The sequence below is a fragment of the Rhodoferax sp. BLA1 genome (genome assembly GCF_013416775.1).
Lineage (GTDB): Bacteria > Pseudomonadota > Gammaproteobacteria > Burkholderiales > Burkholderiaceae_C > Rhodoferax.
The window spans coordinates 171964-229634 of sequence record NZ_SZVI01000009.1; the positions used below are offsets into that span (position 1 = coordinate 171964).

Below are 57671 nucleotides of genomic sequence, written 5' to 3' on the forward strand. Positions count from 1 at the left end.
GACAATGGCCACGGTTTCCTTCTGCTTCAACTGGAAATCGATATCACGCAGAATGTCGAGTGTGCCGGTCGAGTCGGTGACAGACTTGAACACGTGGTCGACCGAAATAATGCAATCTGACATGGGGCTTTTTTTGAATGTAATCAACTTGAATCGTCGTCACTGTATCGCGTTGGCCAGTGCACTGGCTTTGGCAGGGATTAACAGCGGCGCAGCACAGGCCCAAACCATGAGCTCACAACCCAATGGCACCACCATCGTCGTGCTGGGCGACTCGCTGAGCGCCGAATACGGTCTCAAACGCGGCAGCGGCTGGGTGGCCTTGCTGGAGAAAAAACTGACCACCGAAAAAATCGCCGCCAACGTGGTCAACGCCAGCATCAGCGGCGACACCACCAGCGGCGGGCGTGCACGTCTGGGCGCGCTGCTGGACAAGCACCAGCCTAACCTGGTGGTGATTGAACTCGGCGCCAATGACGCCTTGCAGGGGTTGCCACTGGCAATGACGCAGGGCAACCTCAGCGCGATGGTCCAGTCGGTGCAAAAAACCGGAGCCAAGGTGCTGCTGGTGGGTATCCAGGTGCCACCTAACTACGGGCGTGACTATGGTGAGCGTTTTGCGCGGATGTATGGACAGGTGGCCAAAGCCAACAAGGTCGCGCTGGTGCCGTTCATGCTCAAAGGGGTGGCCGATGTGCCTGACAGCCTGAAATGGTTCCAGGCCGACCGCATCCACCCACTGGAGGCGGCGCACCCGATCATCCTGGCCAACATCTGGCCCGAACTCAAAAAGGTGCTGCGATGAGTCTGACCCTGGTGGCGGCCAGCGAGGTGATTGCCCGGCTGGGCGACTTTGACACGCTGATTGACGCGCGCAGCGAGGATGAATTTGCGCTGGACCACCTGCCCAATGCGCTGAACTGGCCGACCCTGAACAATGCCGAGCGCATCCAGATTGGCACCTTGTACAAACAGGTCAACCCGTTTGAGGCGCGTAAACGCGGCGCGGCGATTGCCGCACGCAATATCGCGGCGCATATCGAACGTGAGGTGATTGATAAGCCGAAGGACTGGAAACCGCTGACCTACTGCTGGCGGGGTGGCCAGCGCAGCGGCGCTTTGTCGCTGATTCTGAGCCAGATCGGTTTTCGGGTGACGCTGATTGAGGGCGGCTACAAGGCCTTTCGCGCGGCCCTGTTGCAGGACATTGACCAGACCGTGCCCAGACTGCGCTTCACCGTGGTGTGTGGTCCCACCGGATCGGGCAAAACCCGCTTGTTACAGGCCTTGTCGACACAAGGGGCGCAGGTGTTGGATCTGGAAGCCCTGGCCAACCACCGCAGTTCGGTGCTGGGCGCCATCCCTGGGCAGGCGCAGCCCACCCAGAAGCGCTTTGACACCCTGATCTGGCACGCACTGCGCCAGTTTGACCCGACCAAACCGGTGTTTGTCGAGAGTGAAAGCAAAAAAGTGGGCAATGTGTCGGTGCCAGCCAGTCTGGTTGAGGCCATGCGCCACAGCCCGTGCCTGAACCTGCAGCTGCCAGACAGTGAACGGGTGGCGCTGCTGATGGAAGACTACGACCATCTGGTGCGCGACGTGGACTTTTTGTGTGACCGGCTGTCGGTGCTGATCCCGTTGCGGGGTCGCGCGGTGGTGGCAGGCTGGATGGCGCTGGCACGTTCAGGCCAATTGGCGCAGGTGGTGCAGGATCTGCTCACCCAGCATTACGACCCGGCTTACCTGCAATCGATGCAGCGCAATTTTGTGCAGTTTAAATATTCAAAAACCATAGCGCCAGAGGACCGTTCCATAAGGGCTATGGCTGATTTGAGCAGAAAAATTCTGCGGTCAGACTGAGGGCCTTTGGCCCGGTCAGCCGGGTTGGCCAGACGCGTCGTTGGGTGTGGACGGCGCGCCCGCGTCATCGTCGGGCAGCGGGTCACCGGCCTTGCGCTGGGCCTTTTCCTTCAGCTTTTCTTCTTTTTTCTTCTTTTTGGCCAGTTCTTTCTGACGCTTCTCGTAGCCGTAATTTGGTGTTGCCAATGTAGTCTTTCAGTGTTGAAGCCCTGATTTTACCTGCTGGCATCAGGCCAGCTGACGCAAAGCCTGAACCAGATCGGCCTGCAAATCTTCGACCGCCTCCAGCCCAATCGAAAACCGCACCAGCGTGCCATGCGCCAGGTGCTGCGGCCAACTGCTGCGCATACTGGCCAGGTCATAAGGCACCACCAGGCTGATCGGGCCACCCCAGCTGTAGCCAATCTTGAACAAGGCCAATGCATCGCAAAACGCGTCAACCTGCGCCTGGCTGTAGCTCGGTTTGAACAACACACTGAACAGACCTGCCGCACCACCCCAGCCGGGATTGCACAATGCTTGCCAGTAAACATGGCCCGGTGATGACGGCAGCGCCGGGTGCAACACCTGAGCGAACTCGGGGCGGGTCTGGGCCCACTGTGCCAACGTTCGGGTGGCTTCGTCATGCGCCTTGTAACGCAACAACAGACTCGGCAAGGAGCGCAACACCGATTCCACATCATTGGCGCCCACACCCAGCCCCAAGCGCATGTGGCACAGCTTGAGCTTCATGTGCAGGCTGTCGTCGCGGGTGATGATGCTGCCCATCAACACATCACCGCCACCACTGGGGTATTTGGTCAGGGCTTGGATGGAAATATCGACGCCAAGCGTTGGCGTGTTACCCGGTTGCAGATCAAAAGGTGTAAATGCCAGGCCAGCACCCCAGGTGTTGTCCAATGCGCACAACACACCGGCGGCCTTGCAGATACGCACCTGTTCAATCAGGTCAGGAAACTCCAGCGTGACAGAACCTGCGGCTTCTAGCCAGACCAGTCGGGTCTTGGGGCCGATCTTGGCTGCCAGGTCTTGTGCCTGCAGCGGGTCAAAATAACGGTGGCTGATGCCCCAATGTTTGAGTTCACCTTCAGCCAGCGCTTTGTTGGGGCCATAAGCGTTGTCGGGAATCAGCACCTCGTCGCCAGACTTCAGCAAAGCCAGCGACACCGTCGCAATCGCCGCCAGGCCGCTGGACACCAGCAGGCACTGTTTGCCGCCTTCCAGCGTGCACAGGCGCTCCTCCAGCATGTAGCTGGTGGGCGTGCCGTGTAAGCCATAGGTGTAAGCGGATTTGTCTTTCCACTCAAAGTCCCGCATCGCTGCCACATTGGGGAAAAACACCGTCGAGGCCTTGAACACACCCGGTTGGGGTGCGGCAAAACCTGCGGGAGGCACATAGCCGTGGTGGATCAGATCGGTGCTGGAGACAGTCATGTGCGTGGTGCAATAAAACCCAAAAACGCTTACCAATCAATGGATTGTGATCAAACGCTCCACTTTTGGATGAGCTGTTCAGGGCGCATGTTGTCGTAGCCTTCAAAAGGCTGGTGGATCCACGGGTTGGTCGGCAGGTAGTCCACACAATAGTCGGGTGTGAAGATCGAGATTGCCTTGGTCCAGATCACCGCGCTGCGCAACTCGGTGATCGGTTTGTAGTTGTTCTTGAGTTCTTCGATCACCTTGTTCAGGGTGTGACCGGAGTCGGCCAGGTCGTCCACCAGCAACACTTTGCCTGCAATCTGGCCCTTGGGTGTGGTGATGTAGTGGGCGATGTCGAGCTTGCCCTGCACCGTGCCGGCTTCGGAGCGGTAGGAACTGGTGGACATGATGGCCAGCGGTTTGTCAAACACGCGCGAGAGCACGTCGCCCGGGCGCATGCCACCACGTGCCAGGCACAGGATGGTGTCAAACTGCCAGCCCGACTGAAACACCTTGATGGCGAGTTTTTCGATCAGATTGTTGTACTCGTCGTAGCTCACATACAGGTGTTTGCCGTCTTCTGTCAACATGGATATGCTCCTGCAAAAATAGCTGCTTACGCAACAGGTATAAGGGCCAGAGGCCGATTTCTTATATAAATTGAAAACTTGGCGATCAACGGCTAAGCGTTTAATCCGCCAAGAACGGGTGGCGCATCATGATGGTGTGATCCCGGTCCGGGCTGGTCGACACCACATGGATCGGCACACCGGTAACCTGCTCGATGCGCTGCAGGTACAACCGTGCGGCAGTGGGTAACTGGTCGTACTGGGTGATACCCACGGTGCTGTCGCTCCAGCCTTCCAACGTTTCATACACCGGCTCGCAGCGGGCAATGTCGTCGGCACCCATCGGCAAAATGTCGGTGAGTTCACCATCGAGCATGTAGCCGGTGCAGAGTTTGAGCTCTTTGAGGCCATCGAGCACATCGAGCTTGGTGATACACAGGCCAGTCAGGCCATTGACCTGGGCCGAGCGTTTGAGCAGCGCGGCATCAAACCAGCCGCAGCGGCGGCTGCGCCCGGTGGTCACCCCTTTTTCGGCTCCCACGGTGCTCATGTGGTAGCCCGGTGTGCCTTCCACTTCCCAGTCGAGTTCGGTCGGGAACGGGCCGCCACCGACGCGGGTGCAATAGGCTTTGGTGATGCCCAGCACGTAATGCAACAAACCCGGGCCCACGCCTGAACCGGCGGCAGCGTTACCCGCCACGCAGTTGCTGGAGGTGACAAACGGGTAGGTGCCGTGGTCCACATCCAGCAGCGTGCCTTGTGCGCCCTCAAACAGCAGGTTTTCACCATTGAGATGGGCGTCGTTCAACTCGCGCGACACGTCAGCCATCATCGGCCGAAGCAATTCGGCGTGGCGCATGGCTTCGTCATACACCGGCTGGAACTGCACCTCGCCGTCTTTCATGTACGGGGCCAGCACCGGGCCGAAGTCGAAGCTACGCGAGTTCAGGTAGGTGGTCAACACGTGGTTGTGTAGGTCCAGCAATTCACGCAGTTTTTTGGCAAAACGCTCGGGGAACTTCATGTCCTGCACACGCAGCGCACGGCGGGCGATCTTGTCCTCGTAGGCCGGGCCGATGCCGCGGCCGGTGGTGCCAATCTTCTCGATACCACCCTGCTCGCGCGCAGCTTCACGAGCCACGTCAAGAGCCGCGTGGAATGGCAGGATCAGCGGGCAGGCTTCGCTGACACGCAGGCGTGAACGCAGCTCTACACCGACTTTTTCCAGGCCGGCAATTTCGTCAAACAGTTTGGCTGCCGAGAGCACCACACCGTTGCCGATGTAACACTTGATGCCCGGGCGCATGATGCCGCTGGGAATCAGGTGCAAGGCGGTCTTGATGCCGTTGATCACCAGCGTGTGGCCGGCGTTGTGGCCGCCCTGGAAACGCACCACGCCCTGGGCGCTTTCGGTGAGCCAGTCCACCAGTTTGCCCTTGCCCTCGTCGCCCCACTGGGTGCCGACGACCACCACATTACGTCCTTTGATTGCAGTCATGTTGTTCCGCTTGGTTTCACTCAAATTGTTTGCACAAGCCATTGCCCGGCGGACTCGACGAGTTCGCGGTCGCAATGGAATTCATCTACTTCACTCTCATGGCCCGGTAACACACAGACCACCACTTCACCCTGCGCACGCAGTGTCGTGATGGCTGCCGCCAGCCTGGGCTCCTGGCGCCAAGGCGCGCGAATGGCAGCTTGCAGGGGGCGCGCCGCCACCGCAGACACCAGGGTTTTGATGTCCAGACTGAAGCCTGCCGCTGGGCGGTTACGGCCAAACACCGCACCGACCTGGTCGTAACGCCCACCACGCGCCACAGCGCCGCTGGCACCGGGGGCATAGATGGCAAAACGGGAGCCGGTGTAATAGGCATACCCGCGCAAGTCAGCCAGATCAAAAGTCACTTGAACATCCGACAGATGGCTGGCAATTTGCCTCAGATTGTGTAGCGCCTCAGCCACACCTGGTAAGGGCGGAAGGGCTTTTTGGGCCTCATCCAAGACCGAGGCGTCACCGTACAGCTGCACCAAAGTCAACAGACCCTGGCGAATGTGGGTTGGCAAATCACGCGCAAGTGACGCCAGCTCCGGACTATCTTTGGCCGCCAGCGCCGCGTACAAAGCTGCGAGTTGCTCAGACCTCAGCGACAGGCCCGACAACATGGACTTGACCAGACGCGCGTCGGCCAAATCCACGCTAGGGTTCTCCAACTTGGCAGCCTTGAGGCAGTCCAGCGCTAGCGTCAGGATCTCGATGTCGGCTTCCAGACCGGCATGGCCATAAATTTCGGCACCAAACTGCAGGGGTTCACGTGTAGCGTGTGGTCCAGCAGGCAGGGTGTGCAACACCGGGCCGCAGTAACACAGACGTGTGACACCGCTGCGGTTGAGCAAATGGGCGTCAATGCGAGCGACCTGGGGTGTGCTGTCAGCGCGCAGGCCCATCATGCGCCCCGAGAGCTGGTCAACCAACTTGAAGGTCTGCAGATCAAGCGCCACACCGGCACCGGTCAAGAGGGATTCAAGATGCTCCAGCAACGGCGGCATCACCAGCTCGTAGCCATAACAACGCGCCGCATCCAGCAGGTCACGACGCAGTTCTTCGATGTGCCGTGCTTCAGACGGCAAGACATCGGCAATGTGATCCGGCAGGACCCAAGCAGACATGGATAAAAAAGGGAGGCTGTTAAAACCTGAATTCTACCGGGCGAATGCCGGACCCTGACTCAAGCCAGCCACCAAATCAGCGTCAGGCCGAGCAACAGGCTCAGCAAACCGAAGAAGCGCAGCTGGCCGTCACTGAATTTGAGGATCTGCAGGAAGGTTTGCCGCCAGGTTGCCGGTGAAACAAAAGGCATGAAACCCTCCACCAGCAAGACCAGGGCAATGGCCAGCCAGAACGTGCTGCTGTTCAGGCCGGATTCCATGGCTACTTTTTACCGCTGGCAGCGAGCGCGGCGCCACCACGCATGGTTTTGAAGAAATCAGAGCTGTTGGGGTCCAACACCATCACGTCGCTCTTTTTGGAGAACGTCGCTTTGTATGCGTCCAGACTGCGGTAAAACTGGGCAAATTGTGGGTCACGACCAAAAGCCTCGGTGTAGGTGCGAGCTGCCTCAGCGTCACCCTCCCCCTTGATTTTCTGGGCATCACGGTAGGCATTGGCCACCGTCACCTCACGTTGGCGATCCGCATCGGCGCGGATTTTTTCACCTTCGGCCGCACCGGTGGAGCGCAATTCGTTGGCCACGCGCTGGCGCTCAGCTTCCATACGCCGGTAGACCGACTCGGTGATGGCATCCACATAGTCGACCCGAGTAATACGCACGTCCACCACATCGATACCCCAGGGTTTGGCACCGCGCACCTGGCTCAGCACCTCACCTTTAACGTCGTCCATCAACTGCTCACGTTTGGCTGACAACAACTCTTTGACCGTGCGTTTGTTGATTTCTTCCTGGAACGCATTGCGTACCACCCGGTTGAGCTGGCTGGCACCCGCTGCCTCGGTGGTGCCGACATTGCGGATGTATTCGGTGGGTTCAGAAATGCGCCAACGCACATACCAGTCAATCACCACCCGTTGTTTTTCAGCGGTCAACACCGGCTCGTTGTCGGTGCTGTCAAGGGTTAACAGGCGTTTGTCAATGTAGGAGACGTTCTGGAATGGTGGTGGCAACTTGAAGTTCAAGCCCGGTTCGGTGATGACATCCTTGATCTGCCCCAAAGCAAACACCACACCAAACTGACGCTGGTCCACCACAAATAGTGTGGAACTGGCCAGTGCCAGCAGCAGCAAGACGGTCGAGAATAAAAAACCTAAGCGATTCATCAGGGAACTCCTAGCGGGTTTCGCGCGTGCGGTCACGTGCGGCGTCGCGGGTGCGGTTGTCGGTCGCCGCAGCGCTACCTACAGCCGGGATAGTGGGCGCAGTTGCTGGCACAGACGTGACGTCTTGCGACACTTGACCAGTCATCTGGATGATTTTGTCCAGCGGCAGGTACAGCAGGTTAGAGCCTTGTTTGGTGTCCACCAAAACCTTGGTCACATTGCTGTAAATCTGCTGCATGGTGTCGATGTACATGCGGTCACGGGTGACTTGGGGCGCCTTCTGGTATTCAGCGAGCACCGACTTAAAGCGTTGGGAATCACCTTGGGCTTGCGCCACGATACGTGCTTTGTAGGCATCAGCCTCCTCTTTCAGACGGGAGGCAGCACCCACAGCACGTGGTACCACGTCATTGGCGTAGGCCTGGGCTTCATTCTTGGCGCGCTCACGCTCTTGTCCAGCCTTGAGCACATCGTCAAAAGCGGCCTGCACCTGTTCAGGGGGACGAACACCACCCTGCTGCAGGTTGATGCCCACAACTTCAATACCGACCTTGTAGCGGTCCAGGATTTTTTGCATCAGGTCACGCACACGTGGCGCAATCTGGTCACGCTCTTCCGACAAGGCGCTGTCCATACGCATCTTGCCCACCACCTCGCGCACGGCTGTCTCTGCGGCCTGAACCACGGCGTCGGCCGGGTTCTTGCTCTCAAACAAAAAGGCCCGAGCGTCGCTCAAACGGTACTGCACAGCGAATTTGATTTCGACAATGTTTTCGTCTTCGGTCAACATGGCGGATTCACGCAGCCCGGTGGCCTTGATGATCACATCGCGACCAACATCCACCGAGCGGATCTGGGTCACAAACACCAGCTCATGGCGCTGAATAGGGTAAGGCAGACGCCAATTAAAACCGGCACCCACAGTGGAGTTGTATTTTCCAAACTGGGTGATGACCGCCTGTTGACCTTCTTGCACGATGAAAAAACCTGTGCCAAGCCAGATCAAGACAGCAACGCCCGCTATCAAACCTGCACCAATACCGGCCGTTTTCATGTCAGGCTGGAAACCGCCGGGGCCACCTTTACCGCCCCTGCCACCACCAAAATCGCCACCGTTGGAACCACGGCCACCCGGCTTGGCGTTGCCGAATAGGCCACCTAACTTGCGGTTGAAATCACGCCACAACTCATCGAGATCCGGCGGACCCTGGTTGCCTGAACCCTGCGGTTTGCGGTCTTCGTTTTTAGAAGGCTCAGATGCCGCAGGAGGCGGCCGATCTGCATCACCACGCGGGCTCTCGTCGGGCTTGTCATCACTGCGGCCCCAGCGGGGGTCATTGAGATTAAACATGCCTTGGAGGCGTCGCGGTAACAGCGCCAAACTCAAAGTGGGGAATTGGAATTTCATCGCATCAGCTCTTATCTAATAAGTATTGATTGTGCCGAATTAAAAGGCAGCCTCATGACCTTGAGGGAAATCTGTGGCCGCCAAAATTGGCCTATGAGCAATCACCGATTGTGTGAGAAGCTCTCGCAACCCAGCAACACCCTCACCGCTCTGAGCACTCAAGAATATCCGTGGTGTTGGTGTGCCGTCGAGTTCGTAGCTGTCTTGCAGCACGGGGGGGCGACGGTCGGGCGACACCGCATCCAATTTGTTGAAGATCAGAATCTGGGGAATATCGTGTGCACCAATCTCCTTGAGAACATGTTGCACCTCAGTGATTTGGTTCAGGTAGTTGTCATTGGAAAAGTCAACCACATGCAACAACAAATCGGCATCCACCGCCTCTTGCAAGGTAGCCTGAAACGCATCGATCAGCCCATGCGGCAAGTCACGGATAAATCCCACGGTGTCAGACAAAGAGATCATGCGCCCCACATCCCCCAGATACAGCTGGCGGGTGGTGGTGTCGAGCGTGGCAAACAACTGGTCGGCGGCGTAGGCACGGGCTTTCACCAATGTGTTGAACACAGTCGATTTGCCCGCATTGGTGTAGCCAACCAGTGAGATATTGAAGGCGTCGCGGCGATCACGCTGGCGGCGTTGGGTGGTTCTTTGGCGTTTGACTTTGCCCAAACGCTCCTTGATGCGTTTGATGTTGTCACCAATCATTCGGCGGTCAAGCTCGATCTGGGTTTCCCCTGGACCACCTCGCAAACCAATGCCACCACTTTGCCGCTCTAAGTGGGACCAACGGCGCACCAAGCGGGTGCTCAAATACTGCAAGCGGGCCAGTTCTACCTGCAATTTGCCCTCATGGCTACGCGCACGCTGGCCAAAGATCTCCAGGATCAATAAGGTCCGGTCGTTGACCGGCAACTCCAGATGCCGCTCCAGATTACGCTGTTGCGCCGGGCTGAGGCTTTGGTCAAACAGGATTTCCTGTACACCCAGCTGCTGGGCCAACATTTTGATCTCATCGGCTTTGCCGCTGCCGATAAACAGGGCCGCATCCGGCGCCCGCCGTTTACAGGTCACGCGCGCTACCGGATTCAACCCAGCTGTTTGGGCCAGGAGTCCGAGCTCTTGGAGCTCGGCATCAAAATGGGGAAGGCCAAAATCAACACCCACCAGCAGAGTGGGTGCCCGATTGAGATCAAGCGGCGGCAGGTTGGTCACCCTCAGTGGCAGAGAAGTTGACAGCGCGCCCGGGGACGATGGTCGAAATGGCGTGTTTGTAAACCATTTGGGTGACGGTGTTGCGCAACAACACAACATATTGGTCAAATGATTCGATCTGACCTTGAAGCTTGATGCCGTTGACCAAGTAAATCGATACAGGGACATGTTCTCGACGCAAAGTGTTGAGAAACGGGTCTTGCAAAAGTTGGCCTTTGTTGTTCACGATATTCTCCGTGTTCGGATAATGAAAGAAAAAGAAGGAGTCACGATACCACAGCCATCTGCGGCATCACCTCCAGGGTGGACAAATCCACATAAATATGTCACAGAGATTGCGAAATGCCTCAGTCTGTTTTGTCAGCAAACGGATTCGCTGATGTTTTCAGCTCGATACGCAAAGGTGTGCCCACCAGATCAAACGCCTGGCGGAAGCGGCCTTCCAGAAAGCGCTTGTACGCATCGGTGACATGTTCAAGCGAATTGCCGTGGATCACGATGATCGGCGGGTTCATACCGCCTTGATGCGCATAACGCAGCTTCGGACGGTACATGCCAGAACGCTTCGGACTTTGAAACTGCACAGACTCCAGCAACAAACGTGTCAGAACAGGCGTCGACATCTTGCAGTTTGCAGCCTTGTAAGCCTGAATGATGGATGCCCACAAAGGACCCAGACCCTGCCGTTTTTGGGCAGAGATCAGATGCATGTTGGCAAACTTCAAGAACGCCAAGCGTGTTTCAATGGAACGTTTCACCAGTTCGCGCTGGTACTCATCCACCGCATCCCACTTGTTGACAGCCAGCACCACAGCCCTGCCATTTTCAAGGATGTAACCCGCGATGTGTGCATCCTGGTCGGTGACACCTTGGGTGGCATCGATCAACAGCAGGACCACATTCGCCGATTCAATAGCCTGCAAGGTTTTAACCACCGAAAATTTTTCGATGGCTTCGAACACCTTGCCACGCCGACGCAGACCAGCGGTGTCAATCAGCTCAAACTTCTGACCTTCACGCTCAAAAGGAACTGAAATGGCGTCACGGGTGGTGCCAGGCAAGTCAAATGCGACCAAGCGTTCCTCACCCAACCAGACATTGATGAGGGTTGACTTGCCCACGTTGGGACGGCCAGCCACAGCGAGTTTGATCACGCCTGGCACGGTTTCCTCATCATCGGGGCTGTCCGGGAGGTTCAGCGGTTTTAAGGCCTGATCAAGCAAGGACCGGATACCCTGTCCGTGCGCCGCAGACACTGGCAACACCTCGCCCAGACCCAACTCGTAGAACTCGACCAGATGAGCGCCCTCCAACATGCCTTCGGCTTTGTTGGCGACCAACAGACACGGTTTGCCCAAACGCCTGAGGTAATTGGCAATGTCATGGTCTTGTGCAGAGACACCCCCCCGGGCATCCACCACAAAAACGATGACATCCGCCTCTGCAACGGCCTGACGCGTCTGTTTGGCCATTTCTTTGTAGATGCCACTGGTGGCATCTGGCTCAAACCCGCCGGTGTCGATGACGATGAATTCTTGGCCGCTGTGTTTTGCGTTGCCATAGTGACGGTCGCGTGTGAGGCCGGAGTAATCCGCCACGATGGCATCACGTGACTTGGTCAGTCGGTTGAACAGCGTGGATTTGCCCACATTCGGGCGGCCCACCAGGGCCAATACGGGCTTCATGTTGATGGATCAGTCGGTGGTGACGTACTACTCTGGCTGAAAGCCAAAGACCGTGCCATTGCGGGTGACGGCAACCAAGGTGGTTCCTGCTACAACCGGGGTCGCCACAATGGCTGAACCGTCGGTGGACAAACGTGTGAGGGGTGTGCCGTCGGTACGCGCTACAAAATGCAAAAGTCCGGTGCTGTCACCCACCACCACTGAGCGCCCCAGCACCAAGGGTGTGCCGGGTTGCCGATAACGCAGGCGATCCGAGGTCCAAGTGACGACGCCATCACTGAGTCGCCATGCCATCAGCTTCCCGTCCGCTTCAACACCATAGACCTGCTTCTCATCGCCACTCAGACCGGCTGCACCAGAAGCCGACTGCTTCCAGATGACATTGCCTTGGTTGGTGTTGACACAACCCACAGCCGCCTGGAACGCACGCGCACAAACCACATTTCCTTCACGGCTGACGCCCGCAACCAGGTCCACCAAACGCTCGATATCGTTGGTGCCACGTGGCGTCGCTAAAGGCGCATCCCAGACCACGTTGCCAGTTAATGGATTTAAACCAACCAGTCTGCCACTTAATCCGACGACCAAGGTGTTATTGACTGCCAAGAGCGTACCGGCCTGGCGCAGAACCAGGGCTTCACCAGGCCGCTGGTTCGACCAAATTTTTTTGCCGCTGCGTGCGTCAAATGCAGACACGACTCGGTCTGCACCCAGCACAAAAACCCGCTCGCCTGCTACCAAAGGCGCAGTAAATACCTGGCTTGACAGTCGCACACGCCAAAGCTCTCCCTCTGCAACCATGGTCACCAACTGGTTGTCTCGGGTAACCACGGAGGTATAGGTGCCATCACTGCCAACGCCGGCCGAAATCTGGCTGTCCAACTTGATGCGCCACAAGGAAGCGCCCGTTTGTGCGTCCAGCGAGCTCACGTTGCCGTCCGAGCTGGCCAAGGTCACTGTATTGGCAGAGGTATAAACAGCCAGTGGGAAGTCCACTTTGCCGATTTGGGCTTTCCAGACAGTTCGAACGCTCAGCAATGCGGGATCGACGCCTAGCTCGGCTGGTTTGGGTGCCTTGGAGCCGCTGGCACAAGCCGTCAGCAGACCCATCAGGACCACACTCAACCCGACTTTGATGAAACGATCAACTGTGAATTGGTTCAACATGGACTACTTCCCTTGCACGGCATCTGCCGGGGCACTGTTTTGCACGTTGACGCCCAAGGCGCCAAGCTTGATCTCGACCAAACGCCGGTATTCTGTTAAAGGATCAAATAGGCGGTAGGCCTTTTGGTACTCTTCAACCGCTTTGGCTGTGTTGCCTTGCAGCACCAGAATGTCGCCTTGTCGATCAGCAACCAAGGCCCCAAAACCTGCGGGGAAGCTGCCACCTAACTGGCTCATCGCGCCATCCAAGTCCTTGGCATCCATCAGAACCCCAGCCAAGCGGAGTTTGGCCACTGCTTGGTAACCAGCGTCAGAAGACTTTTCCGCAACCCAGATCAATGCCGATTTGGCAGCATCTGTTTTGCCGGTTGTTGCGTAGTGTCCAGCCGCCAGCAACCCCGATTGCTGAGCGTAAGCCGTGGATGCAAACCGTTCTTTCATGTCTGAAAAAACACGGTCAATTTTGGCTGAGTCGCCAGACTGAATGGAACGCTCCACCTCATCAAACAGCGCCGCCGCTTGGTTGGCCTGGCTGCGCTGCCAATAGTTGTAGAAATTCCAGCTGGCAAATGCTGCCAGGACGACAATCAAAACCCAGGTGATGAGATTGCCATATTGCTTCCAGAAATGCTTGATCTGGTCAAGCTGTTCCTGTTCTTCAAGATCCAATTGGTTTGCCATGAGGTGATTCGCTAAACGGTAGATTGTAGGGTTGGGGCCCAGGTGGCCAGATCGGCCAAGGCTTGTGCTGTTTGGGCAACTGCTGCATCGCGCAACGGTTTGATCGTGACCTGTTTCGCCGCGACCTCATCAGGTCCAAAAACCAATGCGTAGCGTGCGCCACTGGCATCTGCGCGTTTGAACTGGCTTTTCATGCTGCCCATCCCCTCCAAGGAACTGGTGTGCATTTGAACCCTGATACCCACTGCACGCAAAGATTGCAGCGTTGACAAAACCAAAGGCATGGCAGAGACCTCTGTCACGATGGCATAGGCATCGAGTGGCGCCCCGGTGTGGGTGAGTCCGGCGGTCTTGGCCAACTCCAGCACCCGGTCAACACCCAGCGCCCAACCAACGGCAGGTGTTGATTTGCCTCCCAGTTGTTCAAACAAATAGTCGTAGCGTCCACCTGCACAAACGGTACCTTGTGAGCCCAAGCGGTCTGTGGTGAATTCAAAAACCGTCAGGTTGTAATAGTCCATGCCACGCACCAGTCGCGGATTCACGGTGTAGGCTACGTTGTTGGCCTCCAGGATGGACTTCAAGCTGTTGAAGTGAGCCAGAGATGCTTCACCCAGGAAATCCAGAAGTTGTGGCGCTGCATTCACCAGGCCCTGCATTTGCGGATTCTTGGTGTCCAAAATACGCAAAGGGTTGCTGTGCAAGCGTCTGCGTGCGTCCTCATCCAGCACTTCGGCATGTTGCTCAAAGTAGGCAATCAAGGCTTGCCGATGCGCCAAGCGCTCGGGCGGTTGGCCTAAACTGTTGAGCTCCAGACGGACATCGGTCAAACCGATCTCTGCCCACAGCGCTGTGGCCATCAAAATCAGTTCGGCGTCTACTTCGGCCCCAGAGAACCCCAATGCTTCTGCGCCAATTTGGTCAAATTGTCTGTAGCGACCTTTTTGCGGCCGCTCATGTCGGAACATCGGACCCATGTAATACAGGCGTTTACCACCGTCATACAAGAGGCTGTGTTCCAGTGCAGCACGCACCACACCAGCGGTTGCCTCCGGGCGAAGGGTCAGAGGGTCGCCGTTGAGGCGGTCCTCAAAACAGTACATTTCCTTCTCGACAATATCCGTCACCTCGCCCAAACCACGTACAAACAAGGGTGTGCGTTCAACAATGGGGGTACGGATGTTGCGGTAGGCAAAACGTGACATCAAGTCACGAACCTTGGCTTCAAACCACTCGACAACGGCTGAATCAGGGGGAAGCAAGTCATTCATGCCTTTAACGGCTGTCAACTTGCCCACAGGAGAGGGGGTTACTTTTTCTGTCATGGAGGGCGGGATCACATCTGGGAAACGGCTGTTGCACCAAAGCGCTTTTCAACATAGTCTTCAACAACAGCCTGGAATTCTTCGGCAATGGCGTCACCACGCAAGGTCATGCGCTTTTCGCCATCTATAAAGACTGGCGCAGCAGGCGCCTCACCGGTACCGGGCAAGCTGATACCAATGTCTGCGTGTTTGCTCTCGCCTGGACCATTCACGATGCAGCCCATCACGGCGACTTTCATTTTTTCGACACCGGGGTACTTGCTGCGCCAATGGGGCATCTGCGCACGCAAAAAAGCTTCAATACGCTGGGTCAACTCTTGAAAGGTGGTGCTGGTGGTGCGTCCACACCCAGGACAGGCCGTCACGCTTGGCACAAAAGAGCGCATGCCAAGTGCCTGCAAAATTTCGGCGGCAATCACCACTTCTTGTGTACGGGACTCACCAGGCTGAGGCGTTAAAGACACCCGAATGGTGTCTCCTATGCCTTCTTGCAACAACACAGACAGCGCTGCAGCAGAGGCAACAGCACCTTTGGTGCCCATACCAGCTTCGGTTAAGCCCAAATGCAAAGCGTAGTTGCAACGTTTGGCCAGTTCTCGGTATACCGAAATCAGGTCCTGCACCCCACTCACTTTGCAAGACAGGATGATCTGGTTCGGATCCAGGCCCATCTCAAAAGCTTGTTGTGCGGAATCCAGCGCGGAGGTGACCAATGCCTCGTACATCACTGATTTGGCACCCCAAGGTGTTTCCCGGCGACTGTTTTGATCCATCAGGTCGGCCAGCAGAGCCTGATCCAGACTGCCCCAATTCACCCCAATGCGCACCGCTTTATTCCACCTCACAGCGGCTTCGATCATCAGGCCGAATTGCTTGTCACGCTTGTCACCTTTGCCAACATTGCCAGGGTTGATCCGGTATTTGGATAAGGCTTGAGCGCACTCCGGGTAGTCGGTCAGTAAACGATGCCCGTTGTAATGGAAGTCACCGATCAGGGGCACGTCGATGCCCATGCGATCAAGTTGCTCTCGAATATAGGGCACAGCCTGAGCTGCCTCGGGCGTATTGACCGTCAAGCGCACCATCTCGGAGCCTGCTAGTGCCAACTCCTTGATCTGAATGGCCGAACCAATCACATCCACCGTGTCAGTGTTGGTCATGGACTGGATCCGTACTGGGGCGCCACCCCCCACTGTGACGATCCGATTGCCCCAGACGACTTTGGCCTGTCTAGATGCGCTGGATTGTGCAGTCGCTTCTGCAATGGGCTTGGCTGTATTCATCACTTCACCTCAAATCGCGCAACATTTTCGCGAGCCAGAGGCGCCAGATCCAATGGTTTTCCGCGAACAACAACCGACACCATATCTGCACGCCCCACTACCACGGACAAAGGCAGTTGTCCTGTCAAGCGAATCACTTCGCCACTCTGCATCAATTTGCGCAATTTGGACTGCCCTGCACTGTCAGTGACTTCAACCCAAGATTCCCCATGACCACTGAGCTCAAGCATCGTGGACTGACTGGTCACTTCGGCACCGACCACATTCATCGGGGTACTTGCCGGGGGTGGAGAGGCAACACTTATGACTTTGCTTGCTGATGCAACGGGGACCTCCGCAACCACGGACGCTTCTGGATGAATGTCGGACGGCGGTTGCGTCAAAACACCCGCGTCTTCGACCCCATTTGCAGATACTTGCGGACTTTGGGTGGGTTGCTCCATGACCGGCATAGGTTCGGTCGCCTCTTTAGAAACGAGGGAATCGTCCTCAAACAAAGGCGTGACCGGCCAAGCCAGGATCACCACAATCGCCACGATCAAAAAAGAGACACCAAGACCAAGGGGACTGGAGAGCTGCGCTAATACACCTTGGCGCGATGCCCCAGTGGAATCTTTGAAACTTGTGTTCAAGCCTGTCTCATTGATCTTGAACTGGTTGAAATGAGGTTCCGGTAAACTGGCCATGATGGGCGCAGGATCCACTTTCAAGGCGCGACAAACACTCAGTGCCAATGAACGCACGAAGACCATGTCCGGTAACTGGTCAAACCGACCTGCCTCCAGTGCTTCCAGTTTCTTGACCGGTACTTTTAATGCGACAGCCAACGCGGCAATATGCAATCCCTGCGCCTCACGCGCCTCTTTGAGCATGGCCGCTGCCTGCATCGGCGCAGACTGGACTGACACATCCGTCACATCGCCCTCAAGACCCAGATCATTCATCAAAAGCTCCACGCTGGAAAAAGGCAGTCTGCGGCGACTCGGGAAACCGCTTGATCAACTGTTCAGCAAGCTGGTTCATCGCCTCAAGATTGGCCATACGTTTTTCTATTTTGATACCGAGCCACAGCGTCTCTGCGTTAGCCAAATCGGTGTTGTTCAATCGACGGATGTAAAACTGCGCCCGGACATACTCTTTTCTTTGAAAAAGAACATTGGCCAGGTTGTACCCAGTAACAGGGTTAGCCGCGTCATATTCATATGCCTTCATCAGGCTGACCTCTGCCTCTGGCAACTGACCAGCTTTGAGTTGACACACACCCTGGGCCATGTGTGTCTTGGCACGCTCGTTGTAGAGTGGATTGGCCAGAGACTGATTGAAATAGTTCATCGATTGGGCAAATTGCCCGTTCTGACACTTTAACCACCCCATGTTGTGCAACACATGGCTGTCTCGTGGCTTGAGCGACAGTGCTTTGTTGAAACTGTCTTCGGCAATGGCATAGTCATTCAAGCGCATGTAAATCAAACCGCGCAGGCTGAACGCGTCTGAGTAGCTTGGATCAACCGCAATCGCTTGCTTGATTTCGTCCAAGGCTACGGTGGTCTTGCCCTCCTCAAGGTACCCCAGCGCCAACTCCATCCGGATGCGCGCCCGTTTGCGCTCTGCACTTACATCGGACTCGGTGACGATGTCTTCGTGCACTTCACCCGCACGACTTGAACCTACTGGACCAGCACAGCCGCTGAGCGTCAACCCACTGCACAAGACGCAGGCCGCCAAAAGCAACTCAAGACGACCGGTCGATGTGTTTTTCATCGTGACTTTCATGGCTCAGATTTTCGCATCGGTTGGGACATCCAACGGATTTGAATTCAGCTCAGAACTACGTTGGCGGGCAATTCGCACGGTCACTCGGGTCCGATCAACCACATCGCCTGCAAGCTGACCACATGCGGCATCGATATCATCACCACGGGTCTTGCGAATGGTGGTTGTGATACCTGCTTCGCTCAGGATTTTTGCAAACCCTTGGATGCGTTCTTGCTTGGAACGATGCAAGCCCGAGGCAGGAAAAGGATTAAAGGGGATCAGATTGAACTTGCACCAAGACACCGAGTGACCGTAGTGCTTCACCAGCTGGACCAACTCCTGCGCATGCGCATCGCTGTCATTCACAGCATCGAGCATGCAGTATTCAAAAGTGATGAAATCCCTTGGGGCATGTTCGAGGTAATTGACACACGCTGGCATCAGCTCCTCAAGCGGATGTTTGATGTTGAGAGGCACCAGATAATCACGAAGAGCATTGTTGGGTGCATGCAGCGAAACAGCCAATGCCACCGGGCATTCGACGCCCAACAAGTCTATTTTCTTGACCAAACCTGAAGTTGACACCGTGACACGACGGCGTGACAGGCCGTAGCCATGGTCGTCCAGCATCATTCGGAGAGCTGGAATCAGCGCCGTATAGTTTTGCAAGGGCTCACCCATGCCCATCATCACCGTGTTGGAGATCACCCGCTCATCACGCTTAAGATGTTTACGCAGAAAATGCTCGGCAAACCAAAGTTGCGCGATGATTTCGCCCGTGGTCAGGTTGCGGCTGAAACCTTGATGGCCGGTTGAGCAAAATCGACAACCCATGGCGCAGCCCGCCTGGGTCGACAGACAGAGCGTGCCCCGGTCGTCTTCGGGGATAAATACTGTTTCCACAGCATTGCCACCCCCCACGTCAAACAGCCACTTGATGGTGCCGTCTGCAGAAATGTGTTGGGTGATGACATCCATCGCCTTGACATGAGCGACACCCTTGAGCTTTTCGCGCAAGGATTTCGCCAGATCGCTCATGTCCTCAAAACGAGAGCATCCTCTTTGATGGATCCAGCGAAACAGTTGAACAGCGCGAAAGCGCTTCTCGCCCAGCCGCTCGCAAAAAGCGGCCAAACTCTCGAGGTCGTGTTCGAGCAGGTTGACCGTCATACTGTCTTCAGCGCGAAAAAACGTTCATGCCGGGGAAAAAGAAGCTCACTTCGACAGCCGCTGTCTCGGCGGCGTCAGAGCCGTGCACTGCATTGGCATCGATGCTGTCAGCAAAATCAGCACGGATGGTGCCAGGTGCAGCCTTTTTCGGATCAGTTGCCCCCATCAGTTCACGGTTCTTAAGAATGGCGTTTTCACCTTCCAGCGCCTGGATCATGACCGGGCCGGAAATCATGAACTCGACCAGATCTTTGAAGAAAGGACGCTCTTTGTGCACAGCGTAAAAAGCTTCGGCTTCACGGCGTGACAAATGCGCCATCTTGGAGGCCACAATTTTCAGTCCGGCCGCTTCAAAGCGAGCATAGATCTGACCGATCACGTTTTTGGCAACAGCGTCAGGTTTGATTATGGAGAGAGTGCGTTCGATAGCCATATGATTTCCTCGTGAATTAAAAATTTCTGATCTTTGGACCAAAGCCCTTGATCTTAACCTGCGCCCAATTGGCATGAACGCCAACGGGTTGCTTTCTTATCTGCTGCGCCCACCTGGCCTGCGTCCAGCACCTGGTACGTTTCCGCGTTTTTTGCCAGCTTCCTGACGCTGCTTGGAAAAACTGTCAGCTCCAATGTAGCCCAATGATGTTTTTAAGGGATCAGGTTGTGAAGCTGCAGCTTTACCAGCAGCCGGGGATCGTGCAGGACCTCGACCCGGTGTGTTGCGGTTGCGTACCGCGCCACCTGCACCACGCCCGCTGGGTGTCCGCTTGCCCGCCGGCGCGGGCTCAGCAGAGTCGCGCACAGGTGCTCCTGGCGTTTGTGATGCCCGCGTTAACAAGCGGATATCTGCGTCGTCCAATTCAACCCAGGCACCCCGCTTCAAGCCTCTAGGCAACACCATGGAGCCATAACGGATACGAATCAGACGGCTCACGGCATGGCCGACCGACTCCAACATGCGCCGCACCTCGCGGTTGCGCCCTTCGGAGATCGTCACCCGATACCAGCAATTCGACCCCTCCCCACCCCCCTCTTCGATGGAGCCGAACTGCGCCATGCCATCATCGAGCCGGACACCGTCGAGCAGTTTGTGCTTTTCGTCCAAAGTCAGTGCGCCCAGCACCCGCACTGCATATTCACGCTCCAACCCAAACCGCGGATGCATCAAATTGTTAGCCAGCTCGCCAGAGCTGGTGAACAACAGCAAACCCTCGGTGTTGAGGTCAAGGCGGCCCACCGACTGCCATTTGCCCTGAAACAACTTGGGCAGTTTGCGAAACACCGTGGGACGGTTTTGCGGATCATCGTGGCTGACCACTTCGCCTGCAGGTTTGTGATAGGCCAAAACGCGTGCGGGCGGCGGCGCAATCTTGAAACGAATCGGCTTGCCATTGACTTTGACATTGTCGCCAAACTGAACCCGCTGACCAATGTGCGCAGGTTCATTGTTGACGGTGATACGCCCCTCCAAGATGAGCTGCTCCATCTCCAGACGCGAGCCCATGCCAGCCTGCGCCAACACCTTGTGCAACTTGGGTGATTCTGGCTGAGGCGGCAGAACCCGCTTGAGCGCAGCAGGATTTACTTCGTTTTCTGCAGCATCGAACACACCGGAGACAACGTCTTCAAAACGAATGGCATCATCCATATCAGTGGCAGGCGTGGTCGGCTCTGTAGGGAGTTCGGTCATGGTGTGTCCTCAGGTACGGGTTCAATCGGGCTCGTGCCCGGATCGGGGTCGTTCGACCAGTTCAATTCGCCATTGCGTGAACTGGCGTCGGTTGAAACGAAAGAGGCTGCTTTCAGCGAGTCAGCCAAGGGCAACTCCTGCCCCAACATCGATTCGAGAGCATCGGTGGCTTGGGGTGGCGATGTCAACAGCGGCAGTTGATCCAGGGAGTTGAGCCCCAGATCGTCCAAAAAATGACGGGTTGTGGCGAACAGCGCAGGCCTGCCCACGGTATCACGGTGCCCAATCGTCTCAATCCAGCCCCGGTCTTCAAGCTGTTTGAGGGTCAGCGAATTCACCGTTACCCCGCGAACTGTCTCGATATCACCTCGCGTGACAGGCTGCTTGTAAGCAATGATGGCCAAGGTCTCCAAGGTCGCACGGGTATACCTGGGCGGCTTCTCCGGATGCAAGCGCTCCAGATACACCTGCATGTCAGGGCGACTCTGAAAACGCCAACCTGTAGACACCGACACCAGCTCCAGACCGCGTTCGGACCAGTCTGACTGCAACTGGGACAACAGCACATCAATCCCGGACGTCGCCCAGTCATCGCCCAACAAGATCCGCATGTCCTTGACGGGCATGGGTTGTTGGGCACAAAGCAATGCAGTTTCCAGGATGCGTTTGGCATCCGCCGTGTTCATGGTTGGCAAATTCCGGTCAAAACACCCCCATGGGTGCGGTACTCAAAGATATGGAAGACGTGATCAGGACCGACAAGTCATCGGTGGCACGTTGAATCGCATGGCAAGGCCGTGCTAAAAGATGTCGCTATTGTAATTGAGGCCCCAGCTGCAAAGCGCCGTCGAAAAGTCCGATGGCAAAGGCGCCTTAAAAACCAGCGATTGCCCCGTCACGGGGTGGATAAACGCCAGCTTGGTGGCATGCAAAGCCTGTCGTTGCAATCCCGCGGCTGCCGCACCACCGTAGGTCTGGTCCGACACCAAAGCATGCCCGATCGACGCCAGATGCACCCTGATCTGGTGCGTCCGACCGGTGTGCAAAGTGCACTTGATCAGACAGCCCTGCACACCGTTTGCCAGGCATTCAAAGTCGGTCTGTGCCACCTTGCCCGCATGCAGTGCCAGATCCACAACCGACATGCGCAAACGATTGCCGGGGTCGCGACCAATGGGGGCATCCACATGCCGCACAGCCGCACCGCGCCAAACACCGTGTGCCAGAGCCAGGTATTGCCGTTTCACCGTACGCGCAGCAATCGCCTGGACCAGTGCGTCCATGGTCTGGCGGGTGCGCGCCACCACCATCAGGCCGCTGGTGTCCTTGTCCAACCGGTGAACGATACCGGCACGTGGCAGATGAAAAGCCTGACTGTCGTGACCTAACAGACGGTTCATCAGCGTGCCACTCCAGTTGCCAGGCGCCGGATGCACCACCAGAGAGGCGGGTTTGTTGATGACCAGCAAGTGTTCATCTTCAAAAACAATGTCCAAGGGCAGGTTTTCAGCCTTGAAGGCCTGGCTTTGGGGTGTTGGTCGCAAAGCAATTTGGCCAATATCGCCAGCTTTAACCTTGGATGCGGCCTTCTTGAGCACTTTATCGTTCACCCAGACACTGCCCAAGTCAACCAGTTGCTGCAGGTAACTTCGTGAGAACTCAGGCACGAGGTCAGTCAATGCCAGATCCAAACGCAAGCCGTGATGCTCTGGCTTGAACGTCAATGCGCGCAGCTCCACTTCTGGCCCGGCGTCTTCGGTAGCCTCGCCGTCATAAGTCCCAAGGTCGGTCGATATAATTTGTGGAGTGTTTTTCAAGAAAGCTGTCCTACATGCCTGATGCCAAATTATCTGCTGCCCGCACCTGGGCCCTCGCGTGTGGCGTTGTGCTGCTGGGCGCATGTTCCTCCACCCCCAAAGACCCGACGGCGGGTTGGAGTCCGAACAAGATTTATGCTGAGGCCAAGGATGAGTTAAAAGCCGGCGCCTATGACAAGGCTGGCCCCCTGTTTGACAAGCTCGAAGGCCGTGCTGCCGGTACACCCTTGGCGCAACAGGCCCAACTGGACAAAGCCTACGCACAATACAAAAACGGTGAGCCAGTGCTGGCAGTGGCCACACTCGACCGTTTTATGAAGTTACATCCGGCCAGTCCGGCGCTCGATTACGCGCTGTACCTCAAAGGCTTGATCAATTTCAACGACGATCTGGGCTTGTTTGGGTCCATCACCCGACAGGATCTGTCAGAGCGTGATCAGAAAGCTGCCAAGGAGTCGTTTGAATCTTTCAAGGAACTGGTTACACGTTTTCCTGACTCCAAATACGCGGCAGATGCCAGTGCGCGCATGCATTACGTGGTGAACTCGCTGGCCGAGTCTGAGGTGCACGTGGCGCGTTACTACTACCAACGTGGCGCCTACCTGGCCTCTATCAACCGAGCCCAAACCGCGATTGCAGACTACCAGGGCGCCCCCGCCTTGGAAGAAGCGCTGTTCCTGATGGTGCAGTCTTATGATGCATTGAACCTGCCCGAGTTGCGTGACGACGCCCGGCGCGTGCTGGAAAAGAACTATCCCCAGACCACCTATCTGACACAAGGGTTCAAAACCAAGACGCAGCCGTGGTGGAAGCTCTGGTGAGGGAATGAGCATCAAGGCTTGTCGGGTCACAGCTTCGACCGGTATTCACAAGGGTGATCGTGATTACCAGCAAGATCAGGTGAGCTTGATCAGCCACCACCATGTCAAAGGCTGTGTGATGGCGGTGTTGGCAGATGGCATGGGTGGCCGCAGTGGGGGGCGCAAAGCCTCTGACCAGGTCATGATGACAGCTCGACAACTGTTTGAGCGTTATGCACCATCGGTCGACGACCCGATCAGCATGCTGAGCCAATTGGTGCTGGAGGCGCACACGGTGATCAAACTCACCGCCATATCCACCGAAGAAGAGCCACACAGCACCATTGCGGTATTTGTCCTCAACCCGGATGGCAGCTGCCACTGGGCCCATGCTGGTGACTCACGGATTTACCACTTTCACGGCAAACAACTGGTGTCCCGCACCCGAGACCATTCTTACGTTCAATCTCTGGTCAACAAGGGTGAACTCACCGAAGAACAGGCCAGTTTTCACCCGCAGTCCAATATTTTGATGGGCTGCCTGGGCACCGAAAAAGAGCCGCCGATCGACACCCACAGCATCAGCAAACTGCAAGCATCAGACACCCTGATGGTCTGCAGTGATGGCCTGTGGCACTATTTCACCGAGGCTGAACTGGGCTCCGTGTTGGCAACACTGTCGCCTCGGGAAGCCAGTGAATTTTTGATTGACAAAGCGCGTTTGCGCGCCAAAGGCAGTGGTGACAACCTGTCACTGGCCATCGTCAAGGTGGAAGCGGCCTGCAGCTAAGCTCAGGGACGGGTTTCGGGCGCAGCAGATTTTTCCAGCTGTTCCTGTTGTGCCGCGATATTGGCTTCGATGCGTTTGAGCGCCTCTACCGCCTTGCTTTGGCGCTCCATGTCGTTCAATACCAGTTCTTGGCGGCGCAACTCGTCCGTCGCCTGACGCTTCACCTTGCGGGCGTCACTCAGACAGTCGGACACCGCAAAGCGGCTGTAACAGTCACGTTCTGACGCGGCATACACCAGTTCGCTGGCCGCACGTTCCCGGGCAATACGTGCCCGCTCTGCCCCCACATCCAGCGCTTGAGTTGAAGGCGCCTCGGTTTGTGCCGTGGCGGCCAGCTGCGCCAGGGTCAAGATCAGTCCGGTCAAAATTTTGAGTGTCATGTCAGCCGTGTGTCCACATTGCGGCGCTCAAGCGCCAAAAATTCACCAGTTTGCATTTCTTTGATACGCGACACCGTGCGCGCAAATTCATTGGCCAACTGCCCTTCGGTGTACAACTGATCAGCGGGCACAGCGGCCGACATGATCAGATTGACCCGCCGATCGTAAAGCACATCAACCAGCCAGGTAAAGCGTCGCGCCTCCGCCGCCATGCGCGGTGGCAGCTGGGGAACATCACTGAGCAAGACGGTGTGGAACTGGGTGGCCAATTCCAGATAGTCATTTTGGGAGCGCGGCCCACCACACAGGGTTTTGAAATCAAACCAGACCACACCACCGGCACGCCGGCGCGCCTGGATCACACGTGATTCGATCTGTAACACCGGGTCCTGGTCCTGCTGCTCGGCCAGCCGCTCGAACGCACTGACCATGGCCACCTCAGCTTCTGGCCCCAAAGGTGTGTGGTACAGCTCCAGCTGTTCCATCGTGAGGCCACGGTAGTCCGTCCCATTGTCGACATTGATCACCTGCAACTCGTGCTTAAGCATCTCGATGGCGGGTAACAGACGATCGCGGTTCAAACCATTGGGGTACAACTCGTCGGGTTTAAAGTTGGAGGTGGTCACAATGCCCACACCGTTGTCAAACAAGGCCTTGAGCAGGCGGTGCAAGATCATCGCGTCAGTGATGTCAGACACATGGAATTCATCAAAACAGATCAGGCGGTACTTTTCGGCAATCTGTTTGGCCAGTTGGTCCAGCGGGTTCACCGTGCCCTGCAAGGCGGCGAGTTCACGGTGCACTTCGCGCATGAACTCATGAAAATGCAGCCGGGTTTTGCGCTTGAGCGGCACCGCGGTGTAAAAGCAGTCCATCAGAAAACTTTTTCCGCGCCCGACACCGCCGTACATGTACACACCGCGCGGAATCGGTGGGTGGTTGATTAGCTTCTTGAACGCGTTGGAGCGCTTTTCCTTGAAATGGCGCCACTCACGCGCGCAGGTTTCCAGTGCCTGCACCGCACGCAACTGCGCCGGGTCACTCGTGAAACCACGCGCTGCCAGTTCATTCAGGTAGATTTTCTTAACTGTCACAAGCCAACCACAAACTATAAAAAATGGAGCTACTAGCCCTTATTTTATAAGGGCTAGAGGCCAATTTTCTATAAATCAGAAGTTCAGGGTGCGTTTATCCACCGCCAGCGCCGCTTCCTTGGTTGATTCACTCAAAGACGGGTGGGCATGGCAGATGCGGGCAATATCTTCGCTGCTGGCGCGGAATTCCATGGCCATCACACACTCGGCGATCAACTCGCTGGCCATCGGGCCAACAATGTGCACGCCCAGGATTTCATCGGTCTTGGCATCTGCCAGCATCTTGACCATGCCGGTGGTGTCCCCCAACGCCCGCGCACGGCCATTGGCCAGGAACGGGAAGGTGCCTGCCTTGTAAGCCACCCCATCGGCCTTGAGCTGCTGCTCGGTACGACCGACCCAGGCAATTTCGGGGCTGGTGTAAATCACCCACGGTATGGTCTGGAAGTTGACATGCCCATGTTGACCGGCAATGCGCTCGGCCACGGCCACGCCCTCTTCTTCGGCCTTGTGTGCCAGCATGGGGCCGCGCACCACATCACCCACCGCCCACACGCCGGGCAGGTTGGTCTTGCAGTCGGCATCCACCACAATCGCACCGCGCTCGTCGAGCTTCAGGCCCACGGCCTCGACGTTCAGTCCGATGGTATTGGGTGAGCGACCGATCGAGACGATGAGTTTGTCCACCTCCAGCGTCTTGGTTTCACCCTTGGCGCTGGTGTAGGCCACAGTCACACCCTTTTTGCTGGTCTTGATCTCACCAACGTTGACGCCAAGCTCGATTTTCAGACCCTGCTTGTCAAAGGCTTTTTTGGCTTCTTTGGCAATCTGCTCGTCCACCACCCCCAGCAGGGTTGGCAAACCTTCCAGAATCGTCACATCGGTGCCCAGGCGGCGCCAGACCGAGCCCATCTCCAAGCCAATCACACCAGCACCAATCAGCCCGAGCTTCTTTGGAGCGGCATTGATGCGCAGCGCACCGTCGTTGGACAGGATCAGTTCTTCGTCAAACGGCGTGCCCGGCAGTGCGCGGGCATTGGAGCCAGTGGCCACGATGATGTGGCGACCCACAATAGTTTCTTCGGTGGCACCAGTCACTTTGATCTCATACCCATCTGCGCTGGCTTTGACGAAGGAGCCGCGGCCATGGAAGAAGCTGACTTTGTTCTTCTTGAACAGGTACTGGATGCCATCGTTGTTCTGTTTGACCACCGTGTCTTTGCGCGCCACCATCTTGGCCACATCCATGCTCAGACCCTTGACGGTGATGCCATGGTCAGCAAAGTGATGGCTGGCCTGCTCATAGTGCTCTGAAGATTGAAGCAAAGCCTTGCTCGGGATACAACCCACATTGGTGCAGGTGCCACCCAGGGCCGGACCACCCTGGCTGTTTTTCCACTCATCCACACAGGCCACGTTCTGGCCCAACTGGGCGGCACGAATGGCTGCAATGTAGCCACCAGGGCCGCCACCAATCACTATCACATCAAATTGTTTGCTCATAAAAATTCCTTATTGCGTTCATGAGGCATCCATTCACAGCGCGCCCTCAGCCAGAAACACCGCGGAACCGGCTTGGCCGGGCCGCTGGTGTTGCCCCTGCAAGGGGGTGGCGAAGCGAAACGCAGTGCGCGAAGCCTGGGGTGTGCTTTAAATATCGAACAACAAGCGTGCTGGGTCTTCCAGCGCCTCTTTCATGGCCACCAGGCCCAGCACGGCTTCGCGGCCGTCGATGATGCGGTGGTCATACGACATGGCAAAGTAGTTCATCGGGCGCACCACCACCTGGCCGTTCTCCACCATGGCACGGTCCTTGGTGGCGTGTACACCCAAAATCGCGCTTTGGGGCGGGTTGATGATGGGGGTCGACATCATCGAGCCGAAGGTGCCGCCATTGCTGATGGAGAAGGTGCCACCGGTCATTTCTTCCATGCCCAGCTTGCCGTCCCTGGCCTTCTGGCCAAACTCGGCAATCTTCTTTTCGATGTCGGCAAAACTCATCTGGTCAGCATCGCGCAAGATCGGCACCACCAGGCCACGCGGTGAACCCACCGCAATGCCGATGTCAAAGTAGCCGTGGTAGACGATGTCGGTGCCGTCCACCGAGGCGTTGAGCACCGGGAACTTCTTCAAGGCGTGCACTGCGGCCTTGACAAAAAAGCTCATGAAACCCAGCTTGACGCCGTGTTCTTTCTCGAAACGCTCCTGCATGCGCTTGCGCATGTCCATCACCGGGGCCATGTTGATCTCGTTGAACGTGGTCAGGATGGCGTTGGTGCTTTGTGACTGGATCAGGCGCTCGGCCACTCGAGCGCGCAGGCGGCTCATTGGCACACGTTGCTCGGGGCGACCCGCCAGCTGCGCCGCCAGATTGCTGGCTGGTGCTGCCACTTGAGGCAATAAAGGGGCTGCAGCCTTTGCAGGTGCTGGCGCAGCAGCTACAACTTTAGGTGCAGCCACGGCGGCCAGGACATCGCCCTTGGTGACGCGACCATCCTTGCCCGTGCCAGCCACCGAACCTGCAGCGAGCTGGTTGTCGGCCATCAACTTGGCTGCAGCGGGCATTGCCACACCCGCCATCGCGGTTCCGGCTGGTGCTACCGCCGCAGGTGCTGCGGCTGCAGCCGACACCGCCGCCATGGCCAGGGTCACTGGCGCCACCACCGCACCTGCCACACCTTCGGTGTCGATGCGTGCAATCAACTGATCAGCCGCCACCGTGCTGCCATCGGCTTGCAGGATTTCGACAATCACACCGGCCGAAGGTGCTGGCACTTCCAGTACCACCTTGTCGGTTTCAACATCGATCAGGATTTCGTCCACGGTGACGCTGTCACCGACTTTTTTCTTCCACTGCAACAAGGTGGCTTCGGCCACGGACTCAGACAGTTGCGGGACTTTGACTTCTACGATTGCCATGACAATTCTTTCAAAAAATACTTGAGGACTGCGCTTGTGACTGTGTCAGGCGCGTTTATTTGGACAGGACAAAGCCCTTGAGCTTGCCAAACGCACCTTCCACCAGCGCTTTTTGCTGCTCCTGGTGCAAATGGGCGTAACCGACAGCCGGCGAGGCCGAGGCTGCACGTCCGGAGTAGCCGAGCTTTTGACCCTCAAGCATGTTTTCGTGAATGTAGTGCTGCACGTAGAACCAGGCACCCTGGTTTTGCGGCTCGTCCTGTGTCCACACCACCTCGGTGGCGTTGGGATACTTCTTGAGCTCGGCGCCAAACACCTTGTGTGGGAACGGGTAGAGCTGCTCAACACGGATGATGGCCACATCATCGGCGCCTTTTTCCTCGCGTTTCTTGGCCAGGTCGAAATAGACCTTGCCCGAACACACCACCACCCGTTTGACCTTCTCGGCCTTGAGCGCCTTCTGGTCAGGGATGATGGTCTGGAAGCTGCCCTTGGTGAATTCAGACAAGGGGGACGCGGCATCCTTGTTACGCAGCAGCGATTTGGGCGTGAAGATCACCAGCGGTTTGCGCAGGGTGCGGATCATCTGGCGGCGCAGCACGTGGAAAATCTGGCTCGCGGTGGTCGGCTGCACCAACTGCATGTTGGTGTCGGCCGCCAGTTGCATGAAACGCTCAACCCGAGCTGAGGAATGCTCCGGCCCCTGCCCTTCGTAGCCATGCGGCAGCATCAGGGTGATGCCGTTGACACGACCCCATTTCACCTCGCCTGAGGCGATGAACTGGTCAATCACCACCTGCGCGCCATTGGCAAAGTCGCCAAACTGGGCTTCCCAGATCACCAGCGTGTTGGGGTCATTGGAGGCGTAACCGTATTCAAAGCCCAGCACCGCCTCTTCGGACAGGATGGAGTCGATGACATTGAACGGGGCTTGGTTGTCGGCCACGTTTTGCAAGGGCACATAGGTGCCGGTGTCCCATTTTTCACGGCTTTGGTCGTGAATCACCGCATGGCGGTGGGTGAAGGTACCCCGGCCGCAATCTTCACCCGACAGGCGCACCGGGTAACCACTGGCCACCAGCGAGGCAAAAGCCATGTGTTCACCCATGCCCCAGTCCACCGGAATGTCGCCACGACCCATGGCCGCACGGTCGTCGTAAACTTTTTTGACCAAGGGATGCGGGTTGACGCTGGCGGGGATCACGGTGATTTTTTCAGCCAGACGTTTCCACTCTGTCAGTGGGATGGCGGTGTCGCAGACATCGGTCCATTTTTTGTTCAGGTACGGTGCCCAGTCGACCGCAAACTTGCTCTTGAAGTTGGTCAAGACCGGGTCTACCGTGTGGCGGCCAATGTCCATGGCGGCACGGTAGGCCTTGGCCATCTGGTCTCCCAGATCAGCCCCCAGACCTTGCGCGGCCAGTTTGTCAGCGTAGAGTTTGCGGGTGCCAGGATGCTGAGCGATCTTTTTGTACATCAGCGGCTGGGTCAGCGCCGGGGTGTCCTGCTCGTTGTGGCCCAGTTTGCGGAAACAAATGATGTCAAGCACCACGTCCTTGCGGAACTCCATGCGGTAGTCCAACGCCCATTGCATGGCCATCACCACCGCTTCAGGGTCGTCACCGTTGACGTGCATCACCGGGGCTTCGACGCCCTTGACGATGTCGGTGCAGTACAGCGTGGAGCGGTAGTCGCGCGGATCCGAGGTGGTGAAACCAATCTGGTTGTTGATGATGATGTGCACCGTGCCAGCCGTGGTGTAACCACGCGTTTGCGCCAGCGCCAGGGTTTCCTGGTTGACACCCTGGCCCGCAAAAGCGGCATCACCGTGCACCAGCACTGGCAACACCTGGCGGCCAGTCGGGTCGGCACGGCGGTCCATACGGGCACGCACCGAACCTTCCACCACCGGGTTGACGATTTCCAGGTGTGACGGGTTAAACGCCAGACTCAAGTGCACCGGGCCACCAATGGTGGTGACATCGGAGCTGAAACCCTGGTGGTACTTCACGTCGCCGGCGGTCAGCTCTTCCGGGGCGGTGTGGTCAAACTCGGCAAACAGGCCAGCGGGCATCTTGCCCAGGGTGTTCACCAATACGTTCAAACGACCACGGTGGGCCATACCAATCACAATTTCCTGCACGCCACGCGCACCAGCCTGCTGGATCAGCTCATCCATGGCTGCAATGAAGCTCTCACCACCTTCGAGCGAGAAGCGCTTCTGGCCAACATACTTGGTATGCAGGAAGCGCTCCAGGCCCTCGGCGGCGGTCAGACGGTCCAGGATGTGTTTTTTCTTGTCGGCGTCAAACTGTGGTTTGCTGCGGACACTTTCCAGCTTTTGTTGCCACCAGCGCTTTTGCGCCTGGTCGGTCACATACATGTATTCGGCGCCGATGGTGCTGCAGTAGGTCTCACGCAAAGCATTAAGAAGATCACGCAAGCTCATGACTTCTTTACCAAAAAAGGTATTGCTGGTATTAAATACCGTTTCATGATCGGCATCGGTGAAGCCGTAAAACGCCGGGTCCAGCTCGGGGATGTGTTCACGCTCGGTGCGTTTGAGCGGATCGAGATCGGCCCAACGGGCGCCCACATTGCGGTAGGCCGCAATCAGTTGCTGAACAGCCACCCGCTTGCGGCCCATGTCGGAGTCGGCACCGCTGGCCACCACGACCCGGCTGACACCTTGTTTGGCGCGTTCCGCAAAGGCGTTGATGACCGGTTGGTGGGGCACGTCGCGGGCGTTGCTGCCGTCTACCGCAGGCACATGCTGCAAAGCGTCGAAATAATCGCGCCAGGTATCGGGAACACTTCCGGGGTTGGCGAGGTAGTTTTCGTACATCTCTTCGACGTACGGGGCATTCCCACCGAAAAGGTAGGTATTGGCCTGGTAGGCTTGGTAAACCGAGTTGGTTTCACTCATATTCGCTGACTTTCACTCCCCTTCAGGGAGCTTTAGCTGGTTAAAGCTGGGTTAGTTAACCTTCCGCGTCACGGCTTGACCGTTTGGCGGATGCGACAGTGGCGTTGGAAGGGCCTGCAATCAGTGCGGCATTGTGCCACTGAAAAAGGGCACAACACCAACACAGCTTGGATTTGTCTCAATCAGGCAGAAACCAGATCCTTGATTTGCTGCAAAGCGGCGGGGTCATCCATGGTGGTCAGGTCGCCCGGGTCGCGGCCCTCACACACGGCGGCAATGGCCCGGCGCAAGCACTTGCCGCTGCGGGTTTTTGGCAACACGGTGACAAAACGCACCCGTGCCGGGCGCGCCACAGCCCCCAAATCCCGATCCACCAGCTTGAACACCTCGGCCTCCAGCGCAAGAGCGCTGGCCTCATCGGTGATCAGGCTGGCATTTTTAAGCACCGCAAAGGCCATGGCCACCTGGCCCTTGAGCTGGTCTGCCACACCCACCACCGCCACCTCGGCAATATTCGGGTGAGCGGCGATGCTCTCCTCAATCTCGCGGGTGCCTAGGCGGTGGCCGGCCACATTGATGACGTCGTCAGTGCGACCCAGAATGAAGTAATAACCATCGGCATCGCGAATGCCCCAGTCAAAGGTGCTGTAGACCAGCTTGCCGGGGACACTCTTCCAATATGTGTTGACAAAGCGCTCGTCATCGCGCCACACGGTCTGCATACAGCCCGGTGGCAACGGGCCTTCCACAGCCACCACACCCTTCTGGTTCGGGCCGGTGAGTTCTGCGCCGGTCTGGTCGTCGAGCAGCTTGACGTCGTAGCCGTACACCGCTTTGCCGGGGGAGCCAAACTTGGAAACCGCTTTTTCCACACCGTTGCACAAGGAGAGGATGGGCCAACCGGTCTCGGTCTGCCAGTAGTTGTCGATGATGGGTTTGCCCAGGCCGGTGCTGATCCACTGCGCGGTAGGTTCGTCCAGCGGCTCACCCGCCAGGAACAGTGCGCGCAAGGAAGACAGGTCGTATTTGGTCAGCAGCGCTGGGTCCTGCTTCTTGAGCACGCGCACGGCGGTGGGCGCGCTGAACATCACGGTGACCTTGTATTTTTCGACCAGGCTCCACCAGATGCCACCATCCGGGCGGGTGGGCAAGCCTTCGTACATGATGGTGGCCATGCCAGCGATCAGCGGGCCATAAATGATGTAACTGTGACCCACCACCCAGCCGATGTCGCTGGTGGAAAAGTAGGTTTCGCCCGCATTGCCCGCGTAGATGTGTTTCATGCTGGCGGCCAGGGCCACACAGTAACCACCGGTGTCGCGTTGCACCCCCTTGGGTTTACCGGTTGTGCCGCTGGTGTAGAGCGTGTAACTCGGGTGGGTGGCATCAACCCATTCACATTCAACCACGGTGTTGAGGTTTTTCTCGCGCAGCGGACCCCACAGGTGGTCACGCCCCGCCACCAGGTCCATCGCCGACATGCCACGGTCCACCAGCAACACGGCTTCAGGTTTGTACTTGGACAGGCGCAGCGCTTCGTCAAGCAGGGGTTTGTAAGGCACCGGTTTGCCACCGCGCGAACCGGCATCGGCACTGACCACCACCTTGGGTTCGGCATCTTCAATACGAGAGGCCAGCGAACCCGACGCAAAACCACCAAACACCACCGAGTGGATGGCGCCGATGCGGGTGCAGGCCAGCATGGCAAACGCGGCCTCGGGGATCATCGGCATGTAAATCAGAACACGGTCGCCTTTTTGCACACCCAGGTCTTTCAGAACCGCCGCCATGCGTTGCACTTCTGCGTGCAACTCTCTGAACGAATAAACGGTTTCCTGGTTGGTTTCGGTCGAGACAAAAATCAGTGCAGCTTGGCCAGGACGGGTCGCCAGATGCCGGTCCACCGCGTTGTGGCACAGGTTGGTGATGCCACCGACAAACCATTTGGCAAACGGAGGGTTGCTGTAGTCACAAATCTGCTGTGGCGGCACCTTCCAGTCCACCAACTGCGCTTGTTCGCCCCAAAAACCGTCGCGATCGGTCAAAGAGCGCTGATGAAAGTCGGCATAGGTGCTCATGGTTTGTCTCCGGTGGTGGTATTTGTAGTGAATTCATAATTATGTTTAATGAACTTGCAGCATGCTGACTGCATACCACCCCACTACCGCACCAGAGAGCAACGAGCTATTTGAGAAATCTATAGCATTCAGCCCAAGCAATACAAGGGCTACAGGCCTATTTGATCAATGCTTGAACCGCTTTGAATTGAGGGTGTTCGGCAGAGCGCAGCCACTCGAACAGCACCATCTCGGTGGTCACCAGCTCGGCACCGGCGCCTGCCAATCGGTCAAAGGCCGCATCCCGGTTGCGCTCGGTACGAGAGCTGCAGGCATCGGTCACCACCCACACCTCAAACTCGTCTTCCAGCAGATGCAGCGCGGTTTGCAACAGGCACACATGGGCTTCACAACCCCCGATCACGATGGTGCTGCGTTCGGTCGGTGTGTTCGAGGGTTTTTGCAGGTGTTTGGGCAGGCTGCGTGCGTTGCCTGCAGGCGGTTTGACAGGTGGGCGCAACCATTCACCCAGGCCTTCTTCGACACCGCTGAACTGCATCTTGGCCAAGGTGCGTTGGCACAGGGCCTTGATCTCCGGGGCGTTTTCGCCCAACTTGGACGGGTTCTGTTCCGTGCCGAGCACCGGCACCTGCAGCAACTGGGCGGCTTGTGCCAAGCGCTGCGCATTGGCCAACACCAGCGGCGCCTCGAAAATAGCGGGCATCAGCCGTGCCTGGTAATCCACCAGCACGAGTTGGGACAGTTCAGCTTCAAGCAACATGGGAGTCTTTCAACAATCGGTGACGGCAATATTAGACCGCAGGATTCACACCCTGCGCGACTGCCAACAACTGTCAGCCGCCAGAAATTTTGTCAAAGGGATGACAGGTGAAACTGGCCAAAAAACAAAAAATCTTTGATATTCATATCGTTACATCACATTTCTATAATCAACTTTCATTGAAATTGATTTGACACAAATGCATTTTTGCCAGTAAGCTACCGCCCATGCGTTTTTTTGTCCTCGTCTCCAGCCTCCTGATCACCGGTGCCGTCCATGCGACGCCGACTGAGGCTCCCGACGACATCGGCAATTTCCTGGCTGACAAAGCTGTTTTACAGCACATCCAGCAAGCCGGACAGACGGTGTCCACCAAGGCGTCGTCACTGGTCGTCAATGCGCTGAGTTTCCTGGGTGTCCCTTACCGCCGTGGCGGAACATCTGCTGAAACCGGCTTTGACTGCAGTGGATTTGTCAAAACGGTTTATGAGGAAACGGTGGGTTTGGTGTTGCCCCGGGTGGCGGCACAACAAGCGGCCCACACCGAAAAAGTGGCACGCACCGACCTCAAACCAGGGGACTTGGTGTTCTTCAACACCATGCGCCGCACCTTCAGCCATGTCGGTATTTATATTGGTGACGGCAAATTTGTGCACTCACCCAAACCCGGTGCGGACGTGCGCATCGAGAGCATGAGCATGGCCTACTGGAAGCGTCGTTTTACCGGTGCGCGCCGCGTTTTGACCGGTGCAGACGAGACACCAGAGCCACCCACAGCGGTAGTCGCAGAGCCTGTCCTGCGCTAAAAGCGCAACTCCCGTCTTTCTTGTCCTTGTGGCTCCTGACCTATCAGGTGCTTGGCATTGTTATTTCAATACATAGAATTGGCCTCTAGCCCTTTCTCCATAAGGGCTGATAGCTATGCATTTGATTGCAAATCCATCAGGGTCGTGCCAAGGCCTCGGCCGAGTCCTGCCGCGTTGCGTTGCGGTCGGCACGGGCGATCAAGGTGTGTCCACCTGCAGGTCGTCACTGCGACGCTTTTTCATCTGCGCCTTGGCCTGGTACATACACTGATCAGCTTCGGCGATACAGCTGGCCAACGGCACCTCGGCGCTGTGGCGGATGGCATAACCCATGGCGGCACTGGGCTGGGCTGACTCATTGGGGGAAACCGCGTAGCTGGTTTGTCGGCAGCGCTCTAGCAGAGCCGCGATGTCCGCTTGAACCCGGCTGGCATCGGTGCCGGGCAACATGATCAGGAACTCATCCCCACCCAGGCGGAAAAAATGCCCTTGTGGCCACTGCTGCCGCACCAGGCTGGTGAATGACACCAACAGGGCATCACCGGCCGCGTGGCCATAACTGTCGTTGACTTGCTTGAGGTTGTTCACGTCGGCCACCACCATGGCTTGTGGGTAAGCGCCCGCCACACCCTGGCTGGCCTTCTGGCTCAGGTAGTTGCGGTTGAAAAAGCCGGTCAGGGCGTCGGTGTAGAGCAGGTTCTCGCGTTCGGTCAGAAATTGGGTTCGGCTTTTTTGCTCAGCCAGATTACGCACCACCTTGATCACCAGCAACAGAATGCCAAGCAAGGCCACTGCCAGCACAAGCACCAGCATCAGCAGTCGCCGGTTTGCCTCGTTGTTGAGGGCTGGCACACTTTGTATGCCTGCATATTTGGCGTCCTCAAAATCAATCAGCGGAATCACCTTGTCCATGATGGCGGCCAACTCGGGCTGACGTCGGCTGACGCCAAAGTACACAAACGAATCCTTGGAGGTGTTGCCGCGTTTGACGATGTCGGTATAGCCCAAGCCGTTGATATAAAACTCCACCACAGTCGGGTTTTCGATCACGTAGGCCACCTCCCCTTGGCGCACCAGCCGCAGCGATTCCATGATGTCTGCCGTTTTCACAATGTGGGCGTTCTTGAGGTTCTTGCGCAGGTATTCCTCGTGCCAGAAACCGTCAATCACTGCTACCGGTTTGCCCTCCAACCCGTACACATCCTGCACCGGCGCACTGGTTTTTAAACCCACGATGATGTCGCGCTCGGTGCTGATGGCATGGGGAAAGAAAAAGTCCTTGAGCCGGTCTTCCGTTTTGGCCATGTTGACCACGTCCACACCGCCACTTCTGGCCTGTTCCATGATTTCGGAAAAGCTGCCGCTGACCACCTTGAAGCGGACACCCACGCTGTCGCCAATACGTTTGAGCATTTCCCCGGCAATGCCGCGGTATTCCCCCTGGCTGTGGTGGTCAAACGGCAGATAGTCTTCTGCCACACCCACCACGGCTGTGCCTTTTTGCTCCAGCCAGCGCAACTCTGCCTCATTGAGCCGCAGCGTCTTGCGGTTGTAAAGACTCTCTGCATTGCGCTTCATGACGCGGATGGCCGTGTTCCTCTGGTCGATGTAGCGGTCCAGAACACGCCCCAGCAGCTCCCGATCTTTGGCCACGGCCATGGTCATATCCGAGGTGATGGAACGGATCTGTGCCACCAGGGCGACCTTGGGGTGGGTGTAGAAAAAGTCGTACTCCACCCCGGCACCAGCCGTCACAAAACCGTCCACCAGACCCGCCTCCAAGGCCTGTAAACCCAATTCCTGTGAGTCGAATTCAATACTTTGAAGATGGATGTTTGGAAACTCCTGGGGCAGCTGCTGAACCACAAAATCATTGCGGATGAAGCCCACGTTCTTGCCATCAAGGTCACCCAGTGTCTGCACCGATGACGCCTTGAGTGCAAACATGTTGTAGGGGTACTTCCACACCGGGCGGGTGAACCACATGATGCGTGAACGCTCCGGGGTCGGGTTGGCGCCATACAGAATATCGATCTGGCCCGCCACAAAACGCGTGTACGCATCGTCCCAACCCTTGACCATGGCTGGCACCAGCTTGAGCCCGAGTTGTACCTCGATGTCTTCGATCAAAGCGGGCAGCAGTCCGCTGTGTTGGCCACGAAACTCGAAATAGTCCAACCCGGCAAAAGGATCAAAGCCCACGGAAAAGGTCTTGCCACGGTTGGCATCCAGCCAGGCCTGCTCGTCAGGATTGAGTTGCACCTGCAACGGCGTTGCAGCGCTTGCGGTACCCAGCAGCACACAAGCCAACACCAGCAAGATGGCCCAACCAACACAAGCCATGCACCGCCTACACATCTGATCCCAAACCACGTTCAACCTCCAGAGTCGCGAGCCATCTCCGAGTTTCCTTAGCGACACATGCTACCCCACCGATGCACGGGCTTGTTGGCCTGGTTTTGCAAAGAATTGCGTTTGATCAAGGGGCTGTTGATCTTCTCAAAGCCGTTGCTGCAGCAAGGTGGAGTTGGGCAGAAATCCGATAGAAATCACGGATCAACCTTCGCTGCGCTAAGCTTGTCCAGTTTGGGTATCGACCGCAAAACCGCTGGTCAGCTCGGCTAATTCGGGCAGCAGGCCCTCAATCAGGCTAAGCTGGCGCATCACCCGCTGCGCGGTCTCGCTGACGCCAAGTTCTAGTGCGTGAGCTGGTGCAGTGGACACGGGTCCGGGCACGATCACCGCACTGCGTGTGGCCAGTGCGCTGGCAATCTGCGCCAAACCTTGCTGAATACGCGCTTCAGGTGTGGTGATTTCGGCAAGTTGCAGCCCGGCCGTGTCCTGCTCGCGGTGCGCACCAAGCGCCGAGATGTAACCGAGCAGGGTATGGCTGGCGCACAAAAAACGGTAGGCCGCGTCGGGTGGCAAGCTGTAGCGGTCGGGTTCGGTGAGCATACTGGCCAGGGTGCTGGACAACTCAGCATCGGCATTGTGCGCATCACGCCGGGCAACACGGTAAGGCAAGTCGTCACGCGGGCCGCTGCGGTACTGCGAGAGGATTTCACTCAGGTAGATTGCACTCAGACTCAGACTGCGTGCCATGGCATGGTGCACCCGTTTGCCATGCCATTCGGGCAGGATGAAAGCCACCGCGGCAATTGCCAACAGGCTGCCCAGCAGGGTGTCGAGCAGGCGCGGCCAGACCAGCGCATAACTGCTGCCAAACTGGTTAAAACACACCAACACCAACACTGTGATGCAGGCGGTGGCCAGGCTGTAGCGCTCGGCGCGAAAGTTGAAAAAGGCCACACCCGACGCCACCACCAGCGCCAGTTGCGCCAGGGGATGGGGAAAAGCCGAAATGAACAATGTGGTCGCCAGCAAACCAGCCACAGTGCCGCCGATACGTTGACCCAGGCGCAGCCAAGTACTGCTGAAATTGGGCTGGCAGACAAACACCGTGGTCAACAACACCCAGTAACCTTGTGGCAGGTCCAGCAGATTGAGCAAGGCGTAACCAGCGGTTAATGCCGCAGACAGGCGCAGGCCATGGCGAAAACGCCGGGACGAAGGTCTGAACTGCTGGCGCAGACGCCGCCACATCTCCGCCAGGGTTTGCGGATCGGCATCGCGCAAGGTGCTGTCAGAGATGACCTCCAATTCATCGGGCTGGCCCGCGTGGGACAGGCGCAGCTCAATCGTGCGAAGGTTGCGGCACAGGTCAGCCAGTGCATTTGTCAGCGCCTTGTCCTGTTGTCCGGCGGTCTGGACATGGTTTAGTGCAGCTTCAAGCTCCTGCAGTGCCAGGGCGCCGTCGTTGCCGTAGTCGAAGACATCCCCCTGCGCAATCGCTTGGCCCAACCGTGTACAGGCGCCAGCCTGCAAAGACATCAAACGTTGGCAGCGAAACAACACATCGCTGCGTGAAAAGGCCTCACTCAAGGCTTCATACGGGTGGTGCGCCGAACTGGCCCGCTCGTGCACCTCCTGCGCCAGAAAATACCACTGCAAAAAAGGGCGAGCACCGTTTGCCGGGCGCGGGGACTGGGCCCACAACAACAGAATCTGGCGCGCCCGGTTCATCTGGCCGACCAGCCGCCCATTCTGGGCTGCAAGCGCCAGACGCAAGGCCTTCACATCGCGCCCGCGCACCGGCTCCAACAGAGTCGCTTTCAGCGCCAGATAACGTCCCAGCGCCAAAAACACCTGCGACACCACCTGGCTGGCGGGCCGATTGCCAAAAATGGCAGCTGCCACCAGTGATATGCCGCCGTACCAGCAGGTGCCTGCCAGCAGCAACAGCGGGTCATGCAGGAACGGCACCGTGTTGTCAACATGTTGTGCCACACCCAGCATGGTGTAGATCGCCAGAATCACCGACGCGGTGGCAATCGTGGCGTAACGCTCTCCCAGGGCACCCAGCATCACATAGGTGAAGGTGGATAGGGCTAGGCCAACAGCAAACAACCAGGGGAACGGGAACAACAGCCGCACCGACACCGATGTGACACCAAAACACAGCAGGGTGACCAGCAGCGCTTTCATCCGCCCAGCCACCCGGTCGGGCGACTCAGCCAGCGCAGCTGCAATGATCCCGAGGATCAAACCGATCAGCCAATCTTCATGGCCGGTGACAAAACAAAAGCCCACCACACCGGCGAACGCCAGTGCAACCTTGAGGCTGTCAAGGGTCTTGTCGTGCGACCACAAGCGGCGCAGGTAGACCAGGTCATTCAACATCTTGGAGACTGGTAAAACAAGAGTCAGGCGGTTGTCGGATCAGCCTTGATCCGACATGTGGCTTCCAAGCACAATCTGCGCCAGACTAGGTTTGAGTGGGTGGGTACTTGACCGCGTTGAGTGCGATTTTGGAGCTCACCGCTGCATTGATGTCGATGTCCAGCACCATCACCAGACGCATCAGGTAAAGCAGCACGTCAGAGACTTCCTGGCGCACATGTTCGGCTTTGTCGGTTTGCATGATCTGCTCGGCCTGTTCGTCGGTCAGCCACTGAAAGATCTCGGCCAGTTCACCCACCTCACCGGTCAAGGCGAGGATCAGGTTGCGTGGTGTGTGGAATTGGTCCCAGTCGCGCTGGCGGGAAAACTCCTGCAAAGCCGCCTCCAGGGCGGCGGTTTCAAGCAGTTTGGTCATGACAGTTGCAAGCGTGCTTCAGCTTGTTTTGACCTGGTTGAGCATCGGTTCACCGCGTTCGAACGCACTGGCATTGCCCAAGGTGGTGGTCGCAATCGCATGCAGCGCTTCACGTGTGAGAAAACCCTGGTGTGAGGTGATCAGCACATTCGGAAAAATCATCAACCGCGCCAAGGTGTCGTCTTGCAGCGGCCGATCGGAGAGGTCGTGGAAGAAGACGCCCTCCTCCATCTCATACACATCCAGACCCACACCACCCACCTGACCAGTCTTGAGCGCGTCGATGAGCGCTTGGGAGTCAACCAGGCCACCACGACTGGTGTTGATGATGGTCACGCCGCGCCGGGTGCGTGCCAGCGCCGCTGCATCGATGATATGGTGGCTTTGTTCAGTCAGTGGCAAATGCAGGGAAATCACATCGGACTCTTCCAGCAGGCGTTCCAGCGGGACGTACTCAAAACCGACATCCTGCGCGATCTGTGCGTTCTCGTAGGGGTCATAAGCAATAACCTTGCAACCAAAACCTTTGGCAATACGCATCGCACACTGGCCGATGCGCCCAGCACCCAACGCACCAAAGGTTTTGCCGTGTAAGTTGAAGCCCTCCAGACCGTCGAGCGAAAAATTCTGCTCACGCACCCGGTTGTAGGCGCGGTGTGTTTTGCGCACCAGGGTCAGCAGCAAGGCAAAACAATGCTCAGCCACCGCGTCGGGTGAATAAGCGGGCACCCGCGCCACACAAATGCCCAGCCGCTCAGCGGCCACAATGTCGATGCCGTTAAAACCGGCTGCACGCAGCAGAACAATCTTCACGCCAAGCTGTTGCAGGCGATGCAACACCGGGTCAGTCAGTCGGCAGTTGACAAAGGGGCAAACCGCATCAAATCCATGGGCCAACTCAACGGTTTTGTCGTACAGACGCTCTTCAAAAAACTCCAGCGTATGTGCACCATTGATGTTGGCCGCGTTCAGCGCTTGTTCGTCATACGGGTGGGTGTCGAAAACGGCAATACGCATGATTTATGCCCTGCCGAGAAAGTCAGACTTGCCCAGCTCAACGCCGTTGCTGCGGGCAATGGCGTAAGCGGTGGTCACGTGAAAATACAGGTTGGGCAACACATAAGCCGTCAGGTAGTCCTGGCCCTTGAAGTGCAGCTCGCCGCTGCGCATGGCCAGCGTGATGGCCTTGTCTTCGCTCCCGTCGATCTGCTCAGACGTGAAGCTTTGCAGGTAGTTGATGGTCTTCTGGATACGGGCTTGCAGCTCAGGAAAACTTGCTTCGTTGTCCTCAAACTTAGGCGCTTCCTGGCCCGACAGGCGCGCGGCGCCGCCCTTGACGGTATCGGACGCGATCTGGATTTGCTTCACCAAAGGCAACATGTCGGGGAACAAACGTGCCGAAACAAACACCGCCGGATCGATCTTGCGAGTCTCGGCGTGGGTGGCGATTTTGTCGAGGAAAGCGGCCAGGTTGCTCAGCGCGCGGATAGCGGGCGGAATGAATGCCTGGTACATAGACATGCTCATGGTGAAATTCCTTGGTTGCCGGGTTGTCCGGCATGGGTGAAAACAACTGGCAGCAGGTCAACTGCCTTTGGTAGCTATTGTCGGTCATGACCCATGGGTGGAGGTGCAAGGCAGCCAACCCGGAGCAAACTACAACCAGCCCTCTTGTTCGGCCTTGGTTCCCGACGAGATCAGGTCATCGCGTAATGAGGCCAGACCAGACGGCAGCCCAGGGGTGGTCTGCAACTCGGCCAAGACACGGCGGTCATAGTCATTCAAAGGCAAGGTGGTGCCCGCACGCCAAATCTCGGAGGCCATATGGGCCGCTTGCCAAGGGATACCCGCCGCATCCCACAATGCCCCGGCGGTCAAGGCAATCTGAATACCTGCGGGATCAGGGTCGCAACTGATGTCAGCCGGTGCAGGCGCGAGCGTCAGCAAGCAGCGCATGGCCTGCAGCCAGGCGCTGCTGGGGCGACCTGGCAGCCACACCAGGCAGGTGCCCGGCGGCAAACGGCTGGCCTGGCGCTCGAAACTGGCCCGGTTTTCAATGAGCCAATAGCTCTGGGGCGCATGCGCCACCTGCATGGCATCCAAGATGCGACAAGGCAAGCCCACAAAACCCCAAGTTGCCCAAGAGGCTTGCGGCCCGCTCGGCTCGGTAGCCGCACACAGCGCGATGCTGCCCGCCAGCCAGATCAGCGGCTCAAACCGGCCAATGCCCAGCGTCTCCAACGGCACGGTGGCCTCCAGCCAATCCCACTCGGTGGTGCTGATCGCTTTGGTGTGGCCCCTGGCGGCCAAGGCAAAGTCCTGGCGCATGCCCTGGCGTTGGGCCTGTTGCCACACCACCAGGGCCTGCAGCAACTCCGCACGTGCCGTCTTGCTGGCAATCGTCAACACATCATTCAACAGACTGTGCACCGCAACTGAAAGCCATGGATGCGCCTGGGCCAGCGCCTGCAAGTCCATGCTCAGGCTGGCCTTGTCGGCGTCACGCTGGCTGCGGGTTGACACACCGGCCAGGGTCTGCAAACCTTCCAGATCGGTCCAGACCACACGCCACGGTCGCCACTGGCCATGGTACAGCTCTTCCTTGAGCGCCACGGCACCACACAGCAGCAAGGCCTGCACCAGGGTGTCGGCCACCTCCAACTGGTTGCTGCCTGCCACTTGCAGCAGGCTTTGCCAGCTGCGTTCCTGGGCATCGGACTTGAGCCACTTCAACAGCACGGCCTGCTGTGCGCCGCTCAGCGCAGGCAGTGCTGTCAAGGGGACTGGCAACTGGCGTGTGCGTTTGCCCCGGCTGCCCGGTGTGGTCTGAAGCATCGGCGGCACCATGCCCTACTGTCCTGCGGTCAAATTGGGCTTGCCACGGCGTTTGGCCACCGCAATCGGGGGGGCCCAACGTTGGTCACGCGGCTTCTTGCTGGTCACCAGCGTGATCTCGGCGGGCTCGAACACCTCCAGGTTGTGGGTGATCGGGGTGGTCAGCACATACTGCGCCTGGGTGGAGCGCAGGAAGTGGCCGACCAGCTGAATGTTGCGCACATCCAAATGGGCAAAGGGCTCATCGATGAACACAAACCCACCCGACGCACTGTCTTCGTCCTTCAACAAACCCACCAGCAGAATCAGCGACTTGATGACTTGCTGCCCACCCGAAGCCTCACCATCGTTCAAACCAATGCTGCCCTTGCCGTCGAAATTGAAGTTCACCCGCAACCCGGCTTGCGCCAGCACGGTGTCGTCGTTTTCCAGCACAGGTAAATCGGCAGCCACTTCCACACCCGCCAGCGCGCCCAATTCGCGGATGTTGTTGCGGTAACGGCGCACGGTGCTGCGCAACACCTCGATGTAACTCTCACGCGCGTTGAACACCGCCGTGGCCGCCTGCAGGTTTTTGATCTTGTGGTCGTCCAGACTGGCGCCCTGCTCTCGCACGGTGGCTTCCATGCGAAGGTAGCGCTCTTGCACCGTGCTGTCTTTTTCCCAGGTGTCTTCAGCCAGGTCGACATCCACCGCCTCCAGCCGCAGCCGGGCCTGGGTGTCGTTGCTGTATTTGGCCACCAGTTCTTGCAACACCTCGGGCGTGCGCCAGCCAGCTGGAATCTGGCGGCGACGCTGTTGTGAGTTGTCCACCTCGGCGCTGAGTTGTTGGCGCCGCTGCACCAACTCAGCGGCAAGGCGGTCAGCCTCGGCAAAACGTTGGCGCAGCGCGGCTTCCAGGCTGCGGTACTGGCTGTCGGTGCGCTGGTGGAACGCCTTGGCCTCCACGTAGGCCTTGTCCAGGGTTTGCCAACGCAGGCCTGCGGAGATACGCGCTTGTTTGGCACCGGGCAAGGCCTGGCGCGCGGTGGCGAATTCATCACTGCGCCGGGCCAGCTCTTCGGCGGCGCTGTGGCCTTGCAGGGCGCGTTTGCAGTCGTCGATCTGGCGTTTGAGTCTCAGCAGGGTCTGGGTGATCGGGCCCAGTTCATCGTTCAGGCGGCGCAGATCCCGCTCCAGCGCATCACGCTGGGCTTGCAGGGCGGCGGCGCCAAACTGGTGGTCACGCGGCTCAACCCAGACCGAGCGAGCGCCGCGTCCGTCAAAGCTGTAGGCCTGCGGGGTGATCCAGTTGCCGCTGGTCCGCCGCCCGGCGGCAGGGTCATCCACACAACGCAGGTTCTGCAACTGCTGGATCAGCCAGCGCGGCAAAAGTGCATCAAAGCGCACCTGGGCCAGCAGGCTGTTGGGTTCGGCAGCGGGCACGGCCTCGCCGGGGGCCACGGTGTAGTGGCGGTAACGCTCGGCTGAGGCGATGTCGTCGGCTTTGCCCAGATCACTGGCTTTGTCCAACAACACCATCCAACGCAGTGGGCGCAGCACACCCTCAATCGCCGCACGCCAGTGCTCGTTGCTGACCTCCACCACCTCGGCCAGAAAGTGGTGGCCCACCCCAGCGGCCTGCAGGCGCTGGCGCAGACGGCGGGCATCTTCTGGAAAAGGAGGTGCCTTTTGACCCTCTAGTCCTTGTATTTCCTGGGATAGATGCTTTCTTTTTTGAAGCAACTCGTGGTGTTTGTCCTGCTGCACTTCTTCTTGGGCACGCAGTTCGCTCAGGTGCTGGTTGAGTTGATCAGCATCGGTGCCCTTGTCCACCAGGGCCAGCAGTTCCGTCTCACGCTTGGCCAGGTCTTCCAGTGGGCGCTCGACATCGCGGGTGCTGTCGCGTTGGGTGGCGGCGCTGTCGCGCTCTTGCAGCAGGCGGGCCTCTTCGGTTTCAGCGTGGCTGCGGGCCTCCAGCAGGGCCAGCAGTTCTGCGTTTTTCTGGGCACGCTCGCCTTTGGCCACAGCGCTTTGGTGGCGTTGGCGATGGTGTTCGCGTAGCTGCTGGGTAAGTTTCTGGCGCTGCCCGTGCCAGGCCAGTACCGGCACCACTTCCGTGGCCAGGCGTTCACGCTCTTGCACCAGATGTTGCCAGCGCTGGTAGTTGCTGACCTTGTTTTGTAATTCGGCCAGTTGCGCCTTGCTGTGGTCGAGCTCTTTTTCGGCCTGCTGCATTTCGCGGCCCAGTTGCTGCTGGTGCTCGCGCGCGCTGTCATAGTGGTTGAGCACCTCCTGGTCACCAAACACATCAAACACCAGGCGCAGCAGTTCACGCGGGCTGTATTCACACAGCCGGTCGGTCTGGCCCTGTTCGAGCGACAGCACCTTGGCAATCGCGGGGGACAGCCCGGCGTCCGAGAGCATGCGGCCCCAGGCCTCGACGCCCATGACCTGCAGCTCTTTGTCGGGGCGCTCGCTCAGTTGTTCGATGCTGACATCGCCCTCCACCGCCATGTAGCGGCGTTGCCAGTCGCCGCCGTTGCGGTCGATGCGGCAGGCCAGTGTGACCTGGTCGCTGTAGAGCAAGCGCCGGGCAAAGGGGCGGCTGGAGGTCTGGCGCGTGTGGGGGCTGTTGTCGACCACGGCGCGTAGCCAGGCCACATTGGCGCCTGCATGGCGGGCATAGGTTTTGAAATCGCGCGGTTGTGAGCATTTGAGGCCCAGCAGGGTGCGCATGGCATCCAGCAGAGTGGTTTTGCCCGAGCCATTCGGTCCGGCGATGGTGATGATGGACGCATCAAGCGGCAGATTCACGCGCTGGCAGTAGTCCCAGTGCACGAGTTCCAGGGTTTGAAGGTGAAACATACAGAAGTGATTTAAGGGGTATCGGCTGTGGGGCTCTCGACTTGGGCGCTGGCCGCAGCCAGGGCGGCTTGTTCGCGTTGCGCCTGTTCACGGGCCAGCACATCGGCCAAGGCACCATTGAGGATGCGCGGGGCCAGCACGTCGTAGTCCAGCAGCACATCAAGCAGCGGCCCCTCCAGAATGTCGTCCTGCTTGCGCAGAATGAAACCATGGCGCTCCAGCAGTTTGAGGTTGGCGTCGAGCCGGGTCTTTTTGCCCAACTGGTTGCCATAGTCCTCCAACAGCGCTTTGTAAGACAGCACCGGACTGACGCTGCGTGCGCTGGGCAGCGGTTTGGCACCGGCAAACATGTCGTTTTGTGCTTCCTCCGGTGCCACCCGACTGGCTTGGCGTTCGCGTTTGGGCAAGACGATCAGCGCCCACACCACCACCAGCAGCGACACAGCGTCGCGCGGCAAGTCCAGATTGTTGTTGGCGTTGAGCACACCTTCACCCAGCACCCGGGTGGCCGGTGCACTCAACAAGGTCAGGGTGACGTGGTCGGCATACACGTTGTCCACCCAGCGCAGACCGACCTGGGCCAGGCGTTGCTCCACACTCTGAAACAGCTCGGCATCGGCGAGCGCCTGTTTGACACGGGGGTGGGTTCGCGGCAGGTACTTGCGGGCCAGCAGTTCGGCAATCAGGTGGATGGCTTCGTTGTCTTGGGTCATGATGATTGGGTCGGGTGGGTGGTGCTGACATGCGCCAACTGGCCAGAGCTCAAATGGGTGACCGCCGGGTGCTCCTGCGCGGCCAGATCGGTGTGCCATTGCACGCGCCAGGGCTGGCGGGCCAACTCACCGGTGGCACCGGGCAAATCCTGCGCCTGGGCATCACCCAACAGCGGCAAAAGCTGCGCCTTGTAGGCCACCTGGGCGTAACGCGCGGCCACACCACCTACATCGGCCAACAAGGCTTCTTGCACGGCGCGGGCTGCTGCAGAGTTGTCCGTGCTGGTGTCGCTGGCCCATTGCGCCAGCAAACCGGAGAGCGCCGCCAACTCTTGGGGCAAGGCCACCGCAGTGAGGTCGCCCACGGGTGCGGCCTGCGCCACAGGCAGCGGCTCATCGCGCAAGGCTTGCGGGCGATCGCGCTCGAACTCGGCCTCGGCAACATCAAGCATGTCATGCGGCGAGAGTGCGGCCAGCGCCACCGGGTGATGCAACACATCGGCACCAAGGCGATCCAGCTGGGTCTGGGTTTGCAGCCAGCGCTTGACATCGGTGCTGGTGATGCCCGTCGTGCCCAGCGTGACACGCTGGCGGTCCACCTGCTGCAAGGCGCGGTTGAACTGCGCCGCCATGGCCAGCAACCGCGATTGCGCCAGGCCCAGTGCCCGCGCCGCCTGCTCCAGCGCGCGCTCGCCGTGGGCATGGCTGATGATGGTGGTGATGGTGCTGGAGGCGCGGTCGATCAGGCGTGCGGCCCGGTCATAACGCTCACGCGCGGCGCGCAGGCGAAACTCTGAACCGCTGGCAATGGCGTCTGAGAACTCATGGTGCAAGCGCACCAGCTGGGCCTGCAGCATGTGAACCTGGTTGCCCCGCAGCAAGCCCAACTGATCGGCACCCACCACCTGGCTCAACAAACCCGCAAGTTCATCCTCGACCGGTTCAGCCAGCCGGCCCAGCAGATCGGCCACCTGTTGGGCCAGCGCCGTGACACCGTACTGGCGTTGGGATTCGTCCCAGCTCAACAGCCCCGCATCGCGAAAACGCTTGATCACGGCATCGGCAGCTTCTGGCCGCAGGGCGTAAAACAGCCGGGTCAGCTCGTCACGACTCAGAAACGCCTTGCCCTGCCCCACCAGGAGCAACAAGGCCCATACGCGCAAGCGCGCCAATGCACTGCTTCCCTGCAGCAGCAAGCGCACCGCTTCCAGCAACGTTGCATTACTCTCCAGCTGCCAGGCCACCGGGGAGTCGGCCAAGGCATCAGCATCTTGAAAATAGTCGTCAAAAGCGGCTTCTGGCTCGGGCAGCAGCAAAGGTTTGGGCTGCTCTTCTTGTACGGTCATAGGGGAGTTGCCACAACGGAGCGGCGAGCTAAATCAAACACGGTGGGTAATGATAGGGCCAGTCAAAGGACGACTGCGCAGAGATGCGCCAATCATGCAGCCGCTTGTAGCCATGGCGTCATGGTCGCGATTGCCGGACGTAATCTATGCCGTCATACCAAGGCGCCGCACAACGGCCAAGGCATCAACAGTGGCAGGCCCCAGTGAACAAGCAACGATTGCGCATCACGGTGCGGGCTGGTAACACAACACACGGTTGCGCCCGGCGGCTTTAGCCTGGTACATGGCTCGATCCGCATCACGCAACAAGGTCGCCAGGTCATAACAACCTGAGGCCACACCAATGCTGACGGTGATTTTGAGCGGTTGCGTCATGGTGGGGATGGAGGTGGCTGCCAAGGACTGACCCAACTGCTGGGCGACAAATTCGGCGGCATCCAAGTCGGTATCGGCCAGCAACACAGCAAACTCCTCGCCACCGATGCGGCCACACACGTCAGAACCCCGAAAGCGGGTCGCCATCAAGGTGCTGAGATGCTGAAGCACCAGATCACCGACATGGTGACCATGTTGGTCATTGATCTGTTTGAAGTGGTCAACATCAATCAGCAGAGCACTGACCGGGGAAGCATTGCGCAGGCCGTGGCGGATGGTTTGTTCGCTCAGTTCCACAAACGACCTGCGGTTGGGGATACCTGTGAGCGGGTCGGTGCGAGCCATGTGTTCGGCCTCTTGGTGGGCATGGTGCAGCTCATAACGCATCTGCAGGCTGCGTTGCATGGCATCGGCCATGATTTTGGTTGCTTTGAAAGAAATGACCATAAAGAGTGTGGCCGACAGCGCCATCCCCTGCGCCATGTGGTCATCCTGGCAATACAGCCAAAGGGTGCTTGGCAGCAACACTGCCAACATCGCCAGAATGTTGATGAAGCGGTGGGCAGAATAAGTCACCATCGCACCCGCTGCCATACCTACCAAATGGTAGAGCACCACGCCACGTGCAACACCGTAGTCCATCGGAGTGATCCAGGCCGTGCCAACGCCCCAGACCAAGGACGACAGCAAGAGCGTGAAGGTAAAGGAGCGCTCCCAGTTCAAGATGGCCTCCCCGCGGGGCTTGACGCGGAAATATTGCAGAAAGAACAGCAGCCGGATCAGTGTGCTGCCGCCCAGCGCCGCCATCCACCACTGCAGCGATGTGTTATCCACCTGTCCCCACAAGGTCCAGCTCAGCACCAGCGCCACAATGGCACTGTAAAACACCGCAGGAAATGACTGCCTGAACAGCAACACCAGGGTTTCTGCACGGATCTGGGTGGCATAAGACACCGGCACGGAGGTCGGTGGTTCGGGCAAAGACTCTGGGACACGCATGTTGATCAGATAGGTAGAAAGCCCCGATGCACGGGCGCCATAAAAAAGAGGTACCCAGCAGTGCAGCTGCGCAGCAGTCTAACAGCGCAGCCGCACCAGAAAGTGAGGTTACTGCGTACCGCAGTGCACCAGACTATTCAAGTCAAATGACCTTACAGCCCTTATAGGATAAGCGCTATTCACTACAAAATAAGCAGCATTGAGAGGCGCTGGATGACGCTGCGTGTTTTGTCACTGTTGCTTCGTGCAGCGTCCGTTTAGCAGCCTCGTGACCGGGCGCCAAGCCTAGGACTGCAGGCGCCGCTCGATCTGGCTCTCGTGGTAGTAGCGGTTTTTGGCTTCGTACATGGCGCGGTCGGCCCGGTGCAGTGTGGCCTCCAGCTGATCACCCGCATGGCAGGTCGCAGTACCAATGGCCATACTCAGCTTGCGACCAGAGTAGAACTGGTTGTTGAGCTCCAGAATGGAGTGAATGCGCTCAATCACCGCCTGGGCGCCGCGCTCATCTGCCCCGGGCAGCAACATTGCAAACTCATCACCGCCGGTGCGGGCAACGCAGGCATTGGGGCTGTTGACCTTGCCCAAGACCTCACCGGCTCGGCGCAGCAAGGCGTCGCCCGCAACGTGGCCAACTTCGTCGTTGACCCGCTTCAGGCCATTGAGGTCGATCACCAGCACACTCAGCGGCCACGGGCCCTTGCGTGACAGGCGGTTCAACTCATCCATGTAAAAAGCCCGGTTGCGCAGCTGGGTCAGAGAGTCGTGTTTGCCCAGGTACTCCAGATAGGCCTCGGCCTTTTTTCGGGCGGTGATGTCCACCAGCGACACCAGCACCAGGTCCCAGTTAGCCAGATGGTCGGGCAGCACCGCAAATTGCATGTGGATGTTGATCAGATCCCCACTGAGCCGGTAGTTGACCACCTCGCGCATCAAGGTGGTTTTGCCCTGCCACAGCTCGATCAGCTGCTCGGCAAACGAGTCCTGCATCTCACCCTGGAAAACATCGCTCAGGCGGGCCAGCAACTCAGCCTTGTTCTGAGCACCAAACATGCTCAGCGTCTGGTTGTTCACGTCGATGACACGAATCTCTTGCATACAACGCGAGACAAATTCGGGGTGCACATTGATGAAGGTGCGAAAGTCCTCAATACCGCGCTGGCGCAACTCGTCAAGCAGCAGTTTGACCGCGCTGAAATCCTCGACCCACAGCGACACCGGGGAATAGTCGAACAGGTCGCGTGCGTGCTGCTCGCTGGTTTTGAGCAAGCGGGCGCGCTCCAGCTCTTGCGTGATGTCTTCCAAAGACACCATGACACGGGCCCAGCTATCCTCATGGCCCTGGAGCACGCGGGCATGGACCTTCACATCCAGCCGCCGTCCGTCCAGGCTGTAGTTCACCGTTTGCACCGAAAAGCCTAAAGCGCCTTCCCACATGGGCAGAAGCTGCTCCATCAGCTTGCTCAGCATGTCACCGCGGAACACCTTGTCCAGATTCGCCAGCAGCTCGTCCTGACTGCGTGCACCAAAAATCTCCAGGCTGCGCTGGTTCACCTGCAACACCAACAAACAGGCTGCACACTCGGACAGGCTGCCCGGATGCGCCTGGACATGTGCCTGCAGATCGGTCACACCCTGGCTTCGCCAGTTGTCAAACAGTTGTTTGAGTGCGCTGAAATCTTCCAACCACAAGGAAACGGGGGCCAAATCAAACAGTTGCGCGTAATCGGCCGGGAATGAAACATGGGACACAGCAAAACCTCCTGGCGGGTATTGTGCAGGGTCCCATCGGCCAACACCTTCAGGTGCGGCGTGCTGGTGAATAAACCCGGCTACCCTGAAACACCGCAGCAAGAACCGTGCGCAACGCAAGCGCCAGGTCGCTAACCAGCCGCCCGCTCAGGCCGCAGGAGGCGCCGTGTCCTGGCCAGTCTGGGGGCCAGCGGCAGGCTGTGCGGAGTCGAGCTGTAAAAAGCGGTCTTCGATAAAGGCTTTTTCGGTCTTTTGCCGCTGGAACTCCAGCTCCATCTGCTCGATTTTGGTCAGAAGCGACTTTTCACGGCCAGCCAGTACATCGATCTGGTCCTGCTGGTCCTGGATCAGCGCCGCCTGGTCCATCGGCGCCAAGTCGGCCCCCTCGGCCGCTGAACCTGGCAAGCGGCGGGTGGCAAAGTTCTGGGCGTTGACCTGGGCGCGAATTTCGTCAAGCTGAAGAGCGTTCTCTTCAGCCAGTTTTTCCGCCGCACGTGTGCGCTCACGCGCTTTTTGCAGTTCGGCTTCCAGGTCCGCGGTCTGCTGCATCAGGCTGTCCACCACCGATTGTTTGACGCCCTGCACTTCGCTGATCTCAGTGCGCAGTTGCTCGTTGCTGGTGGACGCCTCCTTGAGGTGGAACTGGATCTCTTCGACCTGCTCCTGCAGCATGTGATTTTTGGACAACGCGGTATTGAGTTCGGACTGCAACTTGGCACGGATGTCTTCTACGTGTGTCTTCTCTTCTGCCGCAGAGGCAGCCGCCCCGGCCGCAGCGGTTGCACTGCCCTGCGCCAGGTTGTCAATCAAATTTTGCAGCTTGAACGACAGTGCACTGATGGCGCGACCACTCACGTTGTCTCGTGTCTGATGCGCCTCGCTCACGCGCTCAAGCTCGGTCACCGTGCGGTTGGCGGCGATCTTGAGGTGTTTGCTGGCCTCCACGGTCAGGCTGGCGGCCTTGAGCAGGTCTACCCGGCTTTGCGCGGTGGTGTTGAGAATGCGGTAGAGCAGATAACCCGCTCCGGCCATGAAGAGCAGGTTGGAAAAGAACAAAAAGCCGTAGGCGATGTTCAGCCAATTCATGATGCCATCACAAAAAATGCCATCCGTCCCTCACCATATCCAGGAATGGCCAGCCGGAAATCGGAGCGTTGCCCCGGCTGAGCCAGCACCGAGGCCAGCTTGGCAAAGGTGTTTTTGACCACACTGGCCTTGGCCATGGTGACTTCGGTGACCGGGGACGCGGCCGATTCGCTCAGGCCCACAGCCGCTGCACGCAGAAACTCATTGGCTTTGTCCATCATCACGGCACTGGGCTGGCCGCTGGCCATCAAGGCCCGCACATCGTTGGGCAACAAACGCGCAGCACCGCCGCCCACCATACACACGGCATTGGTATCCATGACCCCAATGGCATACACCCCTTTTACCTCATTGGCGGCGTAAAGGCCCAACAAATTCTGGGGGGTCAGTGTCTCCAGTATCATTTTTTCGTGGGGAATCAGGCGAAACGGGATGTTGCCCAAGCGGTCCAGCAACAGCAACTGCATGGCCGCATGGCTGATCGGCTCCTCCCCCCGGCGCTGGGCCAATACAGGGGTTGTATCCGGGGAGTTTGCAGCCGCGCCGTCCAGCACGGCGGGGGCTTCACCCACCAGATCCTTCACCGCATTGGCCACCACCGCCACCAGTTCGGCATCGTCAAAAGGTTTGTGCAGGATAAACAGCGCACCATTGCTGATGGCTTCCTCCAGCAAGGCTGGGGTGCGCTCGGTGGTAACGAACCCCACCCGCACATCCTGGTGCCCCAGCTGGCGCAGCGCCTGCACCATCTCCAGGCCGGACACCTTGGGCATGTGCCAGTCGGTGATCACCAGGTCCGGCTTGAACGACGCGATCAGGTCCAGCGCCTGCTCACCGTCCAGGGCGGTCTCCACTTCAATAGGCGAGTAACCACAGCGTTGGATGGCGCGCCGCACAATGGCCTGAATGGCACGGCTGTCATCGACCACCAGAAAGCGTAGAGGCGAAGGCAATTGAATAGGAGCTGTGGACATGGTCGTCAGTGAGGTTGGCTGAAAATATGGTACTCGACAACATAGAGCTGCGCGTTGTCGGTGTTGCTGACATACACCGACGCCACGCTGCTGCACGCGGCAATCTGCGCATAGTCGGTTGGGCTGGCCAAAAATGGCAACCCCATATGGATGTCAGAGCTGTCGCTGATGTGCAACGCCACACAGTCTGAAAACAGGTTGCAGATTTCGGCACACGCATCGTGCAAGTCGGCATCCTGCAGGCAAGCGGTGTCAACACCAAACATGTGGGCCGCCACGCCAAGGGCATCCGGGCGCTCAATCAGTACACCAATGCCGCCGGTGCGATGGTCTTGCGACAGCTTGAGCGGCATGAAATAACTGAACTCGGTAAACCCCAGCGCCGCCTCTTGGGTCTCACACAGGGCAAAACTGCGCTCTTGGCCAGACAAAAATTCCCACGCCTTGGTCAAGCCAGCACACACTTGCTCGACGTTGTTGCAGGGGTATAGGCGGGGCATTGGGCCAGTATCCGGCAATCTGGCGAGGTCCGTCAAATCCAGGCGCACTGGTCACCCTGCGCGTACGGTCTGGTCTGGTGCACCGTCTACCCCAGCACCGACTACGGCACTTCCATAATAAAAAGGCTTCATAACCCTTACTAAATAAGGACTACTTGCTACTCAATCGGTAGCATTCTTAGGTAATCAACTCACTGGGGTACGAGCAGCGCGTCGTTCTCCATGCTGAAAACCGCTGCGTGGTGGGGCACGCCAAACGGATACCATACCTGCCCCTGTGCGGCTGCATTTCCTATCCGTAACCCATGCTTGAGCTTCAGAATATCAATCACCTGGCGCTGATCGGCAGTCTGCTGCAGCAGATGTGCGTCTATCTGGTGATCGCTTACCTGCTCTCCAAGACGCCGCTGTTTGCGCCTTTGATGCAGGTCACCGTGCGTCTGCCCGACAAGCTGGTGTGTTATCTGGTTTTTTCGGCCTTCTGCATCATGGGCACCTACCTGGGCTTCCAGATCGAGGGGGCGATTGCCAACACACGCGCCATTGGCGCGGTGCTCGGCGGCATCCTGGGCGGGCCGCTGGTGGGTTTCGCCGTTGGCCTGACTGGTGGCCTACACCGCTACTCACTGGGCGGTTATACCGATGCTGCTTGCGCGGTGTCGACCACCGTCGAGGGCCTGATCGGTGGTTACCTGCACCTGATTCTGCTCAAGCGCCACCGCGCCGACCGCCTGCTGAGCCCGATGATTGCGCTGGGCGCCACGCTGGTTGCCGAAATCTCGCAGATGGCCATCATTCTGCTGATGGCCCGGCCCTTCGACCAGGCGGCACGCCTGGTGGCACACATCGCACTGCCGATGATTGTGACCAACTCGGTGGGTGCCGCGCTCTTCATGCGCCTGATTCTGGACCGCCGAGAAACGCGGGAAAAATATTCCATCGCCTTTTCGGCCAAGGCGCTGCGCATCGCCGAACGCTCGGTGGGTGTGTTGATGCAGGGCTTCAACGAGCAAAACTGCACCCGCATGGCCAGCATCATCCGCGAGGAAACCGGCGTTGGCGCGGTGGCGATCACCGATTGCGAGAAACTGCTCGGTTTTGTTGGCATTGGCGCTGACCACCATCTGCCGGGCACACCGATCTCTTCACCACACACCTTCTACGCCATCGCGCACAACGAAGTGGTGTATGCCGACGGCGCCACCCTCACCTACCACTGCTCGCTGTCCAAGGATTGCAAACTCGGCTCGTCACTGGTCATCCCGCTGCGGGGTGAAGGCAACCGCGTGTTTGGCACGATCAAGCTCTACGAACCTAAGAGCAAGTTCTTCTCGTCGCTCAATCGCACACTCGGCGAAGGCATCGCGCGTCTGCTCTCCAACCAGGTGCTGGCGGGAACGATTGAGGAGCAGAAACGCCTGTTGGCGCAATCGGAAGTCAAGCTGCTGCAGGCACAGATCAATCCGCACTTTCTGTTCAACGCGCTCAACACGCTGGCTGCGGTCATCCGCCGCGACCCCGTGGCGGCGCGGAAAATCGTCCAGTACCTGTCGACTTTTTTCCGCAAAAGCCTCAAGCGTGTCGGCGACGAATCCACGCTCAAGGACGAGATCGAGCACGTCGACGCCTATTTACAGATTGAGCTAGCGCGCCTTGCCGGACGACTCGACGTCGAGTTTTTGGTGGCCGAGGACTTGCTGCATCTGCGCCTGCCGACTTTTTCCCTGCAACCCATCGTCGAAAACGCCATCAAGTACGGCATTTCGCAGATGCTCGATCCAGGCAAGATCACCATCAGCGCGCAGCGCAGTGAGGAAGAGTTAACCATCGTCATCGAAGACAGTGCCGGCCTCTACAAACCGCTGCCCAACGGTGACGGTCTGGGCATGAACCTGGTGGACCGGCGCATCAAGATCCGCTACGGCGCCGCCTACGGCATCGAGGTGCGTTGTGAGGCCGAGCGCTGGACGCGGGTGAGCATCCGCGTGCCGGTCGAGCAGGAGCTTGTCACATGCTGAGCGCACTGATCATCGACGACGAAGCGCCCGCGCGCGAAGAACTCAAGGCCTTGCTCGCCGACGCAAGCGACGTGGAGGTGATTGGTGAATGCAGCAACGCCATCGAAGGGCTGTCGGCGATTCACCGCTTGCGCCCCGACGTGGTGTTTCTCGACATCCAGATGCCGCGTGTCTCCGGCTTGGAGATGGTTGGCATGATCGAGCCCTCGGCGCTGCCACACATCGTTTTTGTGACCGCCTACGACGAACATGCCCTGCAGGCCTTTGAAGAACACGCCGCAGACTATCTTTTGAAACCGGTCGACGCGCAGCGCCTGGCCAAGACGCTGGACTGGCTGCGCGCTGGCAAACACCCCTCAGCGACGGCTTTTCCCGGCACCAACAGCCCCTTGCGGCAAATTCCGTGCACCCTGCGCAACCGCATCCTGCTGATTGCGCTTGAAGACATCGAGTACATCAACACCACGGTCTGCGGCGTTCAGGTCATCGCTTTGAACAAACAGGGTGTGACCGAACTGACGCTCAAGATATTGCAGGAGCGCACCGCCTTGATCCGCTGCCATCGGCAATACCTCATCAATCTGGACCACATTGCCGAGATCGAACTGCTGGACAACGGTGCGGCGGAGATCATCACCCATAGCGGCAAACGCGTGCCGGCGAGCCGCCGCTATCTGCGTGACATCAAGGACAAGCTGCTCATCGGCTGACTCCGGCAGGCACCGCTTGATGCCGTTGGCGACCTCTGGATCGCTACCCGGACCTCTCGCCAGATAGTCCCTCCAGGCCGGGCCCAAACCCACTACATTGCGCCCAGCCCCCGTGCAGGAGCGGTCACTATCCGCACGTTTCTGCACGTGCAAGAAGCTATCTGGGGCGGCATACCAACAAACGGAGAAACTGATGAATTCATTGACGCTGATTTTTGTGGCGGCACTGGTCTTCGCCATTGCCTACCGCTTCTACGGCATTTTCCTGGCCCAAAAGGTCATGAATCTGCGCGCGGAGCGGGAAACGCCGGCGGTGACCATGGAAGACGGTCACGACTATGTCAAGACCAACAAATATGTGCTGTTCGGGCACCACTTTGCGGCCATCGCCGCTGCCGGGCCGCTGCTCGGGCCGGTGCTGGCTGCGCAGTTCGGCTACATGCCGGGTGCGCTCTGGATTCTGATCGGCTGTGTGCTGGCCGGTGGCGTGCACGACATGGTCGTGTTGTTCGCTTCGGTCCGCCACAAAGGCCGCAGCCTGTCGGTGATCGCTGAAACCGAGATCGGCAAAGCCGCCGGCAAAGTGGCGTCGGTGGCCATCCTGTTCATCCTGATCCTGACACTGGCCGGGCTCTCGATTGCTGTGGTCAACGCCATGTTCAACAGCCCGTGGGGCACCTTCACGGTCTTCGCCACGCTGCCGATTGCGATGATCATGGGCGTGTACATGCACTACATCCGCCCCGGTGACATCAAGGGCATGAGCATCATCGGTGTGGTTCTGCTGCTGATCTCCTTGTGGGTTGGCCCCTACGTTGCAGCCGATCCGGCGCTGGCCAAGATGTTCACCTTCACCAAAAAAGAGCTGTCGGTGATCATTCCGGCTTACGGCTTCATCGCGTCGGTGCTGCCGGTCTGGTTCCTGCTGGTACCGCGTG

The 57671-nt window shown here is 58.2% G+C and carries 52 protein-coding genes (2 of these 52 only partly in view); 8 read left to right on the forward strand and 44 right to left on the reverse strand.

Annotated elements, in window-relative coordinates; translation table 11 throughout:
* Window positions 1-123 carry the 5' end (the start) of an ABC transporter ATP-binding protein gene (locus FDG13_RS09350; RefSeq protein ID WP_143541722.1) on the reverse strand. The gene continues 564 nt to the left of window position 1, outside the view, so only the first 123 of its 687 coding nucleotides appear in the window; the start codon lies at window positions 121-123; its stop codon lies off the left edge, out of view.
* On the opposite strand from FDG13_RS09350, the gene FDG13_RS09355 reads away from it, so the two are divergent.
* On the forward strand, window positions 122-805 hold the full coding sequence (locus tag FDG13_RS09355; RefSeq protein ID WP_180126997.1) for an arylesterase: 684 nt from the start codon (window positions 122-124) through the stop codon (window positions 803-805). The two genes, FDG13_RS09350 and FDG13_RS09355, sit on opposite strands and share 2 nt — an antisense overlap.
* Window positions 802-1860 carry a tRNA 2-selenouridine(34) synthase MnmH gene (mnmH, locus tag FDG13_RS09360; RefSeq protein WP_180126999.1) on the forward strand — a complete coding sequence of 353 codons (1059 nt, stop codon included), beginning with the start codon at window positions 802-804 and terminating at the stop codon, window positions 1858-1860. Before FDG13_RS09355 ends, mnmH begins: the two co-directional genes overlap by 4 nt.
* A gap of 15 nt (window positions 1861-1875) precedes the next feature.
* Here mnmH and FDG13_RS09365 read toward each other — a convergent pair whose 3' ends face one another.
* The 22 genes from FDG13_RS09365 to FDG13_RS09470 form a co-directional block, all read right to left on the reverse strand.
* Window positions 1876-2046 carry a hypothetical protein gene (locus FDG13_RS09365; protein ID WP_169906453.1) on the reverse strand — a complete coding sequence of 57 codons (171 nt, stop codon included), beginning with the start codon at window positions 2044-2046 and terminating at the stop codon, window positions 1876-1878.
* A gap of 42 nt (window positions 2047-2088) precedes the next feature.
* The gene (locus tag FDG13_RS09370) at window positions 2089-3294 is read right to left on the reverse strand and encodes a PLP-dependent transferase (RefSeq protein WP_180127001.1); all 1206 of its coding nucleotides are present in this window, start codon (window positions 3292-3294) and stop codon (window positions 2089-2091) included.
* A 50-nt stretch (window positions 3295-3344) separates the two neighbouring features.
* A complete protein-coding gene (locus FDG13_RS09375; protein ID WP_078365653.1) occupies window positions 3345-3869 on the reverse strand; it encodes a phosphoribosyltransferase in 525 nt (174 codons plus the stop codon).
* A 100-nt stretch (window positions 3870-3969) separates the two neighbouring features.
* The gene (locus FDG13_RS09380) at window positions 3970-5346 is read right to left on the reverse strand and encodes an adenylosuccinate synthase (protein WP_180127003.1); all 1377 of its coding nucleotides are present in this window, start codon (window positions 5344-5346) and stop codon (window positions 3970-3972) included.
* A gap of 20 nt (window positions 5347-5366) precedes the next feature.
* Window positions 5367-6515 (reverse strand): ATP phosphoribosyltransferase regulatory subunit, encoded by a 1149-nt coding sequence (locus FDG13_RS09385; protein ID WP_180127005.1) that lies wholly within the window; start codon window positions 6513-6515, stop codon window positions 5367-5369.
* A 59-nt stretch (window positions 6516-6574) separates the two neighbouring features.
* Window positions 6575-6775: a DUF2065 domain-containing protein gene (locus tag FDG13_RS09390; RefSeq protein ID WP_338109557.1), complete on the reverse strand. Its 201-nt coding sequence runs from the start codon at window positions 6773-6775 to the stop codon at window positions 6575-6577.
* Between the two features lie 2 nt (window positions 6776-6777).
* The gene (gene hflC, locus FDG13_RS09395; protein ID WP_180127007.1) at window positions 6778-7680 is read right to left on the reverse strand and encodes a protease modulator HflC; all 903 of its coding nucleotides are present in this window, start codon (window positions 7678-7680) and stop codon (window positions 6778-6780) included.
* A gap of 10 nt (window positions 7681-7690) precedes the next feature.
* Window positions 7691-9088: an FtsH protease activity modulator HflK gene (gene hflK / locus FDG13_RS09400; RefSeq protein ID WP_180127009.1), complete on the reverse strand. Its 1398-nt coding sequence runs from the start codon at window positions 9086-9088 to the stop codon at window positions 7691-7693.
* Between the two features lie 39 nt (window positions 9089-9127).
* Complete coding sequence (hflX, locus tag FDG13_RS09405) at window positions 9128-10303, reverse strand: GTPase HflX (RefSeq protein ID WP_180127011.1); 1176 nt, start codon at window positions 10301-10303, stop codon at window positions 9128-9130.
* The gene (hfq, locus tag FDG13_RS09410) at window positions 10281-10529 is read right to left on the reverse strand and encodes an RNA chaperone Hfq (protein ID WP_078365658.1); all 249 of its coding nucleotides are present in this window, start codon (window positions 10527-10529) and stop codon (window positions 10281-10283) included. The genes hflX and hfq overlap by 23 nt, the downstream gene beginning before the upstream one ends.
* 121 nt (window positions 10530-10650) lie before the next feature.
* A complete protein-coding gene (gene der / locus FDG13_RS09415; RefSeq protein WP_180127013.1) occupies window positions 10651-11988 on the reverse strand; it encodes a ribosome biogenesis GTPase Der in 1338 nt (445 codons plus the stop codon).
* A gap of 27 nt (window positions 11989-12015) precedes the next feature.
* Window positions 12016-13155, reverse strand: coding sequence for an outer membrane protein assembly factor BamB (bamB, locus tag FDG13_RS09420; protein ID WP_180127015.1), 1140 nt, complete (start codon window positions 13153-13155; stop codon window positions 12016-12018).
* Window positions 13156-13158: 3 nt separating this feature from the next.
* Entirely contained in the window at window positions 13159-13836 is a 678-nt protein-coding gene (locus tag FDG13_RS09425) for a tetratricopeptide repeat protein (RefSeq protein ID WP_180127018.1), read from the reverse strand.
* A gap of 11 nt (window positions 13837-13847) precedes the next feature.
* The gene (hisS, locus tag FDG13_RS09430; RefSeq protein ID WP_218942680.1) at window positions 13848-15161 is read right to left on the reverse strand and encodes a histidine--tRNA ligase; all 1314 of its coding nucleotides are present in this window, start codon (window positions 15159-15161) and stop codon (window positions 13848-13850) included.
* A gap of 11 nt (window positions 15162-15172) precedes the next feature.
* On the reverse strand, window positions 15173-16444 hold the full coding sequence (ispG, locus tag FDG13_RS09435; protein WP_180127021.1) for a flavodoxin-dependent (E)-4-hydroxy-3-methylbut-2-enyl-diphosphate synthase: 1272 nt from the start codon (window positions 16442-16444) through the stop codon (window positions 15173-15175).
* The gene (locus FDG13_RS09440; RefSeq protein WP_180127024.1) at window positions 16444-17388 is read right to left on the reverse strand and encodes a RodZ domain-containing protein; all 945 of its coding nucleotides are present in this window, start codon (window positions 17386-17388) and stop codon (window positions 16444-16446) included. Before FDG13_RS09440 ends, ispG begins: the two co-directional genes overlap by 1 nt.
* Entirely contained in the window at window positions 17381-18217 is an 837-nt protein-coding gene (gene pilW, locus FDG13_RS09445; RefSeq protein ID WP_255435180.1) for a type IV pilus biogenesis/stability protein PilW, read from the reverse strand. The genes FDG13_RS09440 and pilW overlap by 8 nt, the downstream gene beginning before the upstream one ends.
* A gap of 3 nt (window positions 18218-18220) precedes the next feature.
* Window positions 18221-19369: a 23S rRNA (adenine(2503)-C(2))-methyltransferase RlmN gene (gene rlmN, locus FDG13_RS09450; protein ID WP_180127026.1), complete on the reverse strand. Its 1149-nt coding sequence runs from the start codon at window positions 19367-19369 to the stop codon at window positions 18221-18223.
* A 7-nt stretch (window positions 19370-19376) separates the two neighbouring features.
* Window positions 19377-19802: a nucleoside-diphosphate kinase gene (gene ndk, locus FDG13_RS09455; protein ID WP_078365666.1), complete on the reverse strand. Its 426-nt coding sequence runs from the start codon at window positions 19800-19802 to the stop codon at window positions 19377-19379.
* 96 nt (window positions 19803-19898) lie between these two features.
* Window positions 19899-21056: a pseudouridine synthase gene (locus tag FDG13_RS09460; RefSeq protein ID WP_180127028.1), complete on the reverse strand. Its 1158-nt coding sequence runs from the start codon at window positions 21054-21056 to the stop codon at window positions 19899-19901.
* A complete protein-coding gene (gene scpB / locus FDG13_RS09465; protein ID WP_180127030.1) occupies window positions 21053-21742 on the reverse strand; it encodes an SMC-Scp complex subunit ScpB in 690 nt (229 codons plus the stop codon). The genes FDG13_RS09460 and scpB overlap by 4 nt, the downstream gene beginning before the upstream one ends.
* 114 nt (window positions 21743-21856) lie before the next feature.
* Window positions 21857-22873, reverse strand: a complete 1017-nt coding sequence (locus tag FDG13_RS09470; RefSeq protein WP_255435181.1) for an RluA family pseudouridine synthase — start codon at window positions 22871-22873, stop codon at window positions 21857-21859.
* A 14-nt stretch (window positions 22874-22887) separates the two neighbouring features.
* Between FDG13_RS09470 and FDG13_RS09475 the strand changes: the two genes are divergently transcribed.
* Together FDG13_RS09475 and FDG13_RS09480 are read left to right on the forward strand one after the other, a co-directional pair.
* Entirely contained in the window at window positions 22888-23694 is an 807-nt protein-coding gene (locus FDG13_RS09475; RefSeq protein ID WP_180127034.1) for an outer membrane protein assembly factor BamD, read from the forward strand.
* A gap of 4 nt (window positions 23695-23698) precedes the next feature.
* The gene (locus FDG13_RS09480; RefSeq protein WP_180127037.1) at window positions 23699-24463 is read left to right on the forward strand and encodes a PP2C family serine/threonine-protein phosphatase; all 765 of its coding nucleotides are present in this window, start codon (window positions 23699-23701) and stop codon (window positions 24461-24463) included.
* Window positions 24464-24465: 2 nt separating this feature from the next.
* Here FDG13_RS09480 and FDG13_RS09485 read toward each other — a convergent pair whose 3' ends face one another.
* From FDG13_RS09485 to FDG13_RS09515, 7 genes are all read right to left on the reverse strand, one after another.
* Window positions 24466-24843 (reverse strand): hypothetical protein, encoded by a 378-nt coding sequence (locus tag FDG13_RS09485; RefSeq protein WP_180127039.1) that lies wholly within the window; start codon window positions 24841-24843, stop codon window positions 24466-24468.
* On the reverse strand, window positions 24840-25937 hold the full coding sequence (gene zapE, locus FDG13_RS09490; RefSeq protein WP_180127041.1) for a cell division protein ZapE: 1098 nt from the start codon (window positions 25935-25937) through the stop codon (window positions 24840-24842). Before zapE ends, FDG13_RS09485 begins: the two co-directional genes overlap by 4 nt.
* Window positions 25938-26012: 75 nt before the next feature.
* On the reverse strand, window positions 26013-27440 hold the full coding sequence (gene lpdA / locus FDG13_RS09495) for a dihydrolipoyl dehydrogenase (RefSeq protein WP_180127042.1): 1428 nt from the start codon (window positions 27438-27440) through the stop codon (window positions 26013-26015).
* A 147-nt stretch (window positions 27441-27587) separates the two neighbouring features.
* Window positions 27588-28856: a 2-oxoglutarate dehydrogenase complex dihydrolipoyllysine-residue succinyltransferase gene (gene odhB, locus FDG13_RS09500; RefSeq protein ID WP_180127044.1), complete on the reverse strand. Its 1269-nt coding sequence runs from the start codon at window positions 28854-28856 to the stop codon at window positions 27588-27590.
* 55 nt (window positions 28857-28911) lie between these two features.
* Entirely contained in the window at window positions 28912-31782 is a 2871-nt protein-coding gene (locus FDG13_RS09505) for a 2-oxoglutarate dehydrogenase E1 component (RefSeq protein WP_180127046.1), read from the reverse strand.
* A gap of 182 nt (window positions 31783-31964) precedes the next feature.
* On the reverse strand, window positions 31965-33860 hold the full coding sequence (locus FDG13_RS09510; RefSeq protein WP_180127048.1) for a propionate--CoA ligase: 1896 nt from the start codon (window positions 33858-33860) through the stop codon (window positions 31965-31967).
* Between the two features lie 157 nt (window positions 33861-34017).
* Entirely contained in the window at window positions 34018-34620 is a 603-nt protein-coding gene (locus FDG13_RS09515; RefSeq protein WP_180127050.1) for an isochorismatase family protein, read from the reverse strand.
* A 227-nt stretch (window positions 34621-34847) separates the two neighbouring features.
* On the opposite strand from FDG13_RS09515, the gene FDG13_RS09520 reads away from it, so the two are divergent.
* A complete protein-coding gene (locus tag FDG13_RS09520; protein ID WP_180127052.1) occupies window positions 34848-35426 on the forward strand; it encodes a C40 family peptidase in 579 nt (192 codons plus the stop codon).
* A gap of 198 nt (window positions 35427-35624) precedes the next feature.
* Here the strand turns inward: FDG13_RS09520 and FDG13_RS09525 are convergent, their stop codons facing one another.
* From FDG13_RS09525 to FDG13_RS09590, 14 genes are all read right to left on the reverse strand, one after another.
* Window positions 35625-37769, reverse strand: coding sequence for a transporter substrate-binding domain-containing protein (locus FDG13_RS09525; protein ID WP_180127054.1), 2145 nt, complete (start codon window positions 37767-37769; stop codon window positions 35625-35627).
* A gap of 228 nt (window positions 37770-37997) precedes the next feature.
* Entirely contained in the window at window positions 37998-40166 is a 2169-nt protein-coding gene (yccS, locus tag FDG13_RS09530) for a YccS family putative transporter (RefSeq protein WP_180127056.1), read from the reverse strand.
* Window positions 40167-40251: 85 nt separating this feature from the next.
* Window positions 40252-40581: a nucleotide pyrophosphohydrolase gene (locus tag FDG13_RS09535; protein WP_180127058.1), complete on the reverse strand. Its 330-nt coding sequence runs from the start codon at window positions 40579-40581 to the stop codon at window positions 40252-40254.
* Between the two features lie 18 nt (window positions 40582-40599).
* Window positions 40600-41598, reverse strand: a complete 999-nt coding sequence (locus tag FDG13_RS09540) for a 2-hydroxyacid dehydrogenase (RefSeq protein WP_180127060.1) — start codon at window positions 41596-41598, stop codon at window positions 40600-40602.
* A 3-nt stretch (window positions 41599-41601) separates the two neighbouring features.
* Window positions 41602-42108: a DUF1993 family protein gene (locus tag FDG13_RS09545; RefSeq protein WP_180127062.1), complete on the reverse strand. Its 507-nt coding sequence runs from the start codon at window positions 42106-42108 to the stop codon at window positions 41602-41604.
* A gap of 129 nt (window positions 42109-42237) precedes the next feature.
* Window positions 42238-43428, reverse strand: a complete 1191-nt coding sequence (locus FDG13_RS09550) for a hypothetical protein (protein WP_180127064.1) — start codon at window positions 43426-43428, stop codon at window positions 42238-42240.
* Between the two features lie 3 nt (window positions 43429-43431).
* Entirely contained in the window at window positions 43432-46263 is a 2832-nt protein-coding gene (locus FDG13_RS09555) for an AAA family ATPase (RefSeq protein ID WP_180127066.1), read from the reverse strand.
* An 11-nt stretch (window positions 46264-46274) separates the two neighbouring features.
* On the reverse strand, window positions 46275-46976 hold the full coding sequence (locus tag FDG13_RS09560) for a hypothetical protein (RefSeq protein ID WP_180127068.1): 702 nt from the start codon (window positions 46974-46976) through the stop codon (window positions 46275-46277).
* Window positions 46973-48322 (reverse strand): hypothetical protein, encoded by a 1350-nt coding sequence (locus tag FDG13_RS09565; RefSeq protein WP_180127070.1) that lies wholly within the window; start codon window positions 48320-48322, stop codon window positions 46973-46975. The genes FDG13_RS09560 and FDG13_RS09565 overlap by 4 nt, the downstream gene beginning before the upstream one ends.
* A 225-nt stretch (window positions 48323-48547) precedes the next feature.
* Window positions 48548-49696, reverse strand: a complete 1149-nt coding sequence (locus FDG13_RS09570; RefSeq protein ID WP_180127072.1) for a diguanylate cyclase — start codon at window positions 49694-49696, stop codon at window positions 48548-48550.
* 285 nt (window positions 49697-49981) lie between these two features.
* Complete coding sequence (locus FDG13_RS09575; protein WP_370528199.1) at window positions 49982-51445, reverse strand: diguanylate cyclase domain-containing protein; 1464 nt, start codon at window positions 51443-51445, stop codon at window positions 49982-49984.
* 147 nt (window positions 51446-51592) lie between these two features.
* Window positions 51593-52531: a hypothetical protein gene (locus tag FDG13_RS09580; protein ID WP_180127074.1), complete on the reverse strand. Its 939-nt coding sequence runs from the start codon at window positions 52529-52531 to the stop codon at window positions 51593-51595.
* The gene (locus FDG13_RS09585) at window positions 52528-53505 is read right to left on the reverse strand and encodes a response regulator (RefSeq protein WP_180127076.1); all 978 of its coding nucleotides are present in this window, start codon (window positions 53503-53505) and stop codon (window positions 52528-52530) included. The genes FDG13_RS09580 and FDG13_RS09585 overlap by 4 nt, the downstream gene beginning before the upstream one ends.
* Before the next feature lie 5 nt (window positions 53506-53510).
* The gene (locus FDG13_RS09590; protein WP_180127078.1) at window positions 53511-54005 is read right to left on the reverse strand and encodes a hypothetical protein; all 495 of its coding nucleotides are present in this window, start codon (window positions 54003-54005) and stop codon (window positions 53511-53513) included.
* Between the two features lie 305 nt (window positions 54006-54310).
* On the opposite strand from FDG13_RS09590, the gene FDG13_RS09595 reads away from it, so the two are divergent.
* The 3 genes from FDG13_RS09595 to FDG13_RS09605 all read left to right on the forward strand — a co-directional run.
* Complete coding sequence (locus FDG13_RS09595; protein WP_180127080.1) at window positions 54311-56023, forward strand: sensor histidine kinase; 1713 nt, start codon at window positions 54311-54313, stop codon at window positions 56021-56023.
* Complete coding sequence (btsR, locus tag FDG13_RS09600; RefSeq protein WP_180127082.1) at window positions 56017-56733, forward strand: two-component system response regulator BtsR; 717 nt, start codon at window positions 56017-56019, stop codon at window positions 56731-56733. Before FDG13_RS09595 ends, btsR begins: the two co-directional genes overlap by 7 nt.
* Window positions 56734-56926: 193 nt before the next feature.
* Window positions 56927-57671, forward strand: the beginning of a protein-coding gene (locus FDG13_RS09605) for a carbon starvation protein A (protein WP_180127084.1). It continues 1067 nt past the right edge of the window; 745 of the gene's 1812 nt are visible here — the first part of the coding sequence; the start codon lies at window positions 56927-56929; its stop codon lies beyond the right edge, outside the window.

Coding starts and splice junctions, on each gene's coding strand:
- lpdA (WP_180127042.1), bottom strand. CDS start 27,440: ATGAGCAAACAATTTGATGTGATAGTGATTGGTGGCGGCCCTGGTGGC.
- ispG (WP_180127021.1), bottom strand. CDS start 16,444: ATGAATACAGCCAAGCCCATTGCAGAAGCGACTGCACAATCCAGCGCA.
- FDG13_RS09570 (WP_180127072.1), bottom strand. CDS start 49,696: ATGCGTGTCCCAGAGTCTTTGCCCGAACCACCGACCTCCGTGCCGGTG.
- FDG13_RS09475 (WP_180127034.1), top strand. CDS start 22,888: ATGCCTGATGCCAAATTATCTGCTGCCCGCACCTGGGCCCTCGCGTGT.
- FDG13_RS09595 (WP_180127080.1), top strand. CDS start 54,311: ATGCTTGAGCTTCAGAATATCAATCACCTGGCGCTGATCGGCAGTCTG.
- FDG13_RS09355 (WP_180126997.1), top strand. CDS start 122: ATGGGGCTTTTTTTGAATGTAATCAACTTGAATCGTCGTCACTGTATC.
- yccS (WP_180127056.1), bottom strand. CDS start 40,166: ATGTTGAATGACCTGGTCTACCTGCGCCGCTTGTGGTCGCACGACAAG.
- bamB (WP_180127015.1), bottom strand. CDS start 13,155: ATGTTGAACCAATTCACAGTTGATCGTTTCATCAAAGTCGGGTTGAGT.
- FDG13_RS09560 (WP_180127068.1), bottom strand. CDS start 46,976: ATGACCCAAGACAACGAAGCCATCCACCTGATTGCCGAACTGCTGGCC.
- FDG13_RS09390 (WP_338109557.1), bottom strand. CDS start 6,775: ATGGAATCCGGCCTGAACAGCAGCACGTTCTGGCTGGCCATTGCCCTG.
- pilW (WP_255435180.1), bottom strand. CDS start 18,217: ATGAAAGTCACGATGAAAAACACATCGACCGGTCGTCTTGAGTTGCTT.
- FDG13_RS09370 (WP_180127001.1), bottom strand. CDS start 3,294: ATGACTGTCTCCAGCACCGATCTGATCCACCACGGCTATGTGCCTCCC.
- FDG13_RS09535 (WP_180127058.1), bottom strand. CDS start 40,581: ATGACCAAACTGCTTGAAACCGCCGCCCTGGAGGCGGCTTTGCAGGAG.
- hisS (WP_218942680.1), bottom strand. CDS start 15,161: ATGACAGAAAAAGTAACCCCCTCTCCTGTGGGCAAGTTGACAGCCGTT.
- der (WP_180127013.1), bottom strand. CDS start 11,988: ATGAAGCCCGTATTGGCCCTGGTGGGCCGCCCGAATGTGGGCAAATCC.
- FDG13_RS09525 (WP_180127054.1), bottom strand. CDS start 37,769: ATGGCTTGTGTTGGTTGGGCCATCTTGCTGGTGTTGGCTTGTGTGCTG.
- btsR (WP_180127082.1), top strand. CDS start 56,017: ATGCTGAGCGCACTGATCATCGACGACGAAGCGCCCGCGCGCGAAGAA.
- FDG13_RS09515 (WP_180127050.1), bottom strand. CDS start 34,620: ATGTTGCTTGAAGCTGAACTGTCCCAACTCGTGCTGGTGGATTACCAG.
- FDG13_RS09380 (WP_180127003.1), bottom strand. CDS start 5,346: ATGACTGCAATCAAAGGACGTAATGTGGTGGTCGTCGGCACCCAGTGG.
- hflC (WP_180127007.1), bottom strand. CDS start 7,680: ATGAATCGCTTAGGTTTTTTATTCTCGACCGTCTTGCTGCTGCTGGCA.
- scpB (WP_180127030.1), bottom strand. CDS start 21,742: ATGAACACGGCGGATGCCAAACGCATCCTGGAAACTGCATTGCTTTGT.
- FDG13_RS09385 (WP_180127005.1), bottom strand. CDS start 6,515: ATGTCTGCTTGGGTCCTGCCGGATCACATTGCCGATGTCTTGCCGTCT.
- mnmH (WP_180126999.1), top strand. CDS start 802: ATGAGTCTGACCCTGGTGGCGGCCAGCGAGGTGATTGCCCGGCTGGGC.
- FDG13_RS09480 (WP_180127037.1), top strand. CDS start 23,699: ATGAGCATCAAGGCTTGTCGGGTCACAGCTTCGACCGGTATTCACAAG.
- FDG13_RS09460 (WP_180127028.1), bottom strand. CDS start 21,056: ATGACCGAACTCCCTACAGAGCCGACCACGCCTGCCACTGATATGGAT.
- FDG13_RS09545 (WP_180127062.1), bottom strand. CDS start 42,108: ATGAGCATGTCTATGTACCAGGCATTCATTCCGCCCGCTATCCGCGCG.
- FDG13_RS09540 (WP_180127060.1), bottom strand. CDS start 41,598: ATGCGTATTGCCGTTTTCGACACCCACCCGTATGACGAACAAGCGCTG.
- rlmN (WP_180127026.1), bottom strand. CDS start 19,369: ATGACGGTCAACCTGCTCGAACACGACCTCGAGAGTTTGGCCGCTTTT.
- FDG13_RS09505 (WP_180127046.1), bottom strand. CDS start 31,782: ATGAGTGAAACCAACTCGGTTTACCAAGCCTACCAGGCCAATACCTAC.
- FDG13_RS09585 (WP_180127076.1), bottom strand. CDS start 53,505: ATGTCCACAGCTCCTATTCAATTGCCTTCGCCTCTACGCTTTCTGGTG.
- FDG13_RS09425 (WP_180127018.1), bottom strand. CDS start 13,836: ATGGCAAACCAATTGGATCTTGAAGAACAGGAACAGCTTGACCAGATC.
- FDG13_RS09520 (WP_180127052.1), top strand. CDS start 34,848: ATGCGTTTTTTTGTCCTCGTCTCCAGCCTCCTGATCACCGGTGCCGTC.
- FDG13_RS09565 (WP_180127070.1), bottom strand. CDS start 48,322: ATGACCGTACAAGAAGAGCAGCCCAAACCTTTGCTGCTGCCCGAGCCA.
- FDG13_RS09555 (WP_180127066.1), bottom strand. CDS start 46,263: ATGTTTCACCTTCAAACCCTGGAACTCGTGCACTGGGACTACTGCCAG.
- odhB (WP_180127044.1), bottom strand. CDS start 28,856: ATGGCAATCGTAGAAGTCAAAGTCCCGCAACTGTCTGAGTCCGTGGCC.
- FDG13_RS09550 (WP_180127064.1), bottom strand. CDS start 43,428: ATGGTGCCGCCGATGCTTCAGACCACACCGGGCAGCCGGGGCAAACGC.
- FDG13_RS09375 (WP_078365653.1), bottom strand. CDS start 3,869: ATGTTGACAGAAGACGGCAAACACCTGTATGTGAGCTACGACGAGTAC.
- FDG13_RS09590 (WP_180127078.1), bottom strand. CDS start 54,005: ATGCCCCGCCTATACCCCTGCAACAACGTCGAGCAAGTGTGTGCTGGC.
- hflK (WP_180127009.1), bottom strand. CDS start 9,088: ATGAAATTCCAATTCCCCACTTTGAGTTTGGCGCTGTTACCGCGACGC.
- ndk (WP_078365666.1), bottom strand. CDS start 19,802: ATGGCTATCGAACGCACTCTCTCCATAATCAAACCTGACGCTGTTGCC.
- FDG13_RS09580 (WP_180127074.1), bottom strand. CDS start 52,531: ATGAATTGGCTGAACATCGCCTACGGCTTTTTGTTCTTTTCCAACCTG.
- FDG13_RS09510 (WP_180127048.1), bottom strand. CDS start 33,860: ATGAGCACCTATGCCGACTTTCATCAGCGCTCTTTGACCGATCGCGAC.
- FDG13_RS09440 (WP_180127024.1), bottom strand. CDS start 17,388: ATGAATGATCTGGGTCTTGAGGGCGATGTGACGGATGTGTCAGTCCAG.
- FDG13_RS09485 (WP_180127039.1), bottom strand. CDS start 24,843: ATGACACTCAAAATTTTGACCGGACTGATCTTGACCCTGGCGCAGCTG.